Genomic DNA, 47,093 nt, shown 5'->3' with positions numbered 1-47,093 from the left:
TTGCAAGTAAGACCCTGAAATAAATTCAGGGTGACGAATCAAGAATTAGTTACTGCAAATTGATCATTGGTTATTAATTCCATTTTCCCTCCTCCACTATTTCTTAAAAAAATTTCATTCTCTATAGCTGTATCCAGGGTTTCGTGCATATATACAGTAGTGCGCAGCATAAAAGCTTACAAACATTAAAGTGAAAGAAAACATTAAAATATTATTTGAACAATACTTGGCAGGTAAAACCGATCCGGAGCAAGAAAAAATCCTGATGGCGTACCTGGCCGACCCAGCGAACGCCGATAGTGAATTTCATGGCGTAATGGAAAGGGCCTGGACAAAACAAACAAGTGAAACCGATTACTCATTAACCGCTGTTCAGGGACTAGCCCAGATATGGGATAAAGTTGAAGAACGCCAGCCAAAAAGCAGATCACTCTTCCCGCTATTAAAATATGCCGCTGCAATTGTGGTCATCATTTCTGCATCACTTGGATGGTATACTTATAAGAAAACACAACAACCTTTACAAACGGCCATTGCTTTTTTAAGTAAAACCACTCAAAAAGGTGAAAAAGTGAAGTTGATTTTACCTGATAGTTCTATCGTATACCTTGGTGCCGGAAGTAAGCTTACCTGGCCATCGCACTTTGTGAAAGGCAGTTTAAGAAATATACAGCTCGATGGAGAAGCTTTTTTTGAAGTAAAACGCGATACCACCAGTCCTTTTATTGTACACAGCGGGCAAATGCAGACACAGGTTTTGGGAACCTCGTTTAATATCTATGCTTACCCGAAAGATGGAACCTTTAGTGTTGCCGTGCGAACTGGTAAAGTAAAAGTTTCGGAGAACAGCCAGGGTAAATTAAAAGAACTTTCGCTACTTACTCCTGGCATGAAAATATTGTATCATTTAAAGGAGCATAATTATACGGTACGCACTGAACGGGTAACAGAAGTAAATGCCTGGATCAAAAACAGCTTCGCTTTTAAAGATGTAACGCTGTCAAATATGCTCAAATCATTGGAAAGATATTACAATGTACACATTGAGCTAAAGCGCAATAAACTTAGTCAATGCAGGTTTAACGCCACTTTTTCGAACAAAAGCATCACCAATGTAATGGAAGAGCTGCATGTGATGAGTGGGAAACACCTGAAATACAAAATAGATGCAGGTACTAAAAAAATTACCGTATGGGGGGAGGGCTGCCAATGATAGGTTAGCTTATACTTAATGGCGCAGTATACAGGCGCAACATTACCGGATTTATACCTATGAAAAATAAATTAAACCGCTTAACACAAACAAGGAGCCGGATTGCTCGAACAATCCAGCTCCTAAACAAAAGTTTTTAACCCGTGAGAATTAAAAAACATCTTGAACCTATGAAAATAGGATTTTATGAATATATAAAAGAATATATTATCAATTTCAATTACAGACCGGCCGCATTTATGCTGATGCTGTGCACCCTTTTGTTTAATCAGGCAATAGCAAGAAACTTTGAGCAAACACCAGGAGAAAGTGGCGTAAGCATTAAGATAGCTGAAATGAGCATCTCTGATGCCCTTAGTCTTTTAGAAGAAAAAGCAGGCCTGTCGATCAATTACAATAGATCGATTTTTAGCCAGAATAACAAGATAAGCCTCGAAGTGAAAGACATGCCACTTGAGCTGATCCTCAAAAAAATACTTTCAGGAACCAGGGTAGCCTACAGATTTGCCGATACCAATACCATATTGCTTTACAAACTTCCTGATCCGGTAAAACCTGGGCGCATATCAGGAAAAATACTTGATGAAAAAGGTGAAACCCTTCCTGGCGCCTCCATTAAGGTTGTCCAAACCGGTAAAGCCACGCAAACCGCCAGCGATGGAAGTTATACTTTAAGCATTGAACCAGGCACTTACACGGTAGAGATTAGTTATATTTCTTTTGTTACCCAGCGCGTTAGCGAGGTAAATGTAAAGGCTGATAAAAATACACCATTAAACGTTTCGTTAAAACCCGATGCTAAAGGCCTACAGGATGTGACTGTAACCGCCAGCTATAAAAAAGCTTCGGTTGAAGGATTACTGGCCCGCCAGAAAAATGCATCTGAAATTAGCAACGGAATTAGTGCCGATCAAATTGCCAGAACACCAGATAAAAATATCGGTGAAAGTTTGAAACGCATTAGTGGGGTAAATACCGTAGACAATAAGTTTGTTATTGTAAGGGGTATTGGCGAACGATACAATTCGGCCCAGCTGGATGGCGTTTTGCTTCCAAGTGCCGAGGCACAAACGCGTAATTTCTCATTTGATCTTATCCCCTCCAGCTTGGTTGATAATGTTGTGGTGAGTAAAACCGCCACGCCTGATATGAATGCCAGTTTTGGTGGCGGGCTGATCCAGATTAACACCAAAGATATCCCTGCCGAAAATTTTATGAGCTTTACAGCAGGTACTTCATATAACGATCAAAGTACAGGCAAAGATTTTTTAAGCCGTAAACGTGGTAAATATGATTATTTTGGTTTTGATGATGGCAGAAGGGATTTTCCTGAGGGTTTGCAGCACACAAATCGTGGTGTAGAGCCTAACATTAATTTAACTGATGCCGCTTACAACAAAATGGTTGAAGACCAAAGTAAAAAATTTACGAATGATAATTTTACCATTTATAAATATAAAACGGCTCCTTCCCAAAATTATCAGTTTACCATTGGCCGCTTACTAGGGCTTGATACGGCCAAACAGAATAAACTGGGTTTCACAGGCTCGCTTACTTACAGAAATACACAAAACATTAACCAGATTGATAATGTACGCCGGGGCGACTGGGAGTACAGGTATAATAATAACGGAAATAAATACCTGTTCAACACCACGTTAGGCGCATTATTCAACATTGGTTTACAACTGGGGCAAAACCGCTTAAGCCTGCGCAACACTTATACCCATTTATATAATAATGAACTGGTAAGAACTATTGGTTATGATAATAATGATGGATCTACCTTGGTAGGAACAGGCTTTCCACCAAACCGCATACAGGAAATAGACGACCCTACATTTACCGATCTTTTACAAAATAAATTAAGCGGCCAGCACCAGCTGGGTAAAGTAAAGCTAGAATGGAATGCGGCACGAACAGCCATTGAAAGAAAAGAAAAAGACATGGGCATAGCTACCAGTATGCCTAAACTTATTGGCAAAGAATACCTGTACTATTATATTACCTCACAATTAATAGAGGGAAATATACTTCCAACCTCACGCCACGATTACAGCAACAGCGAACGGCACTATTCGTGGAGTTTAGATGCATCTACCCCATTTAAACTTTCAGGCACACGGAATACGGTAAAGACCGGCTATTTCGGCATCAATAAAAAAGCGGGTTTCGGCTGGCAAATTGCAAGTTTGGTTAATAACCCAAACATAGCCGACAGCTTAAGATATATCCCTATAAGCGAAATGGTAAACCCTGCAAATTTTAATATCAACAGCTATACTTATGCTATAAACCCTTGGACATTAAAAAATGATGGTTACGAAGGTTATAGTAATACGCACGCAGGTTATGTAATGCTTGATGACCGGTTGACGGAAAAAGTTCGATTAGTATGGGGCTTAAGGGCCGAGTACTTTAAGTACACAGAAGTAAGAAACGAAACTAATGTTAAAGGTGGTGGCACCGAATTTAAATTACCTGCAGAAAAAAAATGGCAATGGTTACCTTCCGCAAACCTTACCTATAGCCCAACTAACCAAATTAATTTGAGGGTAGCCACATCCGCAACTGTAATCAGGCCCGAACTGATGGATAACAGCCAGTTTTTCAGGTACGATCCTAATCTGGGTGCGCAGTTTAGCAACAGGGGCTTGGCGAGCACCAGAATCAACAATTACGATTTTAAGGCAGAATGGTTTCCGGGCTTGGGCGAGGTGATATCGGCAGGGGCTTTTTTTAAAAAATTTGATAAACCTACCGAACTCAATTTTGACAGTAGTAATGGAAATATATATTACTTTCTTAGAAATGCAGACAATGCTAAAGTATATGGTTTAGAGTTTGAATTAAGAAAAAACCTGGGATTTATTGCCAATCATCAAATATTAACCAACATCACGTTATATGGCAATTTGACGCTTCAAAAATCAAACGTAACCGGCACCTACCAAATAAAAAATCCTAATGGCCCTAATCTTCCTGATATTTTACTTCCACTTAATCAGAAAAGGCCTATGTATGGACAGGCACCGTACCTGGTTAATTTTGGCTTGCAATACACCGGTGATGCTTTAGGTTTTAATATCGCCTACAACAAATCAGGATATAAAACCTATATCGTGAGTTCGAGTTTCAACCAGATAGAATACGAGCAGGCCCGCGCGCAAATAGATGCGCAATTGAGCTATAAGTTTTTAAAAAAACGATTGGAGCTTAAAGTTAACGCAGCAAACCTGCTCAACAAAGCATCAACATTTTATATAAACAGTGCCAGTTATGAAAGAAAAACCGACTATAAGGTGGGCGACGGCGACCTCGATATACAACTTAAACCAGGCTTTAGCGATAAATATGATGAGGGCGATATGATTATGTACAGGCAAAAGTTTGGCCGCACCTACAGCACTTCCCTCACCTACAATTTTTAAACGACCATGAAAAACAACAGCAATAACTTTACACTATTTAAAAAGAAAGGAGGAAGATACTTTCCTGTATAGCCATAAAAAAAACGAAAGGTTGTACCAGAACCCTCCGTTTAAACCGATCATTTCTAGTGGAACGGCAAATCAGGATAAACCCAAAATATTTTAAAAACCTTACTGTTAAAAACCAAGGGTGCTAACAGTTTTGCTTAGCTATCGATAAGAAATACTAAGATAAAAAAAACATTCAATTTAGATACAAATAGGCTTTTATTTCCTTAAAAAATAATGGATTAACTGGTCTCGCATCTAAATACTGCAAAAAATCAACCTAAAAACATGGATCATACCTATAAGATCCTATGAAAAACAAAAAACGAAAATGAAAAATTTCAAAAAATTAATCGGTCTTTTATCAATTGTGGCTGTTTCTTTTACAGCTTGTAAAAAAAATGAAGGTGGTTCTGATTCATTTGGTAACCGCAGCACTTCGGCAGCAGATTATTCACAGTCATCATTGCCAGTAGTGCCAGTTAGTGGAGACATTACCAGCTCTGTTACCTGGACTGCAGGAAATGTGTATGAATTAAGTGGTGTGGTAACGGTTAGAAATGGCGCAACCTTAACCATCCAGGCTGGCACTTATATTAAAGCATCGGCAAATACGCCAGGTGTACAAAATGGTGTATTGGTTGTTTCAAAAGATGGTAACATCAGTGCAGTAGGTACAGCAGAAAATCCAATTGTATTTACCAGCCGTCGTTTATTAGATGGTGATGCCAGCACAACTGGTACACCTGGCGATTTTGGTGGTGTAATTATTTTAGGTAATGCAAAAATCAATGTTTTAAATCCGAGCGGTAAATTAATCGAAGGTTTAGCCAACGAGGATAAATTCTACTATGGAGGTTCAAATAACGAAGATAACCGTGGTACTTTCCAATATGTGCGTATTGAGTATGCTGGTTTCCAGTTGGCACCAAACGTAGAGGTTAATGGTTTAACTTTAGGTGGTGTGGGTAGTGGTACTACTATCGATCACGTACAGGTTTCTTATGGTTTAGATGATGGATTCGAATTTTTCGGCGGAACAGTTAGCCCTAGCAATTTAATTGCTTTAGCATCTGATGATGATCAGTTCGATTTTGACAACGGTTTTACCGGAACATTAACTGATGCAGTAGCCATTGCCGATAAAAATGCTACACACAGCACAAGCGGAGGCAACAGCGATTCTAACGGTATCGAATCTGACAACAATGCCCCTGCTGAAGATGCAACCTTTAGCTTAACACCTAAAACACACCCAACTTTGATCAATGTTAGCATCTTCGGAACTGAAAACACCAGTGGTATCGCAGGTTTAGGTTACCGTAATGGTATCCGCGAGCGCAGAGGTTCGGAGGTTGAATTAATTGATGTAATTGTATCTGGTTACAACACAGGTATAGCTTTCGATGCAGATGCCCCGGCAGGTGTTTCAACCATTAGCACTACTTCAGTTCACGGTTTCGTTAACTCAATCACTACAGCATCTGGCACTTACGTTGATGGCGGCGGTAACTCATTGGTTGTTAATGCAACTAACGCAAGCGCTTTTGGTGTTAGCCAACCATGGTACAACACACCAGGTTCTCCAGCTACTGTTACGCTACCAAGTTGGGCAGCTACGTGGTCAAAACTTGTATTCTAATTTTTTCTCTCTTAAAAAAGGTGGCCGTACCCCAAAGGGTACAGCCCCTTTTTTATAAAAACAGACAGCTGTTTTTAAATGTAATTACCCTTTATATGAAACTAAAAATTTTTACCTTTTTTTTTCTTTCTGCTATTGTAGTCTTAAGTTTATCTTGTCGCAAAGCAGAACTTCTTCAACCGGAACCAGCTAAAGTTATTCAGCTAAACATTTCCGGAGCAACCAATGTTGAACTGGAATACCTGTATAGAGACAGTATTATAGCTACTCCTCCAGCAGGTGGTATTAGTTTAAAAACCCTGCTTAGCGTAAAAGATCAGGATAACGTATTAAAGGTCAGAAAAAAGGGTGCTTCTGAAATATTACTCACCAGAACGATTACGGCCACTCCATTTGATCAGAACATCAGTATTTTTTATGATGGGACCAAAATATACAACAATGCCATTTCATTAGAGATTAAGGGCTATGCCTTATCTGGCGAACTCGAATTCTTATTAGATGGAAACATAATTTCTTCAGAAACCGGAAAAGTAAATAAATTGCTGTCTATACTGATCGACAAAGGCACCACAAGGGAAATCCAGATCCGTAAGAAAGGAGAAACAGCCATTCTGCTTGCCAAAACAATCGAATCTACCATCCCAAAGCAGAATATCGGTTACTTATTTGATGGCACTAAAATAGTGGATAACGTAAAACTCGATCCTCCGAAGAATCCTACCAATATGATGGTGAGCGCTAAATTTGAAACCTCATTTCCAAATCAGTTCAAAAATGTAGATGTCGATCTTATTTTTTACACCAGGCTTAAAACCGCATCGAACACTACAGTTGGAACCAAGGTAATGCCCGAACTCCGGTTTACGCTCCCGAAAAATGGTTCTTTTAATTCGATAGAATTGCCTCCTTTACCAGGGTCTGATTATATATATAGTTTCGATATCCTTGAAAAAGAGACCAATAACGCTCCTTACAACCCTACCAGTCCCCTGGTACCAAGTGGATTTACACTTAAACCCAACGAAGGTAGAATTACTTCAGCCTTTGCCAGCGATGGATTTAATTTTCAGGCAGGAACATCTAAATTATTTTTAATTACCGATGCCAAGACAACAGTTACTTCCCCTACAAGGTCTATCTATGTGTCTGGCGGAAAATTAACAGATCTTTCACAATATTTTCAATAGGATTTATATTTATTGTATAGAAAATGGGGAAAACCAGGCAATTGCAGCGGGTATTCCCTTTTTCTTTTATTATAATTCTTACTATTGGCAATCACCATTGAACTGGTAACACGATTTAACCCAGCAACTGATTAACTTATTGGAATACTTAAAAACCGGTAGAAGCAATACTGATGTTACACGAATAGATTTTAATGGCTGATCTGATGTGATTTCCTTCCAAGTACCCAGCGGTTACGCATGCAGCGGTAACACCTATAACGTTTCATAGGTAACCAGAACAACAGGGTTTTCATCATAAATGTCCGTGGAATTCTCTCCAGATCCGATTTATCACCCTTTCCACATGGGCATACACCTTGAAAATGATCCTTGCCGATTGATTCGATTGCTGCTGTCATGACATAAAAAATTGAAAACTTATATTAACCCTATAGATAACCAAAAATACAGCGCTAATGTTAATATAAAATAACCTGTTCAATACCAAAACAGGTTTATCCCATGAGTATCAGCGAATGTTCGCAGTTATTTCCTGATCTTTCTATAAAGCCTGGCTATTTTTTTAGCATCTTTTTTAAATGTTTCGAGATAATCTTCTATTTCTTTCTTCGATAATGTTTCGATCTTCGCTTTAACCGCATGCTTAAAACTACCTACTGCAAGTAGCTGGTTTTTACTGTCACGAAATTTAACGTTCGGGAAAAGTTCTGAAATATGACGTTTATTTCTTTCCCTGATTTCGCTCAGTTTAGTAAAAGATTTTGAGTTTGTATCGCAATTTAAATCTGTGAGCGAATCGTAATAATCATAATCGTTAATGTAATTGATCACGCTGAGGGTAACAATATTCGAATCCATATTTACTTTTGTTTCAGTTAAATATAACTGTTTGTGTTTAAAATACACAGCGCTGTTTAAAATATGTAACGCAGCAAACAAATCTGGTTCAGCAATTAATTAGGCCGCAAAAATCTAAACCGAAGTGTTTTTTTGCCTGCTGATTACTGCATAGGCAATACCTGCACAGACTTATTCACAGTGTTCATCTTAAAATAATCCGAACTTTTTAACTCATTTGATGTTAGATATTTAGCTATAGTAATCAAATTAACGGGACTAATAATTTGTAAACCTTAATCCCCACAATATGAAATTATTCCGATGCACGCTAATTCTATCACTTACACTGGTTATCCAGCAGCTAAGAGCACAAAACGACAGCAGTTTTGTTAGTCTTTTGAATAAAAAATCGGTTCAGTTAAATGTGGGTACACAAGGTATTGGCGCCGAATTTATTTATGGGGTATTGCCAGAACTTGCTGTAAGAGGAGGCCTTAACTTTATCCCAATTAAAGCAAATGATGTATTCAAAATTTCAGGGTTTAATTCCACATCCAATGTTGCAGCCGATTTTTACAGCATTCATGCTTTTGCAGATTATGTACCGTTTAAAAATGCTGCATGGTTTCGTATGGTTGGCGGCTTTTCGTACTTTTTTAAAGCTAAAGGCAACTTAAGGGTAATTCCATCTGATGATTATAAATATGGCGACTTGGTACTCACAGAAGACCAAATCGGTTATGTAGACCTTTCAGTTGATTGGGAAGGCCTTGCACCCTACCTCGGCGTAGCTTTTGCGCACACCTTCCCCCGCAAAAAATTTAACATTAATGTAGATGTAGGCACTCATTACCTCAGCAAGCCACAGGCAAAAATAGTAGGTACAGGTTTATTGGAAGGCAATTCATCTCAAACCTCCCAACTACAAAACAACATAAAAGATTATCGCTGGCTCCCAACTGTTCAAATCAATTTTAATTTTAAACTGTAAAAATTTAAGATCATGTTTAGAATAAATACAATGTGTATGGTACTGATAATGTGTATCTTTTCTGCCTGCAAAAAGCCTACTGAAAATATAAAAATTGTAATCGATACTGATGTAATAAAGTACACAGCAATGATAAATGTTACTGATGGGCAAGATGGGAACCCTGCTCCTGCAAATTCAACCATCACCATATCCGGTAATGCCGCCAGCAATATTTATGAACTTTCAGGTAAAAAGAATATCCAGTTAAGTGCCGGCATGGTTACGATAGGCCTGCACCCGAGTATTGCTCCCGCAGCAGATCAGCCGATTAGCATTATTGCTGAAATTAATGCTCCAGGATATAACAAAGAATCCAGACAGATCACCTTCACTGCGGAAAAGAAACAACAGGTGGTTAACATCCAATTAACCCGAACAGGCTCGACTGCGCCGCCAGTAGTTACGCCACCACCTCCGGTTTATAATAATGTTTCTTTAACATTTACCGGCCGATGCCCAAACCGAACGGATGTAGAGATCAGGCCAAGCGTTTATGTTTACTTTCGCGCTGCAGGCAGCAATGCAGCCTTTCAATACCTGGGCTATATGGATAAAGGAAATATTAGTACAAATTTGTTGGCACAAAATGCAAGCTATGATTTCCAGATCGTTTTTGGCGGTGAAACCTATAAGGTAAATCAAAAAATAGATCAAACGGCTTATAATTTAACCATAGATATGCCAGCAGCCTGCAATTTCTAAATGCAGAGTGCTTATCAATTGAATAACATAAACAAAAAACTATATTTTTAAATTTTGAAATATTCGTACTTTTTAACCAATTTTTAGGACTTATAGACCTTTTTTAGCAATGGTTCTTGAGCGAAATTTGTAGTCTAACTTATCGGCAGAATCATGTTTATTGATTTTTCTAGCTGATGACAAATACAAATTCAATAAAAAATGGTCAGTCCCACTATCTCATCAAGCCCAAGCGGTCTAAAAACTGCTATTATCCGATTTCTTATTTATGGTTTAATAATCGTTTTATTGTCTGAATTTCTGAAGTGGAATGTGCAGCATGAAGCAGGAAGTAATAAATTCAGTGAACAATCAATTGTAGAATATGTGCAGAGCTTGCTGCTACTATTAAGCGCCCTTACTTACCTTTATATTTCATTTAAACATAAATCGTCATTCCCACTTGCTTTTGCCTTATTTAGCTTCACAATGGCATCTCTCATCAGAGAGCAAGACGCTTTTCTTGATGAACATGTTTATGATGGAGCATGGCAAACCGGCGCTTTTGGTTTACTTTTTCTTGCAATTATTATTATATACAGAAATAAAGGACTCTTTTTTTCTAACCTAAACGGTTTTGTAAACAAATTTTCCTTTGGGATACTATTATCTGGAATTTTAACTACTTATATTTTCGCACGTTTATATGGTAGAAAAGTATTTTGGATGGCCGTTATGGAAAGTCAATATAGCCGTGATGTGAAGAATGTATCAGAAGAATCGCTCGAACTTTTTGGTTATACACTCATCCTAATCGCCAGCGTAGAATTTTACCTGCTTGCGAAGGCAAAAAGCAACTGCCAGGCTTTAACCATGCGTAACAGCCAAACACCACTTAACCTTTCGGCATAAAATTATATACTGAAATATCGTACCTGATCAATGCTGGTTGTTTAATTACTAATGGCGTTGATCAGTTTTTTCCCAAAGTGCTTCAAAGCTGTATTGCGCATTAAATAATTGAAAGAAATAATACCTACTATGGCGCAGCTTAATCCGGCTAATACATCAAGCGTGTAATGATGACTGGTATAAATAGCCGAAAACCAGATTCCAATCATTACGATAGCAAAAAAAATGTTGATCTTACCCAAGCGGTTTTTTAAGCCATAATAAACAACAATAACAGGATACGAAGAATGTAAAGATGGCATAGCCGCAAATACATTAGAACCTTTGCTGTATATACCATGAAAAAGTGTAATGTTAAAATAATGGTCAAACCGGGCCAATCCAGCGGTATTACCAGCAGTTTTCGCGATAAACCCGAAGCCATGTTCCTGCACATACCATGGTGGTGCAGCCGGGAAAGCATAGTACAACACAAAGCCTAACAAATTTACCCATACAAAGGTGAGCGAGAAACGGACAAACTGTTCCTTATTCTTAAAAAAAAGATAAGTAGCAAATGCCAGCGGAACAGGTACCCACATCAGGTAGAAAAACCCGGTCAATACATCTAAAAATGAAGTACTGTTTATTTTCCAATACTCGTTAGGTGTAAGTATTAAGCCATGGTAATTAATGCCGAAAGTATTTTTTTCGAGTTCATATAAATCTTCAATATGTACCGTATTAAAAAGGTAGTTCGGAAATGCTTTCATGTAATCAAACAGTATCCAGTAGACAATAAAGATTGAAAAGCCGAGGATAAACTGCCTGGTTCCCCTGGAGATATAAAACAAAGCATTAAAAATAAAAATCAGCACCAGCTGATCGGTTTTAAAGCCGACCAGCAGTACCGATAACAATAGATATCCAACAGATATAGCAACTGTTAGATAAATATTCCGAAGATTATAAAAACTGTTTTTAAGCAATACTTCTTGCTGCATGTTATTTTTTATCAAAATTAGACCTAAAAATATGGTCCCAAAAAGTCCAGCTTACCCCATAACCCTTGGTCGAATCGGAATAGTGGTGAAGCATATGATGCTGTTTTAACCGTTTCCAAAAGCCGCTTTTAAAATTGGCATGGTGAAGCGCGTAATGTACCATGTCGTAAAAAAGATAACCGATCATAAAACCCGAGAAAAATGGATAAACCACGGTATCGGGCAATAACCAATCGAAGAGAAAGTAAAACCCCAGAGCCATCGGAATACTGGCCGAAGGTGGCATCACCAGCCTTTTGGCATCGTTAGGGTAATCGTGGTGTACACCATGAAAAATAAAATGGATTTTCTTGCCCCATTCCACATCTGGCTCAAAATGGAAAACATAGCGGTGCAGGATGTATTCGGTAATGGTCCAGATGGCCAGTCCCAACAAAAACCAGCCTGCAAAATTTAAAACGGGCATTTCGATTTGCCAAAGCGCTTTCCAAAAAAGAAAGGCAATAACCGGTACATAAACAATCAACGGTACATAAAACCTAACTTTTGATAGGCTTTCTAAAAAGTCATTTTTAAACATCCTGATGGATGCGGTCGAATTTGAAACAAAATTCTTTTTCATTGGTAATATTTTTAACTGGTCTTCGACTCGGCACATGTAATCGTCATCCTGAACTTGTTTCAGGATCTTTTCCTCAAACAATTTATCATTCTCAACGTAGTGGGTCTTCGACTCCGCTCAGACAGACAAATCGATATAGAAAAGTCGTCATTGCGAGGAGGAACGACGAAGCAATCTTTCATGCTTATGAGCCCTGCTGTAAAGATTGCTTCGTCGGCTGAAAAAGCCTTCTCGCAATGACGAACTTTGTGAGGACGCCACCCGCATTACGCCCTCCGTCAGACCTTAATCCTTTCAACTAACACTTTTGAAGGCTCCGAAACATCAAAACCTTTTATTTCTACATATTTTACATTCGGAAACCAAAAGGTCCCGCCCTCAATCCGAAGGAAAATCCGTTCTAGCTGCATTTTTTTATTGTTGATCGTAGCAAAAACATGGTATTTTTTATCTGCGCCAGATTTATTTAAATACATCGGCAGTTTTTTATGCGAGGTAAACCGCAGTTCGAACTGACCGTTACCCAGACTTTTGCTGATGATGCCATATGCAAATTTCCGCTGGATATAACTCAGCTCTTTCTTTTCGCCTTTATCTCCGTAGCGCATCCAAAAAACATTTACAGGCTGTTCTTTATTTACTTCGCCATGTTTATCTACATTTAACTGGCAGATAATGGTATTGGTATTCGGATCGCGCTGTAAATAAAACAGCTGATTAGGGATATCTTTCGGTGTTGGAAAAGCAATCGGAGAAGGATCTGATCCTTGCGCATTTGCGTTAAAGGACAGTACTCCGGTTAAACTTCCCATTAATACCAAACCCGCAATTAATGCAGCCTTGTTATTTCCTTTTCGCTCATTAAGCTCTTGCGCTTCGAGCCCTTTTTTGGCTTCCTGTAACCTTTTAACAGCCGTAATATTGGTTAATACCGCCATTAGTGTTATGGGCATGGTAAAAATCGACATCGTTTCGAAAACATGGAATGAAATGCCTGGCAAGTAAACTTTGTAATCGCCACCAATAAAATGCCCCGCAATACCACAGGCTATGGCAAAAACGCCAATGGTTACTACCCTTTCCGGCCTTTGCATTAAACCGCCTTTACACTCCACGCCTAATCCCTCGGCTCTTGCACGGGTATAACTCACCATCATCGAGCCGATCAATGCAATAAAGGCAAATAGCGAACTTAAGAAATAATGATGTGCAACCAGGTAATAACAGATGCCCAAAAACATGATCATTTCGCTATAACGATCGAGTACCGAATCGTACAAAGCACCAAACTTCGAACTCATGTTTCCCAATCGCGCCACCTGCCCATCGAGCATATCGAACAGGCCTGCAAAAAGCACCAGTGCCCCTCCCCAGCCGATGTATGACATATCGCCACGGTTAGATTTTTCGGCACCGAGCACAAAAATTACGGCTACGCCAATATTCAGGATCAGACCAATGGTAGTTACCGCATTAGGTGTTAAACCGATTTTAATCAAACCCTTTACAAAAGGATTGATCACTTTATATATGCCTTGTTGCAGGCTGTCCCTTAGATTTTTTTCCATAGCTTATTTCTTAAAAATCAAATTTTACCCTCGCCCTTATTCCCCACTCCGAAACTTCCGGATTATTGAGGTAGTTGAACCGTTTCACCACGTCGACCCTCAATAATTTAAAGATATTGCCTACACCAACACTACCTTCCATGTACGGCTCATTACCCAATGCATAAGTTCTTTGGGCACCATTTTCGTAAACCGGAAGGCGGTATAATCCTGTTTGAAAATTCGGATTATTTTCGTTCCGCAAACCACCATATAGGGCTTTGAACGACACCACTTCCCTCAATTTTAATTTTTTGATCAATGGCACTTTATTAAAAAAGAAGCCATTAAAATTATGATCGATATTGATGCTCACATAATGGTCGCTCACAAATTCGAGGAAGTTCATCAGGTTGTAAGAGTTGAGCTGATAAGCATAGGTTTGGTTGGCGCGATGTATATCTAATAAAGGAAAAGGCACTTTACCGGCAATATAACCACCCTCGAAAGTCACATCACTATACCCCAACTGCGATAAATAAAAGCGTTTATCGATACTGCCCATGATGTTATGATAATTGTATTCGCCACCAAAAACCCCTTTTAAACCTGCGGTATAACGCAAATTAAATACCGGATAACGGTCGGCAATGGGCACTCGGTATATTTTGCCCTGATAAAATTTCTCGTTTGGCGCATACCTCAACTGTAGAGAAAGTTCGCTGGTGCTTAACCTGTTTACCAACTGATTATTTGAATTTACGTAGTTAAGTCCGCCAGCTGGCGTTTGGCTCCATTTTTTAAAGCCTAGATTGTACGAAAAGTGATTTTCGAATTCTCTAACATAATCCAAACGGTAAAAATCGTTGTACAACAGCATGTCGTTTACTCCGCGTTTAAACGAGAGCAGGAAATTGTCTTCCTGCACAAACTGAAGTTCTTGTCCGGGTATTTTAGTATCGCGTTGAAAACTTGCCCTGATATAATTCTGTGGGAATTCGTAGATCGATTTATTGTTTATCGAATAAGTTCCGGAAAGGAAAAATTTCCATTTCTCATCTTTAATCCCATAGGCCAAATAATTTTCGAAATAATAACGTTTACTAAGCTCAGGTGTTGTTCGGCCACCAACCCGCAGCCTTAAACCTTCTACATTGTTAAAGCTATAAAATGTATTTACCGGGCCAATTTCATAGGGACCTAAATTCTGATAACCTGCAAACAAGAGGGTAACAATTTTCATAGTGCGCTTAAAAGATGGCAGATTTTGCAGGGTATCTATATTGCCATAAATCTTCAGCTGGTTCTTCGAAATGGTATCCAGTCTGTTTTTCTCCCAGAATTTATCATCTTTTTTTGCTGCATCGGCCATCACTACTGTACTTTTCCCTTGAAAAATAGTATCAGGCAACACCGTATCGAACTGGTAATTCTTATAGGTAACGGTACGTTCGCCGGTAAAACCTATGCCTTTGGTTTTGCCAATACCGAAATCGGCCAACAGATTACTTTTACTTAAACTATATTTGCCTTTGTTGTTGGCTTCGAAATTGAGATCGACTTTTAGTGCACGTACAAAATTGAGGTTAATGTTTTTATTTACCCCAAATGAAGCCCCTGTAACAGCATAATGGCTATCATTGGTTACATAAATCTTTCCTTCGAACAACATATCGTTTGTATTTCGGGGGGTAAACGACAGCTCAATAACCTGAGGTTTTTGATTCTTTAACGTATCGGTAATAAAAAACTTATAAAAAGCCGGTGCACCATCTGCAATCGGGCTTAAAAATTCGTTACTGATTACAGAAATGTTGTTTTTATAAATATCAATATCCTGGTACATCCTATCGAAATAAGTTTTCATTCCTTTATTGTCGATGTACCTGCTATCGAAGTTTACCTGTTTCTCGGCAAGAACAACATTTTTATTTTTTTCAGGATCTTTACTGAGGTAATGATCAGATAATTGTTCCTGAATATATACAGGTAGGAGATTTTTTCCGCCAATTAAGGTCGAATCCTGCTCCTGAAACAAAAACTGATAGTTTCTGAACATCTTTTTGTTCTTAAACTTATCTGACACATTGCTCAACGAAAACAACATCTTTTCATACTGCCTAAAAGACACCGTATTGTAACTCTTAATCCGGTTTTCATCTTTGTGTGCGATTACCTGGCGGATCAATTCTACCGCCGGATTATCTTTATTGCGGTATTTTACTTTTTTTCCGCCCACAATAACCACTTCATCCAGTGCTCTTGAATCGGGTACTAAGGAAATATTAAGTTCTTGAGTTGCAGAAGCTACAATATTCTTAAAAACTGTACGATAGCCCACATAATTAAAAGTAATTTCGTTTTGAGCATCAGGAGAAACCAATGTGTACTTTCCGTTTACATCAGTCTGTATGCCTATTTTCGTATCTTTAAAGAAAACGGAAACATTTGGCAATGTTTCTTTGGTAACCGCATCGCGCACGATGCCAGATACCACTGTTCTTTGGCCAAAAGCATTTACCTGCAAAATAAAACTGAGCACCAAGAGGAGAAAAAATGAATAGATCGGTTTCATTTAACTTGAAAAAATAAACTGCTTTTGCATGATATAATTGTAGCTTAACCCAGTTATAACTGAACTAAGCACTTTAGCGAGAACATAATTGAGGTTAAAATAATGGGTGAGCATAAACACACCTGCGGTTACGATAATCAGATTGCCTGACCATACCAAAATATATTTCAATATCTGCCAATTAATGGCTTTAGATTCACTTTCGAAAACCCATTTACGGTTCACATAAAAATTAACTGCTCCACCTGCAACCGTACCCGTAACACTTGCTGCCAGATACCACCAGCCCAAAATATTTACGGCAAAAATGGTCACACCAAAATCTGTTGCCGAGGCCACTAGGGATGACGCCTGCGCTTTTAGATAAGTGAACATCATGGTTAAAACAGTGCTAAAACAACAACCAGTTGCAGTATAACATTTGCATAAATACCGGCCAATACATCATCAGCCATTACACCCCAACCACCTGGCAATTCTTCGAGTTTTCGGATGTAAAGCGGCTTAAGGATATCAAAAAACCTAAAAAGAATAAGCCCTATTAAGGTGTATTCCCATTTTAAAGGCACAAACAATAGGGTGATGCACATTCCGGCCACTTCATCAATCACCACCCTACCGTGGTCTTTTCCCCAAATCTCTTCCACCCGATCGGCACTCATTACCCCCAAAATCACGATGAGCATAGTGAAAAGTACCGGCCATAAATAAGGGTTGGTATAAGGGCTCTGGAAAAGATGCCAGCAGATGCAGGTTGCTATTGCAGCATAAGTACCTGCGCCCTTGCCGATATACCCGATTCCCAGAGCCGTTGAAAGAAATTTGTGGATAAACACTATACCGTTTCTATCAGTTCTTCTTCATAATCCTGACCTAAATGGGTGATCAATTCTTCGCCCATGATGTAACGTAAGGTATTCTGAAGTTTCATTAACTGTTTAAAAATATCGTTTTCTGCAGGTACACCTGGAATCGTTTGTGGCGATTTCAGGTAGAATGACAACCATTCCTGAATGCCCGATAGGTTTGCACGCTTAGCAAGATCGATAAACAAAGCAAGATCCAATACAATCGGTGCGGCTAAAATCGAATCGCGGCAAAGGAAATTGATTTTGATCTGCATTTTATAACCTAACCAACCGAAAATATCGATGTTATCCCAGCTTTCTTTGTTATCACCGTGAGGCGGATAATAGTTGATCCTGATTTTGTGGTACATATCTCCGTATAAATCAGGGTTAACTTCTGGTTTAAAGATATCTTCCAGTACGCCCAGTTTAGATACTTCTTTGGTTTTAAAGTTATCAGGGTCATCCAATACCAAACCATCGCGGTTACCTAAAATATTATCAGAAAACCAACCGTTTACACCTAACGAACGTGCCGCCAAACCAGGAGCTAAAATGGTTTTCATTAATGTTTGACCAGTTTTAAAATCTTTGCCGGCGATTGGGGTATTGGTTTCTTTAGCCAGCTCGATCAATGCAGGAATATCTACCGTTAAGTTTGGCGCGCCATTAGCAAACGGAATACCTAATTTTAATGCAGCATAAGCATAGATCATACTTGGCGCAATACGCAAATCGTTGTCTCTTAAGCCTTGCTCAAACGCAGCCAGCGATTCGTGAACTTCCGATGCTTCGAAATAAATTTCGGTAGAACCACACCAAACCAATACTATACGGTCGCAATTGTTTTCTGCTTTGAAGTTTTTAATATCTTCCATTACGGCTAAAGCCAGTTCGTAACGGTTATCGATATCTTTTACATATTTGCCATCCAGGTTTTTTACATAATTTCTATCGAAAGCAGCGCGCATCGGTTTGATGGCCTGCAATTCTTCACGCACATCGCGCAGTAAGTTAGCATCCAGTACACGGGCATTCATTGCCGCTTCGTAAACGTTATCTTCGTACACATCCCAGCCACCGAAAACTAAGTCTTCCAAACCCGCTAGCGGCACAAAATCCTTAATTTTTGGTTCTTTTTTTTCTGTTCTTTTTCCCAAACGGATGGTACCCATCTGTGTTAACGAACCGATAGGTTTTGATATCCCTTTTTTTATTGCTGCAACTCCGGCAATCATGGTTGTTGCTACAGCACCTAATCCTGGCATTAATATTCCCAGCTTGCCTTCAGCTGCTTTTACTTCTTGTTTCATTCTATTTTATTTAAAATCTTATAACCAATTGTTTTTACGGTACCAGTGTATGGTTTCAGTGAGTCCTTGTTCCAACCCGAATTGAGGCACAAAACCAAAGTCGTTCTGAATATTTTTAATGTCGCAGCCCCAATTCAGAGCGGTGAGTTCTTTTATCTTATCTACATTTAAGGCCGGGACCTTATTAAACAGTCCATACAACCTTTCCATCGACCAGGCAAGGCTTTTAATCATTTGCACAGGTAAATTCACGGTCACTGTTTTTTTGTTTAAAGCCTTACGCACATGGGCAGCCAGCGCAGAACGGTTATAAACTACCCCATCAGAAATGTTGTAACTTTTGCCAACCACATCAGATGCGAGTGCCTTTACGATGATATTGGCCAAATCGGTGGCGTATACAAAGCTTAGTTCCTGTTCCTGTTTGCCGATATACAGCTCCAGCCCTGCTTTAATCGTTTTAATTAATATAAAAATATCTTTCTCCCTTGGCCCATACACTGCTGTGGGCCTAAAGGTGATCAGGGGCAGATTCGGAATCTGGGCCAAGTATGTCTCGGCAAGTGCCTTGCTGATCCCATAATTGGTTACCGGATTTGAGCCCCCGTTATCAGTTAGTTTTTCATTCTTTTGCGTTAAAGGCCCAAGCGCAGCCAAACTGCTGATAAATACAAATTTCTTTAGGCTATGTGCCGATTTTGAAGCCGCTAAAGCCAGGTTCCGGGTATAAATGGCGTTTACCTGATTGTAATCATCGAGTTTTTTGGCCTTGGTTACTGCAGCCGCATGCACGATATAGTCGTATTTTTTTTCTTCTATATTTTCTTTTAACTGGTAAATTGAAGAAAAATCAAGATTCACGTAATTGATCGGAAAATCTTTAAGATGCGCTGCAGTAGCCGATTGACGTACATTTGCATACACTTCGAGATCATTCGCCAAAGCAGATTTAATCAGGTGATACCCTACAAATCCTGTCGCTCCTGTAATCAACACCCGCTTTTTCATATCGCTTTCTCTAAAATCCTGTATTTACGATATAGTTTTCCACCAATATCTTCAATAGGTTTATTGATCAGATCGTTATGATCTAAAGTCCAGCTGGCCTCCGCATATTTCATGTTTTTAGCCTTGAAATGTTTAATGATACGGCCATAAAGACAAGCTTCAATCCCCATTTTACGGTAACCATCTACCACGCCAAGCAACAAAATACGGATGCCATCAATTTTCTTTTTATTGGCCAAAAGCTTGATTAAACCTGTTGGAAACAACCTACCGCGTTTAATTTTGATCAGGATCTGATTGATATCGGGAATGGCCAATGCAAAACCCACAATCTTGCCGTGCTGCTCGGCCAGGATACAAAACTCAGGGTCTAGGATCAGTTTTAAGTCATTTGCCGTATAGTCAAACTCTTTATCCGTCATCGGTACAAAACCAAGGTTTTTATCCCATGCTTTGTTGTATACCTCCCTCACCGCATTACACTCCTCCTTGAATTTTTTCATGTTGATTTTACGCAGCACGATATCGTTACGGAGTAGCCGTTCTTCTATCCTATCCAGCAGTTTAACCGATCTTTCGCTATAGTTGCCCGCGGTGTAGCGGTAGGCCCTTAAATCGACATTTTTCTGGAAGCCGGTCTGCTCTAAAAGCGACAGATAATATGGCGCATTATAAGGCATCATGGCTACAGGCGGCCCGTCGAAACCTTCAATCAGTAATCCGCATACTTCATTGGTCGAAAAATTTACCGGACCTAAAACTTTTGTCAGCCCTCTTTCCGATAACCAATTCTGTGCTCCATTTAAAAGTTGCAAGGCAGCCTTCACATCGTTTATACAATCGAAAAAACCAAAGAAACCGTCATGTCCGCCGTAAACCTTATTGTGGTTTCTATTGTTAATTGCTGCAATGCGCCCAACTACTTTACCTTCGTCGTACAGCAAAAAAAGCTGTATTTCCGAATGCTCGTAAAAAGGATGTTTGCCCGGGGTAAGCAGATCACGCTGGGCAATAAAAAGTTCGGGCACGTAATTTACATCGCCAGCATATAATTCATGAGGAAAATCTACAAATGCCTTCAATGCTTTTTTACCGGAAACCTTTACCAGTTCTCTCATGATTGGCTTCCTACTAATTCTACATTAACAGCTTTAAAAGCAGCGCTTAGTCTTGCTATGGCCGATTCGATCTGATCGAAAGTATGTGTAGCCATTAAAGAAAACCTGATCAAAGATGAATCAGAAGGCACTGCAGGCGAAACAACTGGGTTTACAAATACCCCATTTTGCTGAAGGATATTCGTAATCATAAAGGTTTTGGTATTATCGCGAATATAAATGGGAATAATCGGACTGTTGCTGTGCCCGATGTCGAAACCAGCCTCAAGCAAAAGTTTTTTCGCATATTCTGTATTGGCCCAAAGTTTATCAATCCGTTCAGGCTCAGATTCAATAATATCTAATGCAGCAATTACACTGGCCACAGCAGAAGGCGGCATACTTGCACTGAACATCAGTGAGCGGGCACGGTGCTTGATATATTCGATGGTTTCGGTACTGCCCGCAATAAAACCACCTAACGAGGCCAGCGATTTACTAAAAGTACCCATAATGAGGTCTACATCTTCAGTAAGGTTAAAATGTGATGCTGTACCAGAGCCATTAAAACCAATTACCCCTAGGCTATGTGCATCATCCATCATAATATTTGCACCAAATTCATTGGCAATATTTACCATTTCAGGAAGATTAACCAAGTCGCCTTCCATGCTGAAAATCCCATCAGAAACAATCAGTTTAGCAGCATCTTCAGGTAATCTGCTTAGTTTTCGGCGCAGGTCCTGCATATCATTATGCGCATATTTAATGGTGCGCGAAAATGCCAAACGGCTTCCGTCGATAATTGAGGCATGATCGTACTCATCCAATAACAGATAATCGTTACGATCTAACAAACAGGATATTACCCCTAAGTTGACCTGAAAACCAGTACTAAAAAGCACTGCCGCTTCTTTGCCCACATATTCGGCCAAACGATTTTCCAATTCGAGGTGAATATCGAGCGAACCGTTCAAAAACCGCGATCCTGCGCAGCCGGTGCCATATTTTTCAATGGCTGCTTTTGCGGCTTCTTTTATTTTAGGATGATTGGTTAACCCTAAATAGGAATTTGAACCAAACATGAGTACCTTTTTTCCATTGATAACCACCTCGGTATCCTGGCCTGATTCTATCGACCTGAAATAAGGATATAATCCCTTTTCTTTTATCACCGCCGCATCCTTAAAAGAGGCAATTCTATCTTGTAATTTTTTACGCATGCTGAACACTTATATTCTTCAGTTTTTAAAACCCTGTTCTGAAAATTTAGCCTGCGCCTGAATGCTACTTGTAGAGATTAAAATCAACTAGGTAGATTAAGGCCGCATTAACCAAACGATTTGATAACACAATTTTAACGCGGAATTGAAGCCAAAAAAAGGTTCAAATGTGGGATATATTGGTCAAAATGTAGGATTGACGAAATGTGACATTCAGATGAATTGACCAATTGACATTCTGACTTTTATTATAAAATAGTAAAACGATAAAAAACACACAAAACAGCTCAACAAATAATATAAATTACTGTTTTTAAGTCAATTAAAATTTCATATTTATTAATCAAAAGATTGAAAATTAATCAGAAATTAGTCATTTTAAAAAAATATTCTTGCAAAATTGATCTCGAACATTACATTTGCGAGTACAAAATCCAACAGATAAAAGGGCGAAAAACTATCCGTAAAAGGGTGGCTAAAATTGTAGTGCAAAAGATGATCGAATCTGTTAAGAAATTATTAAAAAAACGCTGATCGATTTTATGCAACAAGAGTTACTCAATAAAACTTTTTCAGAAAAAAACCATGAGGAGGCACTTTCTTTAAATGATGGATTGATGGCAAAAATCCACCATAGCAGTGATCCTCATTATTGCAGTTCGGAACCTTTCCGCGTATCGAGTTATGCCTTAATTCTGATCACCAAAGGAAAGATGAACCTTCGGATAAATTTTGTAGAGCATGTATTAAATCAAAGAGATATTCTACTCATTTTTCCACATGCCGTTTATGAGATTAAGGATAACAGTGATGTTTCTTTCATCAGCATCCATTTTAATAAAAATTATTTAAAAACCAAGGGGATATTCTTTAATAGCGGAGAAGCTTACAGAATGTTCCAGAACGATCCTACTCATAAATTTTCATTATCAAAAGAAGAATATACATTCATTTACTATGACATGCTTGCGCTGCACAAAAAACTGAATGTACCTAAAGATACTCCTCAGATTAAAAACATTGTGCACAATAGCTTCCTGGAGCTGCTGTACGACCTCTTTTTGTTAAAGAATAAACAGAAAAATCCAATACCTTTTGCTCATGATAGCAAGACAGAACTCACCAATCGGTTTTTATCGTTGGTATCAGAAAACTTTAAGAAGGAAAAACGTGTAATTTATTATGCCAACTGTTTACGCATTACGCCAAGGCATTTATCACAGGTTGTTAAACAGGTAACCGATAGAACAGCGGGGGAAGTTATTGATGAAATGGTGATCAGGGAGGCAAAGTTATTGCTAACCAGCCATGTAATGAATATCTCGGAGGTAGCCTTGGAACTGCGTTTTAGCAACTCCTCTTTTTTTGGAAAGTATTTCAAAAAACAGACGGGAATTACGCCATCTGAGTATAAATTATCGAATAATATTGCGGTATAGATCAATCTCATCAGACTGCTAATTACCTTCGGTAAGCTCGCTTAAAGCTCGGTTTACTTCGTAGCTTTCCGTTTCACTACAGGTCAGGGTGACGATCAATCGGGGATAACGCTACCAGTCACCCTCCCAATATCATTAAGTTAAGCATAAGCGTTGTAAGTCTGAGGGATAATTTATTTTTTAAAATCAATATAAACGACGCATATCCTTTTTTGTCCAGAGGCTCATTCTTGCCTCGGCTCACCGCCGCCGAAAGGCTCTTTCTTTTTGGCATCAAAAAGAAACAAAAAATGCCGGCTGAAAATTTTTCTTTAAGAGCAAGTGGTATGGCTGGGTCAGCAGAATCCGAAAAATTTGTTAGGCCGGATTTAAGTGGAACGGGGATACGGTGCTGTGGCCTAGCTGGGTGGAAATGTATAGTATCGCAAATATCTTATTAGTAAGCAATTGCAAAATAACGTTTCCTCCTTAACTTAACGGCATTGGTTACCCACCTGCAACGGGGAGGGTTTTATTATGTCAATAAGTTAAGTATTCGCCATAAACCAAAATAATTTAACCACAGATAAAAAGGATGCGCATAGATATGGAAATCCGTGTTTATCTGTGTTTAAAACCTCTTAACTTAACGACATTGGCCACCAGCTTGTAATGGGCAGGGCTTTATTTCACCACCATAGAAGTACTATTTCTGCCTCCTAAACCTGATCGAAGCGAGATGCCGATTTCCTTCAAATTGGCAGAAGCGGGAGCAGGACTGAACCGCCCTAAATGCTCCTGCAATTGCTTTCCAAAAAACACATGTTAATGTTATGGATTTACACTAGTCAGTTTTTTACCTGCTAGATCTTCCCATTTATAAAAATGGAAGGTTTTATCATCGCTCATGGCCACCAGCAAACCGTGTTTAAAATCGTTATTTAAAGGAACTGAAACCACATCAATACCATCGGTTTGGTTGGCTGAATATTTAATGGTGGTTAACAATGCGTGTGGATGAGCAGTATTGGCTTTAGCCACCCGGTCATACACTTTTAGCTGCTTAGCACCCTGATCGGATACCAGGATATATCCCTTATTCCCTGAGGTTTTATAAATGGCAATGCCTTCGTTGTCGACAGCAAAATCGCCCTGCCCAAATAATGCCAGCTCTTTATTTCCTTTGGCTGGGTCTGCATAATACTTGCGTACACCTACCTGCTCATCGCAATAGTAAACGTATCCCAACTCATTATCAACGGCAATGGCTTCTATTTCCTTTTTGCCACTATACTGGCCGAATTTCCGCACCAAATCTGCTTTAACATTGCCTTTTCCATCATCGGTTAACAGGTACTGCCAAAGATAACCTCCGTTTTTAGGCCCCGTTTTACGACCAACAATTGCATAAATTTTTCCGCTTGGATCGGTATACATCGAAATCCCCATCAAATCGCGGTACTCTGCCCCTGTTTCGCCTGTAAAAACAGGAATCCCACCATTATCGATTGCTTTCATATCGGGAAGCGAAAATATCCGCAGTTTATGTGTATAACGTTCTGTGGTTACGGCAATATCTGTTTTTTTTCCAGCGAGTAACAAACCATAGGCAATATCAACATTATCTGGTCGCTTTAAACCCTTTACAGTTTTCGACTTGATGATTTTACCTTTCAGATCGAAAACGTATAAGCCGCCACTGCTATCTTTATCGGTACCGATCACCAAAGACTGTGCTGGATCATTCGGGTTTACCCAGATCGCAGGATCATCGGTATCAAAATCGACAGGATCAGATACGTATAAAGGTTTTACTACTGCACTACTTTCATTTTGTGTACCTCCATTACAAGAAATCGTAAGGCTTAAAACCGCAAAAGCGGCAAGTTTTAATATATTGTTATGTTTCATTTTATATTTTAGTTCCGTAGGCACCAACAAATGTTGATGGTGATGGTGAGCTATAGGTGATACCATTTTTCATTATAATTCCAGCCTGGTGATGGCGGGTAAAGTTAGTGATGCCCTTACCCAAAGCTGGTGAGTTGCCCTGCAGGTGAAAATCCCATGCGGTATTAAAATCGGCATTGGTAACCGCTGTATTTAAAGGATAATTCACAAATTTAGGGTCATTTGCTCCGGCAACATTGCTAATTACATCATTTTTACCGCCCACAATGTCGCCAGATGGCTGAAACTGATTTACGGTAGCCTGATCGAAACCATAATACCAGTTATTGCTGTAAGCAGAACGGTTATCTTCAGGCTTTTTTGGATCTCTTTTTACACCAAAACGGGTATTGGCGAAAAGATTATTATACAGATCGGCACGCACAGTACTTTCCAGCCAGATTGATCCGCCTTTTGCAGTTGGTCTTCTCCAGCCCGTATTCACCATCGTATTGTTGTAAGCAATAATATATGTTTGTGGCGTTTTATCTCCTGTATTAGATAATTTTAAGGCATTGGTATTGGTGCTATAAACCAAATTATAGGCTATATCAGCCAAACATCCCGACTTAAAGTTCATGGCTTCTCCTCCTGTTACACCTGTGGTATAAAACACATTATTGGCAAAAATGATTCTTCCACCTTCAATATAAGTACAATCTTCCTGAAAATTTCTGATGGTACTATTTTGAACCACCAATCTGCCCCTGGCATTGGCAAACCAAAGTGCAGGTAAACTTTCGCCTGCAACAGCCTTATACAGGCCCATTTTTACCGAAGTAGAAGCATCGGATGTTTTAGCACCGCCATATTCTAGAATGACGTGGTCAAGCACCAGTTCTTCGCATGTTGGACCAGCCAAAATACCGCCCCAGAGTTTACCAAACTTGGTTAATGGCGTTTTGTAAAAATCATTTACGGTAAATTTGATTGGATTTTCCGTGGTTCCTAAAGCGTACAAATTGCCTTTTATAATAATTTCTGGTTTGGCAACCGTATCCATCAGCACCGTTACTCCTTCTTCAATCGTTAGCGTTTTCCCTTCCGGAATTACGATATCGCCTTTAATTACCTGTGTACTGCCTTTAGCCCAAACTCCAGAAACCTCACCAATTGCCGAACCATCAACAGCGGTGGTATCTACATCTATATTGGCTTTCTCGCATCCTGCTAAGGCTAACACCATCAGGATCATCAACTTAAAAATCTGATTCGATTTCATGTCTTTATATCTTTAAATTCTATTAATTAAACTTATATCTGAAGCCAACAAGGTAGTTTTGGCCATAATAATCACTTCTGATCAATGTAGTCCCGTTTTTTACCAGGTCTTCGTTGATGTTGTTATTCTCAGGATTGGTGCCTTTTATAAATAATTTTGTCGGCGTATTTAAGATGTTATTGGCCTTTACAAAAACACTAATACCGCCTTTAAAACGTTTCTCGGCCGAAGCATCCATCTGTATAAATCCTTCCTGCCACAAATCGTTATTTAAGAATTGAGAAATCGTGTTGATGCGAGGCCCTGTGTAGGCACCTGCAACCTGAACATCCCAGCCTTTTTTAGTGTCTTTAAACAATAACGATAAGTTGGCAATATGTGCTGACTGACCATAAAGCGGGCGTTCCTGGTTAACATTGGCCGGCTCTGTATCTCCGGTAGTACTGTTGATGACCCTCGTGGTTTTAGTGGTGTTAATACGCGAATGGGTATAGGTATAATTGGCCTTTACGCCTATTTTGCTGAAATATTTGATATAATCTACCTCTGCGCCATAATTATTGGCCGTACCAAAGTTTCCCGGGGTATAATAAGTGTCCTGTCCACGAACGGCATCGGCCTGAAAGGTATATTCAATAGGATTTTTGATCCGCTTATAAAAAGCACCCACCAACAATTGTTCTGAAGCACCCGGAAAAAGTTCGTAACGTAAATCGAAATTATCGGCTAAGGCACGTTGCAGGTTCACATTACCGCGCTCTATAAACTCTTCATTTTTCACCTTTCCTGGTACAATTTCATAAAAACCAGGGCGGTTAAGGGCTTTGTAATAAGAGGCATGTAATTGTGCTTTTGCACTTAAGAAGTATTTTGCGGTTAAACTGGGCAGCAGATCAGTATAAATCTGATTTCCTTTTGGAAAAGCCTCACCTGCAGGAAAAAGCAGGTTATAACCCTGATTGGTATGTTCTACTCTTAGCCCTCCTATCACTTCTAATTTGGCTGAATTAAACTTAAACATACCATAACCTGCTGCGATTTTCTCGCTGGCATCGTAGGTTAATGCATTAGCTACTGCTCCTGTAGAATTACTCACCACAAGGTTTAAATCGGTATAATTTTGAAAATTCACGCCGTAAAGATCAAATGCATTGGCTGCACTTGGGGCAAGATTGTAGTTGTTAAAGAAACTGCTTCTTTGTTTATCGCGGTATAAACCGCCGGCCATAATATCCAGTTTATGCTCGCCAGTCAAAACCTGATAAGTCAGGTCCAGGTAGCCGGCTAAGTCCTCATCAGTATTACGCTCCCATCTACGGGTAACTGGATTAGTATTAACCAAACTGGTACGTTTGCTTTGAAAATTCTGCTCTATCCCATTTAAACTGATACTGGTATTTTCGGGCACATCGTTTTTGGCCGAAGAATAAACAGCCGACCATTGTACTTTAAATTTATCATCAAAAAATTTATGGTCGCCATGAAGCGTAGTATTGTAAATCTGCTGCTCGGTTAAGCGGCTACGGGTATCGTAAACCAATTCGGCATTCCCAGCTGTTGGATTATAAACGCCATTGTAGGTAGTGGTTACAGCATCTCTAACCTGCTGATTTTTTAGGTTAACGTATACATTGTACAAACTAATCTGGTGATCTTTATTAAAAACATAATCAATTTTTCCATGTAAACCCGTTCGTTGTTGCTGTTCGGAATACTCACGGTAACTTTTGCTGGTAATTTTGGCATAAGGATCGACGCCTACAACAGCATTATTGTAAAAAGTACTGTTGCTGCCACGGTAAGTATTTTGATAACTTCCTGCCAGCACCACCCCTAATTTATTATCCAAAAAGCGTTTACTTAAGGATAAACTTCCGATTAAATTAGGCGCAGGGTTTTTATATTTATAATCGAGTGTTCCCTTACTAAAATCGTTTTGTGTAGCATTGTAGTTTTTCCCGTTTATTTCGTAAGGCGATTTATAATTAACACCCGAAGCATTGTAACTGGTAAACTTACGATCGAAAAACAATTGGTTATAACCTGTAGCAACATTGGCATTTACCTGCAGCAAGCCTGGCGCATTTTTCATCACCATATTAATGGCACCGCCAATGGCATCGCCCTCTAAATTTGGCGTAAGTGTTTTGTACACCTCTAAACGGTCGAGTAAATCAGAAGGGAAAAGATCAAGCGGAACATAACGGTATTTATTATCCGGACTTGGGATTTTCACACCATTTACCAAAGTATAGTTGTAGCGTTTATCCATTCCTCTTAATATGGCATATTGCCCATCGCCATTGCTATTGCGCTCTATAGACACACCCGAAATACGCTGCATCACATTGGCTACCGTTAAATCTGGCGAAATCTCAATCGACCTTCCTGATACGATATTCATCAGTTGTGGGGCATTTTTTTCCAGGCGCCTTGCACCCTGATCAGTAGAACTAACTGCATTCGATTTAATGGTGATATCATCAAGGCTTTTCGAATCGCTCTCCATGTAGAACTTTAAGTGATCGTTATCCTCTTTCAGTATCATTAAGGTTTTCTCGATGGTCCTGTAAGTAATATAGCTTACACTAATTTTGGCAGTACCTACTTTTACATCCTTAAATTCGAAAGTACCATCTAATCCGGTATTGGTTGTGCGCCTTGGGTTTTCTAAAACCACTGTTGCACCTACAATGGCCTCTCCAGTTTGCTTATCGTAAACATGGCCTTTCAGTTTTGTGGCACTGGCTGTGCCTGCACAAAAAAGAAGTAAAAACAGAATTTGTAATCGTTTGTTCATTGCGTTTGGTAATGTCTTTTTATTATCGACGGGGCAAAGGTGTATACACCATTTTACACAAAGAAATTATTGAGGTTACATAAAGGCAACAGCGTTACAACAAGCATATATCAAAAGGCAACACAAAAACATAACCAATTTATTATCAATAAATTAACTACTATATAAAACGCCGTTATGCTTTTATTACCGTTACATTAACAAATTGTTAAGCCCTAAAAACGAGCAAAAAAAGGTTGTATGTTACAGCTGATGTAACGGTTATAACGCCTGGATAAATGCCGATAAATTATCGCCTTGCGCTAGATTTAGCTTTTTCCTTAACCTATATCTCGATACCCTTAAGCTATCGGTAGATATACCAAGTAAGGTTGCAATATCAGCTGAATCGAGGTTCATTTTTAACAGTGCAATCAGGCGCATATCAGCTGAAGTAAGCTCATTACTATATTTTTTTAGGCTTTCGAGAAACTGATGGTGCACCTGTTCGAAAGCCACCGTAAATTCTTTCCAGTTGCGTTCGTGATTAAAACTTTGATTAATCTCCGTGAGGATCTGGTTCATCTGTTTTTTCTGATCGCGCTTATCCTCTTTTACCATCGCTTGTAAGGTGCTCCTAAGATTTTCAAGGAATTGGTTGTGTTTAATCAGATTTAAGGTATGGGTAGAAAGCTCTCTGCTTTTAACCTCCAGCAACTGTTTCAGATTTTGTTCTTCGAGCTGAAGATTTTTGAGCGCCAAACTGGTCATATCATGTTCTATCGCTTTCTGCCGTGCCAGCATCTGTTGATCTCTCAACTTTAAGCGTTGTCTGCTAAAAATAACAAATCCCAAAACAACCAATAATATCACTACAATTGTGGCAGAAGACGCAATGATCCTGTTCACTTTCCGGTCGTTTTTCAGTTTATTAATCTCATCAGATTTTTTATTGATATCGTAAAGCACCTGCAAAAAGGCGACCTGCCGGGCACCGTCTTCCGAATACAGATCGATCGTGTATTTATAGCCGAGTTTTACATAATGGTAGGCGCTGTCCATATTGTTCAACAGTTCGTATGCCTTGCCCAAATCTCTGCAGCAGGAACTTAGCTGATAAATATTGCCCATCTTTTCGGCCAGTTTTAACGCCGTTTCGGTTTGCACAATACTTTCCTTATACCGGCCTGTTTTACGGAGGATATCGCCCAAATTATTAATTACTTCGATACTCCCCAGGTCATTATGATCTGCCTGATATAAATTTAACGACTGTTTAAAATGCACATACGCAGAATCGTAACGCTCAAGATCTTCATATATACTGCCCAGGTTTTCGTGTATTTTGGCCACCCCGCTTTTATCGTTAACCTGTTCGTTTATTTTTAAAGCGAGTTTTTGATAGTAAAATGCACTGTCGTAAAGTTGTCTTTTTTCGTATAACTGCCCAATATTGCCCAAAACGGTTGCCTGTCCGGTTAAGTTATTCGATCTTTTATAGATACCGATGGCTTTGTTATAGCTATGCATGGCCTTGTCTTTCTGCTTCATATAGTAGTAGAGCACACCCGCATCGTTAAGGTTTGCGGCCAATAAATGGGTTTGATTGGCATTATTGAATATTTTATCGGCTTTTAAAAAGAACTCTAACGATTGGCTGAAATGCCCCTGCGTATAACAAACCCTACCCATTTGCTGCAAACATTTGCCTTCTAAAAGCTCGTCATTGCCATCGATAGCTTTGGCATATATTTTTTTTAATTGAGCCAGGGCTGCAGTCGGATCTTTTTGATTCAGGGCAATAATCGATTCGAATTTTTCTTCCTGGGCAACCGCATTCGAAACGAAAAGCAGAAAAAGCACTAGAACACTAAAGGGTTTGATCATGTTAGAAGCATCTATATCAGGCAATGCTGAACAAAGAAAGAGCGTATATGTTAACTTAAGGTTAAGTTGAAGAATTAACTGAGGATAACGAACGCCAAACCTAATAGCGAAGCCGATTTTATATTAGTCCATTAAGTGATATTTTGTATTTTAGTAGTAAAACCTATTGATATGAATATTACCTATAAAATAGGTGTTACCCCTACACCAGAAGTAGCGTTTAGCCCGAAGTCTTTGGTCGGGAGTCCGAAGTCCAGTTGCCAGTTAGCCTTTAACTAAAATTAAACCTGCTTTACAAAGCACATCTGGCTTCCAAATATCCATCTTATTGTTAAAGAATTACTCCTATCTTGGTATCCCTTTTTTCTCAAATCTCAAATCTCAAATCTCAAGTCTCAATTATCCCGCAATACCGCATTTCGGCCGCCATCAATTAAATAGGTAGTTCCAGATGCAAAACCGGCGTACTTGCTGGATAAAAAGACACACCAGCCTCCGATTTCTTCTATTGTACCCAGTTTTTTTACCGGATGAAGATCTATGGTCCGTTGCCTTTCTTCTTCGGTCCGTATAAATGAATTAAACCATTGCTGGTTACCGGACGTATCGATAAAGCCCGGTGCAATGCCTATTGTTCTAATACCGGGCCCCGATTCTATAGCCAAACTTTTCACCAAACCCGTTAATGCAGTTTTGGCAATCTTATATGGCGCACAGCCGGAGATACTGGCAAAAGCATGGCTGGATGCCATTACGATAATTACTCCATTATTTCCATCTAGTAACGACTTGCAGCGTTTGGCCAAACGCCAATGTGCAGAAAGGTTTAAATCCAAATTAAACTGCCAGTCTTTTTCGGTACTATTTTCTAAACCTGTAAATACATTCTGACCAGCGTTAGAAACCAAAATATCCAATCGTCCATAATCACCGGTTATATCTGATACAAGACCATCAATATCTTCAGTTACCACCATATCAGCTTTAAAATAGTCTGAATGTGCGTCAAAAGCCCCCATTTCTGCTAAAAACCGCTGGGCAACATCACTCGTTTCACTTTGTTCTGCACAACCGATCACGGTACAGCCCGCTTTAGCCATCATTTTGGCAATCCCCAAGCCAATACCGGAGGTAACACTGGTTACCAAAGCTATTTTCCCTTTTAAATCTATTGTTAGTGCCATAAAATCTAATTTAAAGAGGGTATCCAAATATTTTGGACACCCTCTTAATCATTATTTATTCATTGTGTGTTGTGTGTTTTCTAATAACCGCTATTTTGCTTTAAAACGCCTTTAGAGAGATCTATCTGATCTTGCGGGATTGGCATTAAATATAATTTATCATTCCAGGTTCTTTCTTGAATCGGTTTTGCGGCATCGGCAATACTATATATTGGTTTCATTACCTGTGGAGCAATTTTCCATCTTCTGATATCCATATAACGTTGTCCTTCTATTGCCAATTCAACACGTCTTTCATTTCTGATTAACGCCCTTAAGGTCTCCTGCGTGGCATACTTAGATCTATCAACAACAGGCATGCCCGCACGCGTCCTGATTTTATCCAAAGCATCATATACACTTGCATCAGGACCGGTTAATTCGTTTTTAGCTTCGGCATAGGTTAATAAAACCTCAGCATAACGGATTAAAATATTATTTGCATGGTTATCAATCTGATCTCTATAAATTTTAGGATCGACCATTTTACGCACACTGTAACCAGTTAGGGCGGTGTTACCTGCACCTTCAGTCCATTTAAATGAATAATCATCTTGGATGGCATTCCATGGGTTTCCATCAAATAAAATACTGGCGTAAAAACGCGGGTCTCTATTTCTATATTCGTTTTTAAATGCCGGATCTTTCGCTTTATACCAGGAAGCTCTTTGTGCTGGCGATGGCGGTGTAATTAAATCGCCTGTTTTATAACTTGGATAACTATTTACCAATTCTTGTGTGGGTGCAATAGAGCCCCAACCACCCAGATCGCCCGAAGGCAGCAAGGTATTTAAGAAATTAGCATCTTGTTGCGGGATGCGCTGTCTATCTAATATTACTTCTACATTGCCTTCATTTGCCTGGTAAAACAAAGCTTCATAACTACGGAGTCCTACACGGAATTTTTTCTCATCATCGGCATTTGCGAAATCGACCCATGCGCTATAATTATCTTTGGCATTTAGGGCATCTTCGGCAGTTACTTTAAACAAATCGTAACCCAATGTCATTACCTGGCTTGCCGCGTCGGCAGCCAATTGCCACTGGCCTTCGTACAAGTGAGCACGTGCTTTTAAAGCCAATGCTGCTCCTTTGGTTATGCGACCTTTTTCGTTTGGTTTACCACCAGCATAACTTTGTGGTAAAATTTTAGCAATGGCGTCTAACTCATCTACCACAAATTTTAATACTTCTGCTTTTGGTGTTCTTGGTATATTTTCTCTGCCAAGCTCAACTGTTTTAGTCGACAATGGCACGTCACCAAATTTACTAATCAACCAGAAATAAGCATTTGCTCTAATAAAACGGACCTCGGCCTTATATCGGTCTAGTAATGTTTTATCCATGCCAGTTACTTTATCAGCATTATCTAAAAAATAATTGGCACGACCAATTCCGGTAAAACCCCAGCCTGCATCTAAAGTAGAGTTTACATTACCCGACGATACTGCCGTTGCCGAACTCTCCCAAGGATACTGTGCATGCGCATTATCTGCAGCTGCATCATCATACACCATATCATCGCCAGGCAACTGATTGTATACACCGTTTACGGCCAAGTAAACATCATTGGCATTCTTCCAAAAAGTAGCTTCCGACACCTGGTTCAAAGGTGGTCTTTCTAAAAAGTCTTTCTTACAAGAAACAATAACACTTAATAAGAGTACACTTGTAATTATATATATCTTTTTCATTTTTCTAATCATTTTATAATCCTGCACTTAAACCAAACGACCATGTTTTAATACCTGGGTAACCTCCACGGCCCGAAGCAGACTCAGGATCATAGTCGCCTAAACGCTTATCGGCCATAATGGTGAAAGGATTGTTGGTTGTGCCATATATTCTTAATTTAGACAAACCAATTTTTTTCACTGCATTTTGAGGTAAAGTATAACCCAAAGTAATGCCTCTTACCCTGAAATAAGAGCCGCTAAATAGGTAGAATGACGAGAATTGATCGATATTATGTCCGGCATCTGCAGTTAGTAATGTCCGCGGGAAATCGGCATTTGGATCAGGGTTTTCTTTTGTCCAGCGGTTTAATAACTGTACTTTGGCATTTGCACCGTTAAAGAAGGGTGCTGAAGCTTCCTGGCCTAAATAGGTTTTTACTTTGGCCACACCATAAGTAAGGATATTAAAATCGAAACCTTTGTAAGCTGCACTTAAATTAAAACCATAGTTTACAAAAGGTACATCGTTACCAATGATGGTACGGTCTGCAGCATTAATCACATTATCTCCATTAATATCTCTGTATTTAATATCTCCGGCTCTGGTACGTGCATCCTGAAAAGCATGTGAAGCAACCTCTCCATTAGTAACAAAAAGACCATCAGCAATATAACCATAAAAAGATCCGAGCGATTCGCCAACCCTTTGAATATACTGACCATCAAATCGATCGTTATTATTATCTCCAATTTTGGTGATTTTACTTTTGATCAATGATAAGTTACCACCAATGCTAAAAGTAAAATCTTTTCCGATTCTGTTGTTATGGTTAATGGCTAACTCTACACCAGTATTACGGGTACTTGCCGAATTGGTAAAAGGTACGGTTAACGGATAGGTTGCAAGGGCTGCATTACGTAATAATAAATCTTTGGTGTCTTTAATGTAATAATCTGCAGTAATGTCCACTTTACCTTTTAACAAAGTCATGTCTACACCAAAATCGGTCATGTATACTTTTTCCCAGGTTGTGGTTGGCCATGATCCATCGGCCTGCCAGATTCCATCTTGTGCTGTACCTTCAAAACTGTACTGAAAGCCAGCGTTTAACCTGTTAAAATAGTTGCCTACAGAAACCACATCCTGATTACCTAACGAACCATAAGAACCACGGAGTTTTAAATTATCAACCCAGGAAATATTTTTCATAAAGTCTTCTTTGGAAACTACCCATCCTGCAGAAAACGATGGAAAGAATGCTTTACGCACATCTTCACGGAAACGTGAAGAATAATCGATGCGGGCATTTACCTCTAACAGGTACTTATCGTTAAAAGCATAGTTAAAACGGCCAAACATCGATCGCATTGACCATTCTTCAGCAGCGGTTCTGTTGGCTAAGCCAAAAACGCCGCCAATAATATCATCTCCATTGTTATCTGATAACATATCTTCTCCGTTACCAGAACCATTGATAATGGTGCTTAAATCGTTATTAGGAAAGTTTCTTCTACCAATAAATGCACTTCTAAGCACATTGCTTTCTTGCGATGCACCTACAGTTAGCTTGCCATAATGTTTACCAAATGTACGCTCGTAATCTGCCGTACCTTGTATCAACAATTCTTTTCTTTTAGACCAGTACTCTCTTAAATCGTTCTGGGTGCCTTGTCCGGCAGGCAGCGCAATAGGATTACCGGTTAAAAAGTTATTAATCGGTGTCATGGTATTGTTAAAGGCTGTGCTGTTGTTGTTGGTAAACTTTAACGAAACCAATCCATTTATCGATAAACCTTTTAAAGGTGTTAACGTAGCATTTGCAGCGGTCTGAAGTAAATTGTTCCGGTTACTGCCTTTCGATGATTCGGCTATCATTCGGGCCTGGTTACGATACGGAATTGAGCTACTGGCTACAGTACCATTGTTTACCGAACCCCATTGGCCATTGCTCTGGCGAAAAACAGTAGTTGGTAGAGAACGGTTTAACTCTGTCCATGATAAATTGCCCAAACGGTCAAAAGCCTGGTTAATGAAAGAGATATTGGTACCTATCTTTAGTATATTCTCGATAACCTTGGTTTCGGTATTTAATTTTGCATTAAAACGGTCCTGGTCTTTATTCGGAATTAACGATTCTTGAGTTTGATAATTTAAACCCAGGTAACTACTGGTTATTTTACCGGGTGCATTGATGTTTAAATTCACATCGGCCAGTGGTGCACTGGGTCTTAAAACTTCTTTATACCAATCTGTATTTGGATATAGATCTGGCTGAGAACCATTTCTGTATAACTCTATCTGAGCTGGTGTATACATTGGGCTACGGCCAACATTGGTGAGTGCCTCATTATAGAGTGTTGTATAATCTACTGATCCTAAATATTTCGCGATACGAGTGGGCGATTGCCAGCCGTAGTTCGCATTAAACTCGATGGTTGCTTTTTCGCCACCACCACGTTTAGTGGTTACCATAATTACACCGTTAGCCGCTCTCGAGCCATATAAAGCTGCAGAAGATGCATCTTTTAGTACCGACATGCCCGAAATATCATTTGGATTAAGTGTGGCGAATTCTTGCGAGCTGGCCGGAATACCATCAATAATATATAATGGCGTACCTGCCCCTGCTAAACTGCTTCTGCCCCTAATATTAACAGCAGTACCTCCTGTTGCACTTGCACTTACATCGCCAGGGCGTTGCAAAATGGTTAAGCCTGGAGAAATACCCTGTAAGGCATTTTGTATGGAGGTTACAGGGCGCTCTTTTAATTGTTTAGGGGTAATGGTTGCAATAGCTCCGGTCAAACTCGATTTTTTCTGTGTACCATAAGCCACAACTACCACCTCATTTAAATCGTTGCTTTGCGGCACCAAAGTAACTTTTACTGTTGCCGAAGCTTTTACCTCTTTGGTTTGATAACCTAAATACGAGATCACTAAAATGGCATCTTCTGCCACACCAGTAAGTTTAAAGTTTCCGCCTTCATCACTCATGGTGCCCTGCTCTTTTCCTTTTACTTTAATGCTGGCGCCAGGTATACCTTTACCGATTTCGTCTAAAATAGTACCAATCACATCGATAACCTTGTTTGCTGGTGTACTTTGTTCTGGCTTATTGGCAGGGACAACATTTACGGGCCGTTCTTTAACCACAATGGTGTTGGCCTGTATAGAATAAGTTAAGGGCTGGTTCTTGAAGCATTGATTTAAAGCTTCGGTTAAAGGCATATCTTTTATATCGATGCTTACCATATTCGCCTTTTTTAAATCGCTTTGGATAAAAAACACATTATAGCCGCTTTGATTTTTTATTGCCTTTAATACTTTTTGTAAGGATGCATTTTTTTCGTTAAGCGTAATGTTATTTTGCGCAAAACTACCCGCGTTAACGTGTAAAAAGGCTACAAAAAGCAATAAGATGGTTAGCTTCATAGATAACAGAATTTTATTCTTTATACAGTTTGACCCGTATAAATTAAAATCGTAAATTTTCATACATTTGTTAGGTTTTAGATTGAGTTAAATGCTTATAGCAGTTGCTATTACATTTACAATGTTTTAACTATTTGGTTATTGTTGGAACAATTTTAATCTAAAGCTTTAAACGGGTTTCGATTGCACTCGAAATCCGTTTTTCAGATTAAAAACTTAAGGGGTTATTTTAAAATTTTAATCCTCCTTCCTTCTATTTTAAATTTAAACTTATCAGTAGATTCTAATATTTTTAAGGTTTCCTGCAGGTTGTTGTGTTTAGAAAAAGATCCTCCGAAATAAATCCCATCAAAATCACCAACATATTCGATATCAACGTCGTACCACCTGGCCAATTTTTGCATAGCTTCTTTAATCCCTTCATTATTGAACATAAAGAAGCCATTTTTCCAGGCGATATATTCTTCTACATCAACATTGCTCACTTTGAAACCTGTACCGTGAAAAACAGCCTGCTGCCCGGGTTTTAGCAAACCTGTGGCCTGTGGATTGAAGTTTTTAACGGCTACCCCACCTTCTACAAGGGTTGTTTTAATTTCGGCATCATCTGCATAGGCACTCACATTAAAATGGGTACCCAAAACGCTTACTTCCTGCTTTGATGTTTTAAGTTTAAAAGGCTTGTTTTTATTCTTAGCTACTTCGAAATAACCTTCACCAGCAAGCTCGACCATTCTATACTTGCCTGTAAAAGTGGTAGGGTATTTTAATGATGACAGTGCATTTAGCCAAACTTTGGTCCCATCGGGCAGCGTAACCTGATACTGGCCTCCAGCTGGTGTACTGATGGTGTTAAATCCTGGTTTAGCCGAGCTTGATTTATTTTCTAAAATGGTATAAAGCAATTGTCCATCAGCAGTTTTGGTAATCTGAATTCCCTCCTGCCTGGCTATTGTACCATTTAACGCCTGATCTAAATTAATTTTAGTTCCATCGGCAAGTGTTAAAAAGGCTTTATTGCCACCGGGCTTAATTAAGCTAGCTGATTTATTTATTTTTTTAAGATCGGTACTTTTACTTAAAATAAACCAACCAAATCCTAAAACGGCAATTAATGAGGCGGCAACAGCTATACGATAAAAATACCTGCCCGGTCGTTTTTTCTCTTGCTGATCTATTTGTTGATTAATCTTATTAAAAATCTTTTCGCCAACATGATCTTCTTCATCAAACTGTTTTTCATCCGCCAAAGTATTTTCGTTCAATTGATCGTTGTACCAGGATTCTAATTTAAGGCGTTCTTCTCCACTGGCAGTACCGGCTATGTATTTTTCTGTTAAACTTGTTAATTCTGCTTTTTTCAATTGCTTGTGGTTTGGTGTATGTACCCAAAACGAAGTATATCCCCTAAAAGAAATTATAAATTTTACATAACACGCTATACAACAGCTAATTAAAATTAAACAAAGTTAAGTAACGGTAAACAATCAAATTGAAATTTGCAGGAGAGGATAGGGACTGATTTATTTATCCCAAATGCCGGCCAGTAATAAAATAGCCCAAAATAAGAATTCGCCCATATCGGTACGCAGGCGGCGTAATGCAATGGTAATCTGGTTCTCTACCGTTTTTGGTGAAAGGTTTAACCGGTCGGCAATTTCTTTTACACTAAGGTGCTCTTTTCTGCTCAGGATAAAAATTTCTTTACATTTTTGAGGCAACAGCTCAATACTCTCATCTAAACGTTGCGCGATCTCTTTTTCAGCAAAAGCATTTTCGGCATTATGCGGACTCACCAAAAGGTCGGTATCATGAAGTAAATCGGCGCGGAATTTCCCATCTCTAATGGCTTTAAATACCTGAAAACGAACAGAAGTAAACAGATAATTATTGAGATTATCGACTGAGGTATACTCCCGTTTTAACCAAAGGCTCACAAATATTTCTTGGATAATATCTTCAGCGGCCTCCCTATTGCGTAAAATATGATAGGCTGATAAATATAACTTGCTCCAATACCTGTTGTAAATTTTTTCAAACGCAGACCGATCATTGCTTTGCATATCGCTAACAAGCAAACTATCAGGCCATAGTTGTAAATTATCAGGTTTCATTAATATAAGGAATATCTTTGCAATACTAAGCAAAAAAATAACGGCTCAATTTACTTATTTTTCGAAAAGCAGCATAAATGTTGCATTATTGAAGAGACAAAATAAGAAAATGAGGGAAGGAACAGTTTACAGTTCTCAGTTTACAGTTCTCAGTTTACAGTTCTCAGTTTACAGTTCTCAGTTTCCAATGAACTAATGCCCAATTAACCAATGACTAATGAACCAATCAACTAATACATCTCCCTAATCAACACCTCCATTAATTCTTTTGCAGATGTATATTTTAAGTTTACCGCATTTTGTCCCGACCAGAAATTGTACATATCTGTTTTGCCCTGTTCAATGGCAGCGGCTCTTAACGGTCCCATTAACCGGGTTTGCAGTGGAAAGGGCAACACCTCAGTTTCATAACGAATAGCACTGGATATCCGGTTAGCAATCATCCGGCCCATTCTCCCTGTTAATGATTTAGAAAGTACTGTATTTTTTGATTCTTCGGAAAAAAGTTTTGCCTTGTGCATAGGCGTTGCATTAGATTCGTCGGTTACTAAAAAGGCGGTACCGATCTGGACTGCATCTGCGCCAAGCGTTAATGCTGCCCTTATACCTTTCGCATCGGCAATACCACCGGCAGCAATTATAGGTGTTTTTGTTTTCGCTTTTACCTGCTGGATCAATGCAAAAGTTCCTGTTAACGATTCATCTGCCGGTTTAAGAAACGAAGGACGATGTCCGCCGGCTTCAAATCCTGTTGCTACAATGGCATCAACCTGGGCTTCTTCGAGTGCTAAAGCTTCATCTAATGTGGTTGCTGCACCCACCGTTTTAATGCCTAGCTTTCTTGCTTCGTTTAATATTTCTTTTGAAGGTATACCGAAGATAAAACTAAATACAGCAGGTTTCAGCTCGAAAATGGTTTCTACCTGTTTCAAAAATTTTGAAGGAATATTGGCATCAAGATCGGGTAATGGAATGCTCAATTCGTCAAAAAAAGGTTTGAATAATAGTTTAATTTCCTCTATTTTCTCTGATGGATAATTAAGCAAACGCTCATCTACATCTTTCACTAATAGGTTGATGTTATAAGGTTTAGCTGTTTTTGTTCTTACAATTTTATCGGTTTCGATAATTTCTTCAGGACTTAAGGTATATGCGCCGATACTGCCCAAACCACCAGCGTTTGATACGGCTGCTAAAAGCTCAGGTGTTGAAAATCCACCGCCCATTGGGCCTAATAAAATCGGATATTCGATTTTTAAAAGTTCGGTTATTTTAGTTCTGTTCCACATCTTAATAAATTTTTACGTTGGTTAAAAGTTTATTCACAATCACCCACCCGCTATCGGTTAGACTTAATGATAAAAGGTCGTAATAATTAAAATCAAAAATAGGCAGATGAACTTTGGCAATTGCAATAGCATTGATAATTTCTATAGATAATATTTCCATTCGGAATGTTTCATTGAGCTCCTGCGGACTTTTGCGCTTACTTACTCCTTCTAAATATTCATCAAGTGTTTTAAAATATGGAATGCCGTTTACATCACCAGCCAATATAGACTGTGGGTGAAATATTTTTCTGAGCAGTGCGGTATCTCCATTAAAAACGCCCTTAAAATAAGATGACAGTACCTCTGCTATTGCATTTGCATTTTCGCTGTAATTGTTCATGGTTTTAATTTTTAAGGTATGCCCGGGCTTAATGATTTCCCTTTGCATACCTGGTTTTTGTTTAATTTTTATCCTTAGCCAATGTGATGACCTGCTACATGACCTCCGTCTAAATTGATGATTTCGCCTGTTACAAAATTACTTTCTGCCAGGTACAGGGCAAGTTGAGCAACATCTTCTGTTTCGCCAATACGGTTTAATAAATGTAAACCTGCAAATGCATCCGCATCACCAATGCCATTTTTGGCCTGTAACGGACTTCTAATAATCCCTGGTGCGATGCCATTTACCCTGATGTTGTTTTTGCCGAACTCTGCAGCCAATTGTTTGGTTAAGGCATGGATACCTCCTTTACTGGAAATGGGTGCTGTTGCAGGAAAACCTCCAATGGCATGATCTACCAATACAGTTCCGATGTTAATAACAGCACCACCATCTTGTTTCAACATCTGCGTGATGGCTGCCTGCGTGGTGAAAAATGTGCCTTTTAAATTGATGTTCAAAAATTTATCCAGATGTGTTTCATCTACCTCTAAAAAAGGTTTTGGCTCAAAAATACCGGCATTATTTACCAGCACATCTACAGCGCCAAAACGCGCTACTGCAGTTTCTACCAATAGTTTACCTGTGCTCATGTTGCTGATATCGCCTGCTACCATCGCCAATTGATCGTGCAACCCTAATTCGTTAAAAGCAGTGATTAAATTGTTCTCATTTGCAGCGTTGATCACTACATTGTGACCCTGTTCTAAAAATAAAGCTGCAATGGCACGACCAATACCTGTTGATGCGCCTGTTATAATGACAGTTAGTGTTTTCATGTTTTTGATGCTTATTTATGGTTTGCTGTTATCCCTTTTTCGCGCAATACCGATACCTGTTCGCCTGCATATCCCCAATCATCCAGTTCGATTTCTTGAATTACTACATGGGTAAGCTTCGGATCTTTATCCAATACTTCGGTAATCAGTTTGGTTATTCCACTAATTAGGGTCTGTTTTTGTTCGCGTGTAACCCCTTCGCGGGTTACTTCTATTTTTACGTATGGCATGGCTGTTCGATTAAATAGTTAATGATGCGGTTAATTTTACATCGAGCTCAAATTCATTGTAGATTAGGTTATCGCCAAGGTTGGTGAAAAAGTTACCTGATCTGAATTTCATATTGTACCTGGTACGGTCGATAAAGATTTTACCGGAAGCTGTTAACGTATTGCCGTTAACCACAACATCTGCCGCAAAAATTACAGCATGTGTAATGCCTTTAATGGTTAAATCGCCGGTAATTACGGTATTATCTTCATTGGTTTGATCAACAGCTGTAATGACAAATGTGGCCTCCGGGAATTGATCGGTGGCAAAAAAATCGTCAGAGAATAAATGTCCGGCAAACTGTGCATTGGTTGCAGGGTCAGTAACATCCAATATTACAATAGAGGTAGTATCGATAATAAAGTTCCCGTTGCTGAGTTTACCATCGTTTAAACTTAGTGAACCCGATTTAATCGTGATGGTTCCGTTGTGTGCTCCGGTAACTTTTTTACCAGTCCAGTTGATGTTGCTTTGAGCACTTACAATTTCAAATTTTGTAGTTTCCATTTCTTTGTTTATCAATCGTTAGTGATTTGACAACACAAAGTAAAGGAGGAAATTTACAGGACTTAGGTGATGTACATCACATTCTGCAAACGCTATTTTTGAGCGTTGTAAAGCCTGCTCAGGGTTTCTCTCGAAACACCCAAATAAGCAGCAATTAAATGTTTGGGTACAAGATTATACAATTGCGGGTACATGGCCAAAAGTTCTTCGTAACGGGCTTTGGTATCATTATTCATAAAAGATAACAGCCTTTTTTGTGAAGCCAGATAGCCCCTGTTTGTTCTCCAGCGGAAAAAATGTTCAGCCTGATGAATTTCGCTGCAGATTTTTTCGCGGTCATCGTTAGAAAGGCATAACACTTCTGCATCGCTAATGCAATCTACACTTATGGTTGCACGGCTATGGTTGTATAGGGCGCCATAATCTGAAGTCCACCAGGTAGGCATAGCAAACTGCAGAATATACATCTTAATTTCATCGTTGATAAAAAAAGCTTTTAAACAACCCGAGATCACAAAATATTCATGATCTACCCTATCTCCCTCACTAATGATGGCCTGCCCTTTTTTAAAAGACTGTAACATGAAATGGGAAAATAAATAATCAAACTCTTTGTCGGTTAAAGTAGCCGTTTTTAAAATATGTGCTTTTAGTGTTTCTTTAGGATCCATAGCTTGAATAAAGGTAAGAATTAATGGGGTTAGTCGGAAGCCGGGGAGTCAGGAGTCAGAAGTCGATTAAACGATTGATATATACGCTGATTCCCCAATCGAAATGTCACCCTTACCTTTGGATGTCACCCTGAGCGGAGTCGAAGGGGACTTTATATGAATTTAAACAAAATGAGGAATTAGATTAATGTAACGGTTCACTATTTTCTTTTTAGAAAGTGAAAGTAACAAGCTCTATGGCAGCCTCCTGCCCTGCTTTACTCTTCAAGCCTCATCCGATGAAGGATCGGATTGCGGGCTTTCCGTTTCAATCAGGCTTAATAACAAAGTTTGCAACCCATCAAAGCGCAAACCTTTAAATATGATAATCTGCGTTTATCTTTTATCTCATAAAACCGATATAAATAACAAGAGAATTTAAAAGATAAAATCTCCTCAGATAATCTTCATCCGATAGCTATCGGATGCGAGAAGGCTTTTTCAGCCGACAGCCTGTCCCGACCTCACAATGACAACTTTCCATGTACAGCTGTTAATGGTATCGGAGTTGAAAGACAATATTAATCAGCAATGAATGAAACGACATAAAGTTTACCGATTCCGCAATTAACTAAATAACACAGTACTTGATTTATAATTTTTTAAATGTAACTTTGTTGCATTGAAGTATTCAGTGTATACATATCGCAAAGAAATTTTTGCCCGCATATGGGCGGTATTACTATTGGCGGTATTTCTTAATGCAACACTGATAGAAAGCCTGCATCATCATGGTGCCGAAAAAACCAGTTACAGCAAACAAAGTTCTCAGGTGTATCCACAGAAACAATTGAGTTCCCCGAAGCTAAAATGTAAATTGTGCGAGGTATTGAAACACCGATCGCACTTTTTCGATCTTCCCGCTCCTATTGAATTTACACTATCTATAGTTAAACCAACAATTATACCTTGCGTTCACCACATGAGGCATCCGGTTGTTTCTATCTTATCCTGTGCCAATAAAGGCCCGCCTAGCCTAACGGCTTAACCTTCATACAAGAAGTTTTCTTTTCATAACCTTCAAATTTACTCTGTTTAACGCACATGCCTGTTTGGTATGCGCCAATATTTTATTATGCTTCAAGCCATTTCATTATCCAAAAATTATCAATCTTACCAGGCCTTAAATCAGCTTAATTTAACCGTTAACCCTGGTGAAGTATTTTGCCTGCTGGGCCAAAACGGCGCCGGAAAAACCACTACCATCAATTTATTTTTAGGTTTTATTGAGCCAAGTAGCGGAAAAATCTTAATCGATAACGAGGAAATCGCTGTGCACGATGACGAACGGCGGAAACATCTGGCCTACATTCCCGAGGTGGTTATGCTTTACAGCAATCTTTCGGCCATCGAAAACCTCGATTACTTTTCTAAACTGGCAGGGTTTAACTATGGTACTTCAAGCTTGATCGGTTTTTTAAAGCAATGTGGTTTACAGGAAGCTGCCCACCACAAACATTTATCGGGCTTTAGTAAAGGCATGCGCCAAAAAGTGGGGATTGCAATTGCGTTAGCCAAAAATGCAAAAATCATTTTAATGGACGAACCTACCAGTGGATTAGACCCAAAAGCCACCGCAGAATTTACCCAACTGGTTAAACAATTGGCTGCCGAGGGCAAATCAATCCTGATGGCTACGCACGATATTTTTAATGCGGTAAATGTAGGTTCGCACATTGGCATTATGAAACAAGGCGAATTGATCCATACACTCAGAGCCAGCGACATCACTGCAGCCGACCTTCAGGAATTATACTTACAAACTATTTAAAAACAAATCCATTTCATGTATCCAATATATAAAGGTCTTCCTATTTTCCGTGCAATCTGTTTCCTATTGCTCTTCAGCACATTTAGCCTGGTCGCTTTTGCTCAGCTAAAGGTGAGTGGAAAAGTGATCGATACCCAAAACCAAGCTATCCAAAAGGCCAATATTAAATTTAAGAATGGGAAAGATCAACTGAATACAAGCAGCGATTCGCTCGGTAATTTTTCGTTTGTTTTACCTCAAATGGGCAATTACACCATCACCATTAGCGCCATAGGCTACAGCACTTTTAATCGCATTTACCCCGTTAATGGTATTGGTGATTTAAAACTGGATGCGATTGTGCTGCAAAACACCAACGAAGAATTACAGACCGTTGAAGTGGTAGGTACCAATAGCAAAAAGTACTATGGTAACTACTCTTTTTCGGCCACCAAAACAGCTACTTTGAACAAGGATATTCCACAGGCTATTTCTTCGGTTTCGAAAGAATTAATTGCCGACAGGCAGGCGGCTGTACTGGCCGATGCGGTTAAAAATGTAACCAGTGTATCGCAAAGCAGCTATTACAACCAATTTTCGATCAGGGGAATTAACCAGAACGAAGAAGGTGCTATTATTAACGGCATGCGTACCCGCCAATATTATTTTAACCAGCCCTTAACCAATAACCTGGAACGGATAGAAGTAATAAAAGGTCCGGCAAGTGCTACATTTTCGAGTGTAGACCCAGGGGGAAGCATTAACCTGGTAACCAAAAAACCACTGACAGAAGACCGCAAAGAGATTAGTCTCTCGGCCGGAAGTTTCAGCACCATTAGAGGCGCTTTAGATTTTACGGGCCCTTTAAATGCTGATAAAACGCTTCTTTACCGGCTTAATGTAGGTTATGAAGACAGTAAAAGCTTCAGAGACCTGCAATACAGAAAGGGTTACCTGATTGCTCCTTCTTTTTCGTACATCCCGAACGATCGAACCAGCTTAAATGTAGAAGTGGTAATGAACAACAGCAATTCGAGGTTAGACCGTGGACAGGCGATTTTTGGCGCAATTGCTGGTAAAACAGATTTAAAAAGTACACCGATCAGTTTCAATATGGGCGCCAGTAATGACCGTTTTAACAGCCAGGATTTAATGTTGATGACCAATTTTTCGCATAGCCTTACACAGGATATTGTATTTAATGTGGCCTATATGAAGCAAAACTGGAACGAGGATCTTTTAGAACATAGAACCACCAATGCTTTTGGCGTTGACGAAAACAATCAACCGATCCCTACGTTAGCGGCTATGCGTGCCGTTCAGCGTCAACAAAAATGGCGGACCGACAATTTAAGCACCTATTTCAGTATAAACGCCAATACTTTCAGCTTAAGCCACAAGCTGGTGATCGGGTACGATAGAATAAACACCCAGAAACTGCGGGGCGGTGGCG

The 47,093-nt window shown here is 39.3% G+C and carries 36 protein-coding genes (1 of these 36 cut by a window edge); 10 read left to right on the top strand and 26 right to left on the bottom strand.

Annotated features, from left to right (window positions below; translation table 11 throughout):
- Positions 1 to 190 precede the first annotated feature (190 nt).
- The 4 genes from AC07VK_RS01280 (at position 191) to AC07VK_RS01265 (ending at position 7,524) form a co-directional block, all read left to right on the top strand.
- Positions 191 to 1,213, top strand: coding sequence for a FecR family protein (locus tag AC07VK_RS01280; protein WP_492957781.1), 1,023 nt, complete (start codon positions 191 to 193; stop codon positions 1,211 to 1,213).
- Between the two features lie 170 nt (positions 1,214 to 1,383).
- Positions 1,384 to 4,644, top strand: a complete 3,261-nt coding sequence (locus AC07VK_RS01275) for a TonB-dependent receptor (RefSeq protein WP_492957779.1) — start codon at positions 1,384 to 1,386, stop codon at positions 4,642 to 4,644.
- 379 nt (positions 4,645 to 5,023) lie between these two features.
- Positions 5,024 to 6,334 carry a beta-helix domain-containing protein gene (locus tag AC07VK_RS01270; RefSeq protein ID WP_492957777.1) on the top strand — a complete coding sequence of 437 codons (1,311 nt, stop codon included), beginning with the start codon at positions 5,024 to 5,026 and terminating at the stop codon, positions 6,332 to 6,334.
- 95 nt (positions 6,335 to 6,429) lie between these two features.
- On the top strand, positions 6,430 to 7,524 hold the full coding sequence (locus AC07VK_RS01265; RefSeq protein ID WP_492957775.1) for a hypothetical protein: 1,095 nt from the start codon (positions 6,430 to 6,432) through the stop codon (positions 7,522 to 7,524).
- Between the two features lie 528 nt (positions 7,525 to 8,052).
- Here AC07VK_RS01265 and AC07VK_RS01260 read toward each other — a convergent pair.
- Complete coding sequence (locus tag AC07VK_RS01260) at positions 8,053 to 8,385, bottom strand: hypothetical protein (protein WP_492957773.1); 333 nt, start codon at positions 8,383 to 8,385, stop codon at positions 8,053 to 8,055.
- Between the two features lie 289 nt (positions 8,386 to 8,674).
- On the opposite strand from AC07VK_RS01260, the gene AC07VK_RS01255 reads away from it, so the two are divergent.
- The 3 genes from AC07VK_RS01255 (at position 8,675) to AC07VK_RS01245 (ending at position 10,993) form a co-directional block, all read left to right on the top strand.
- Positions 8,675 to 9,358, top strand: coding sequence for a hypothetical protein (locus AC07VK_RS01255; RefSeq protein WP_492957771.1), 684 nt, complete (start codon positions 8,675 to 8,677; stop codon positions 9,356 to 9,358).
- Between the two features lie 12 nt (positions 9,359 to 9,370).
- Entirely contained in the window at positions 9,371 to 10,102 is a 732-nt protein-coding gene (locus tag AC07VK_RS01250) for a hypothetical protein (RefSeq protein ID WP_492957769.1), read from the top strand.
- 288 nt (positions 10,103 to 10,390) lie between these two features.
- A complete protein-coding gene (locus AC07VK_RS01245; RefSeq protein ID WP_492955566.1) occupies positions 10,391 to 10,993 on the top strand; it encodes a hypothetical protein in 603 nt (200 codons plus the stop codon).
- A gap of 41 nt (positions 10,994 to 11,034) precedes the next feature.
- Here the strand turns inward: AC07VK_RS01245 and AC07VK_RS01240 are convergent, their stop codons facing one another.
- The 10 genes from AC07VK_RS01240 to spt all read right to left on the bottom strand — a co-directional run bounded on the left by AC07VK_RS01240 (position 11,035) and on the right by spt (position 22,209).
- On the bottom strand, positions 11,035 to 11,976 hold the full coding sequence (locus AC07VK_RS01240) for a phosphatase PAP2 family protein (RefSeq protein WP_492957767.1): 942 nt from the start codon (positions 11,974 to 11,976) through the stop codon (positions 11,035 to 11,037).
- A gap of 1 nt (position 11,977) precedes the next feature.
- Positions 11,978 to 12,598, bottom strand: a complete 621-nt coding sequence (locus tag AC07VK_RS01235; protein WP_492955568.1) for a sterol desaturase family protein — start codon at positions 12,596 to 12,598, stop codon at positions 11,978 to 11,980.
- 278 nt (positions 12,599 to 12,876) lie between these two features.
- Positions 12,877 to 14,166: a DUF4833 domain-containing protein gene (locus tag AC07VK_RS01230; RefSeq protein ID WP_492957765.1), complete on the bottom strand. Its 1,290-nt coding sequence runs from the start codon at positions 14,164 to 14,166 to the stop codon at positions 12,877 to 12,879.
- A 10-nt stretch (positions 14,167 to 14,176) separates the two neighbouring features.
- Positions 14,177 to 16,720, bottom strand: coding sequence for a DUF5686 and carboxypeptidase-like regulatory domain-containing protein (locus AC07VK_RS01225; protein WP_492957763.1), 2,544 nt, complete (start codon positions 16,718 to 16,720; stop codon positions 14,177 to 14,179).
- Positions 16,721 to 17,098 (bottom strand): GtrA family protein, encoded by a 378-nt coding sequence (locus AC07VK_RS01220; RefSeq protein ID WP_492957761.1) that lies wholly within the window; start codon positions 17,096 to 17,098, stop codon positions 16,721 to 16,723.
- 2 nt (positions 17,099 to 17,100) lie between these two features.
- Positions 17,101 to 17,556, bottom strand: coding sequence for a phosphatidylglycerophosphatase A family protein (locus AC07VK_RS01215; protein WP_230144963.1), 456 nt, complete (start codon positions 17,554 to 17,556; stop codon positions 17,101 to 17,103).
- On the bottom strand, positions 17,556 to 18,881 hold the full coding sequence (locus AC07VK_RS01210) for an inositol-3-phosphate synthase (RefSeq protein ID WP_492955572.1): 1,326 nt from the start codon (positions 18,879 to 18,881) through the stop codon (positions 17,556 to 17,558). Before AC07VK_RS01210 ends, AC07VK_RS01215 begins: the two co-directional genes overlap by 1 nt.
- Before the next feature lie 18 nt (positions 18,882 to 18,899).
- Positions 18,900 to 19,889 (bottom strand): NAD-dependent epimerase/dehydratase family protein, encoded by a 990-nt coding sequence (locus tag AC07VK_RS01205; protein WP_492957759.1) that lies wholly within the window; start codon positions 19,887 to 19,889, stop codon positions 18,900 to 18,902.
- Entirely contained in the window at positions 19,886 to 21,007 is a 1,122-nt protein-coding gene (locus tag AC07VK_RS01200; protein ID WP_492957757.1) for a hypothetical protein, read from the bottom strand. Before AC07VK_RS01200 ends, AC07VK_RS01205 begins: the two co-directional genes overlap by 4 nt.
- Positions 21,004 to 22,209: a serine palmitoyltransferase gene (gene spt, locus AC07VK_RS01195; RefSeq protein WP_492955575.1), complete on the bottom strand. Its 1,206-nt coding sequence runs from the start codon at positions 22,207 to 22,209 to the stop codon at positions 21,004 to 21,006. The genes AC07VK_RS01200 and spt overlap by 4 nt, the downstream gene beginning before the upstream one ends.
- Positions 22,210 to 22,751: 542 nt before the next feature.
- On the opposite strand from spt, the gene AC07VK_RS01190 reads away from it, so the two are divergent.
- Positions 22,752 to 23,648: a helix-turn-helix domain-containing protein gene (locus AC07VK_RS01190; protein ID WP_492955576.1), complete on the top strand. Its 897-nt coding sequence runs from the start codon at positions 22,752 to 22,754 to the stop codon at positions 23,646 to 23,648.
- A gap of 810 nt (positions 23,649 to 24,458) precedes the next feature.
- Here the strand turns inward: AC07VK_RS01190 and AC07VK_RS01185 are convergent.
- The 15 genes from AC07VK_RS01185 to AC07VK_RS01115 form a co-directional block, all read right to left on the bottom strand.
- Positions 24,459 to 25,538: a phytase gene (locus AC07VK_RS01185; RefSeq protein WP_492955577.1), complete on the bottom strand. Its 1,080-nt coding sequence runs from the start codon at positions 25,536 to 25,538 to the stop codon at positions 24,459 to 24,461.
- Position 25,539: 1 nt separating this feature from the next.
- Positions 25,540 to 26,799: a right-handed parallel beta-helix repeat-containing protein gene (locus AC07VK_RS01180; RefSeq protein ID WP_492955578.1), complete on the bottom strand. Its 1,260-nt coding sequence runs from the start codon at positions 26,797 to 26,799 to the stop codon at positions 25,540 to 25,542.
- Positions 26,800 to 26,821: 22 nt separating this feature from the next.
- Positions 26,822 to 29,599, bottom strand: coding sequence for a TonB-dependent receptor (locus AC07VK_RS01175; RefSeq protein ID WP_492957755.1), 2,778 nt, complete (start codon positions 29,597 to 29,599; stop codon positions 26,822 to 26,824).
- A 261-nt stretch (positions 29,600 to 29,860) separates the two neighbouring features.
- On the bottom strand, positions 29,861 to 31,465 hold the full coding sequence (locus tag AC07VK_RS01170; protein ID WP_492957753.1) for a tetratricopeptide repeat protein: 1,605 nt from the start codon (positions 31,463 to 31,465) through the stop codon (positions 29,861 to 29,863).
- A 395-nt stretch (positions 31,466 to 31,860) separates the two neighbouring features.
- The gene (locus AC07VK_RS01165) at positions 31,861 to 32,649 is read right to left on the bottom strand and encodes an SDR family NAD(P)-dependent oxidoreductase (RefSeq protein WP_492957751.1); all 789 of its coding nucleotides are present in this window, start codon (positions 32,647 to 32,649) and stop codon (positions 31,861 to 31,863) included.
- 80 nt (positions 32,650 to 32,729) lie between these two features.
- Positions 32,730 to 34,382: a RagB/SusD family nutrient uptake outer membrane protein gene (locus tag AC07VK_RS01160; RefSeq protein WP_492957750.1), complete on the bottom strand. Its 1,653-nt coding sequence runs from the start codon at positions 34,380 to 34,382 to the stop codon at positions 32,730 to 32,732.
- A gap of 13 nt (positions 34,383 to 34,395) precedes the next feature.
- Positions 34,396 to 37,797, bottom strand: coding sequence for a TonB-dependent receptor (locus AC07VK_RS01155; RefSeq protein ID WP_492957748.1), 3,402 nt, complete (start codon positions 37,795 to 37,797; stop codon positions 34,396 to 34,398).
- 224 nt (positions 37,798 to 38,021) lie between these two features.
- Positions 38,022 to 39,161 carry a FecR family protein gene (locus AC07VK_RS01150; RefSeq protein WP_492957746.1) on the bottom strand — a complete coding sequence of 380 codons (1,140 nt, stop codon included), beginning with the start codon at positions 39,159 to 39,161 and terminating at the stop codon, positions 38,022 to 38,024.
- 159 nt (positions 39,162 to 39,320) lie between these two features.
- The gene (locus AC07VK_RS01145; protein WP_492957744.1) at positions 39,321 to 39,911 is read right to left on the bottom strand and encodes an RNA polymerase sigma factor; all 591 of its coding nucleotides are present in this window, start codon (positions 39,909 to 39,911) and stop codon (positions 39,321 to 39,323) included.
- A 230-nt stretch (positions 39,912 to 40,141) separates the two neighbouring features.
- Positions 40,142 to 41,200, bottom strand: coding sequence for an NAD(P)H-dependent flavin oxidoreductase (locus AC07VK_RS01140; protein ID WP_492957742.1), 1,059 nt, complete (start codon positions 41,198 to 41,200; stop codon positions 40,142 to 40,144).
- Between the two features lies 1 nt (position 41,201).
- A complete protein-coding gene (locus tag AC07VK_RS01135; protein ID WP_492957740.1) occupies positions 41,202 to 41,630 on the bottom strand; it encodes a nuclear transport factor 2 family protein in 429 nt (142 codons plus the stop codon).
- 26 nt (positions 41,631 to 41,656) lie between these two features.
- Positions 41,657 to 42,403 carry an SDR family NAD(P)-dependent oxidoreductase gene (locus AC07VK_RS01130; RefSeq protein WP_492957738.1) on the bottom strand — a complete coding sequence of 249 codons (747 nt, stop codon included), beginning with the start codon at positions 42,401 to 42,403 and terminating at the stop codon, positions 41,657 to 41,659.
- Between the two features lie 11 nt (positions 42,404 to 42,414).
- On the bottom strand, positions 42,415 to 42,633 hold the full coding sequence (locus tag AC07VK_RS01125) for a tautomerase family protein (protein ID WP_492957736.1): 219 nt from the start codon (positions 42,631 to 42,633) through the stop codon (positions 42,415 to 42,417).
- 10 nt (positions 42,634 to 42,643) lie between these two features.
- On the bottom strand, positions 42,644 to 43,180 hold the full coding sequence (locus tag AC07VK_RS01120) for a YceI family protein (protein WP_492957734.1): 537 nt from the start codon (positions 43,178 to 43,180) through the stop codon (positions 42,644 to 42,646).
- Positions 43,181 to 43,272: 92 nt separating this feature from the next.
- Positions 43,273 to 43,851 (bottom strand): Crp/Fnr family transcriptional regulator, encoded by a 579-nt coding sequence (locus AC07VK_RS01115; RefSeq protein ID WP_492955590.1) that lies wholly within the window; start codon positions 43,849 to 43,851, stop codon positions 43,273 to 43,275.
- Positions 43,852 to 44,965: 1,114 nt separating this feature from the next.
- Here AC07VK_RS01115 and AC07VK_RS01110 point away from each other — a divergent pair.
- On the top strand, positions 44,966 to 45,661 hold the full coding sequence (locus AC07VK_RS01110) for an ABC transporter ATP-binding protein (protein WP_492957732.1): 696 nt from the start codon (positions 44,966 to 44,968) through the stop codon (positions 45,659 to 45,661).
- A gap of 15 nt (positions 45,662 to 45,676) precedes the next feature.
- Positions 45,677 to 47,093: the 5' portion of a TonB-dependent receptor domain-containing protein gene (locus AC07VK_RS01105; protein WP_492957730.1), read on the top strand. It continues 1,091 nt past the right edge of the window; the window shows 1,417 of its 2,508 coding nt (coding positions 1–1,417); it begins with the start codon at positions 45,677 to 45,679; the stop codon falls past the right edge of the window.

The sequence above is a fragment of the Pedobacter sp. GW821-FHT01D05 genome, from assembly GCF_059422505.1.
The sequence above is the reverse complement of the archived record's forward strand: the minus strand, read 5'-3'. Positions and strand labels throughout refer to the sequence as shown.

What these genes read in the sequence shown, in the direction of transcription:
- AC07VK_RS01120 (WP_492957734.1), bottom strand. Translation starts at nt 43,180, where the DNA reads ATGGAAACTACAAAATTTGAAATTGTAAGTGCTCAAAGCAACATCAAC.
- AC07VK_RS01255 (WP_492957771.1), top strand. Translation starts at nt 8,675, where the DNA reads ATGAAATTATTCCGATGCACGCTAATTCTATCACTTACACTGGTTATC.
- AC07VK_RS01260 (WP_492957773.1), bottom strand. Translation starts at nt 8,385, where the DNA reads ATGGATTCGAATATTGTTACCCTCAGCGTGATCAATTACATTAACGAT.
- AC07VK_RS01190 (WP_492955576.1), top strand. Translation starts at nt 22,752, where the DNA reads ATGCAACAAGAGTTACTCAATAAAACTTTTTCAGAAAAAAACCATGAG.
- AC07VK_RS01160 (WP_492957750.1), bottom strand. Translation starts at nt 34,382, where the DNA reads ATGAAAAAGATATATATAATTACAAGTGTACTCTTATTAAGTGTTATT.
- AC07VK_RS01170 (WP_492957753.1), bottom strand. Translation starts at nt 31,465, where the DNA reads ATGATCAAACCCTTTAGTGTTCTAGTGCTTTTTCTGCTTTTCGTTTCG.
- spt (WP_492955575.1), bottom strand. Translation starts at nt 22,209, where the DNA reads ATGCGTAAAAAATTACAAGATAGAATTGCCTCTTTTAAGGATGCGGCG.
- AC07VK_RS01130 (WP_492957738.1), bottom strand. Translation starts at nt 42,403, where the DNA reads ATGAAAACACTAACTGTCATTATAACAGGCGCATCAACAGGTATTGGT.
- AC07VK_RS01235 (WP_492955568.1), bottom strand. Translation starts at nt 12,598, where the DNA reads ATGAAAAAGAATTTTGTTTCAAATTCGACCGCATCCATCAGGATGTTT.
- AC07VK_RS01275 (WP_492957779.1), top strand. Translation starts at nt 1,384, where the DNA reads ATGAAAATAGGATTTTATGAATATATAAAAGAATATATTATCAATTTC.
- AC07VK_RS01265 (WP_492957775.1), top strand. Translation starts at nt 6,430, where the DNA reads ATGAAACTAAAAATTTTTACCTTTTTTTTTCTTTCTGCTATTGTAGTC.
- AC07VK_RS01250 (WP_492957769.1), top strand. Translation starts at nt 9,371, where the DNA reads ATGTTTAGAATAAATACAATGTGTATGGTACTGATAATGTGTATCTTT.
- AC07VK_RS01225 (WP_492957763.1), bottom strand. Translation starts at nt 16,720, where the DNA reads ATGAAACCGATCTATTCATTTTTTCTCCTCTTGGTGCTCAGTTTTATT.
- AC07VK_RS01180 (WP_492955578.1), bottom strand. Translation starts at nt 26,799, where the DNA reads ATGAAATCGAATCAGATTTTTAAGTTGATGATCCTGATGGTGTTAGCC.
- AC07VK_RS01270 (WP_492957777.1), top strand. Translation starts at nt 5,024, where the DNA reads ATGAAAAATTTCAAAAAATTAATCGGTCTTTTATCAATTGTGGCTGTT.
- AC07VK_RS01155 (WP_492957748.1), bottom strand. Translation starts at nt 37,797, where the DNA reads ATGAAGCTAACCATCTTATTGCTTTTTGTAGCCTTTTTACACGTTAAC.
- AC07VK_RS01200 (WP_492957757.1), bottom strand. Translation starts at nt 21,007, where the DNA reads ATGAGAGAACTGGTAAAGGTTTCCGGTAAAAAAGCATTGAAGGCATTT.
- AC07VK_RS01175 (WP_492957755.1), bottom strand. Translation starts at nt 29,599, where the DNA reads ATGAACAAACGATTACAAATTCTGTTTTTACTTCTTTTTTGTGCAGGC.
- AC07VK_RS01185 (WP_492955577.1), bottom strand. Translation starts at nt 25,538, where the DNA reads ATGAAACATAACAATATATTAAAACTTGCCGCTTTTGCGGTTTTAAGC.
- AC07VK_RS01230 (WP_492957765.1), bottom strand. Translation starts at nt 14,166, where the DNA reads ATGGAAAAAAATCTAAGGGACAGCCTGCAACAAGGCATATATAAAGTG.
- AC07VK_RS01165 (WP_492957751.1), bottom strand. Translation starts at nt 32,649, where the DNA reads ATGGCACTAACAATAGATTTAAAAGGGAAAATAGCTTTGGTAACCAGT.
- AC07VK_RS01210 (WP_492955572.1), bottom strand. Translation starts at nt 18,881, where the DNA reads ATGAAACAAGAAGTAAAAGCAGCTGAAGGCAAGCTGGGAATATTAATG.
- AC07VK_RS01140 (WP_492957742.1), bottom strand. Translation starts at nt 41,200, where the DNA reads ATGTGGAACAGAACTAAAATAACCGAACTTTTAAAAATCGAATATCCG.
- AC07VK_RS01205 (WP_492957759.1), bottom strand. Translation starts at nt 19,889, where the DNA reads ATGAAAAAGCGGGTGTTGATTACAGGAGCGACAGGATTTGTAGGGTAT.
- AC07VK_RS01220 (WP_492957761.1), bottom strand. Translation starts at nt 17,098, where the DNA reads ATGATGTTCACTTATCTAAAAGCGCAGGCGTCATCCCTAGTGGCCTCG.
- AC07VK_RS01110 (WP_492957732.1), top strand. Translation starts at nt 44,966, where the DNA reads ATGCTTCAAGCCATTTCATTATCCAAAAATTATCAATCTTACCAGGCC.
- AC07VK_RS01135 (WP_492957740.1), bottom strand. Translation starts at nt 41,630, where the DNA reads ATGCAAAGGGAAATCATTAAGCCCGGGCATACCTTAAAAATTAAAACC.
- AC07VK_RS01115 (WP_492955590.1), bottom strand. Translation starts at nt 43,851, where the DNA reads ATGGATCCTAAAGAAACACTAAAAGCACATATTTTAAAAACGGCTACT.
- AC07VK_RS01125 (WP_492957736.1), bottom strand. Translation starts at nt 42,633, where the DNA reads ATGCCATACGTAAAAATAGAAGTAACCCGCGAAGGGGTTACACGCGAA.
- AC07VK_RS01145 (WP_492957744.1), bottom strand. Translation starts at nt 39,911, where the DNA reads ATGAAACCTGATAATTTACAACTATGGCCTGATAGTTTGCTTGTTAGC.
- AC07VK_RS01240 (WP_492957767.1), bottom strand. Translation starts at nt 11,976, where the DNA reads ATGCAGCAAGAAGTATTGCTTAAAAACAGTTTTTATAATCTTCGGAAT.